52 protein-coding genes and 1 pseudogene (1 of these 53 running past the window's edge) are annotated in these 56,210 nt (G+C 74.3%); 22 read left to right on the top strand and 31 right to left on the bottom strand.

The features are described 5' to 3' along the window. Positions 1-685, bottom strand: partial view of a baeRF2 domain-containing protein gene (locus tag I8N68_RS26260; RefSeq protein ID WP_200215169.1) — the 5' portion only. The gene continues 440 nt to the left of window position 1, outside the view; only the first 685 of its 1,125 coding nucleotides appear in the window; it begins with the start codon at positions 683-685; its stop codon lies beyond the left edge, outside the window. 140 nt (positions 686-825) lie between these two features. Here I8N68_RS26260 and I8N68_RS26255 point away from each other — a divergent pair, with 140 nt between their 5' ends. The 4 genes from I8N68_RS26255 to I8N68_RS26240 all read left to right on the top strand — a co-directional run bounded on the left by I8N68_RS26255 (position 826) and on the right by I8N68_RS26240 (position 5,720). Further along, positions 826-1,374, top strand: coding sequence for a hypothetical protein (locus I8N68_RS26255; protein WP_200215195.1), 549 nt, complete (start codon positions 826-828; stop codon positions 1,372-1,374). A 37-nt stretch (positions 1,375-1,411) separates the two neighbouring features. Further along, complete coding sequence (locus I8N68_RS26250) at positions 1,412-2,302, top strand: alpha/beta fold hydrolase (protein ID WP_200215168.1); 891 nt, start codon at positions 1,412-1,414, stop codon at positions 2,300-2,302. A 197-nt stretch (positions 2,303-2,499) separates the two neighbouring features. Further along, complete coding sequence (locus I8N68_RS26245; RefSeq protein ID WP_200215167.1) at positions 2,500-3,978, top strand: glutamate-cysteine ligase family protein; 1,479 nt, start codon at positions 2,500-2,502, stop codon at positions 3,976-3,978. A 389-nt stretch (positions 3,979-4,367) separates the two neighbouring features. Beyond that, the gene (locus tag I8N68_RS26240) at positions 4,368-5,720 is read left to right on the top strand and encodes an RNA-guided endonuclease InsQ/TnpB family protein (protein WP_200215166.1); all 1,353 of its coding nucleotides are present in this window, start codon (positions 4,368-4,370) and stop codon (positions 5,718-5,720) included. A 339-nt stretch (positions 5,721-6,059) separates the two neighbouring features. On the opposite strand, the gene I8N68_RS26235 is transcribed toward I8N68_RS26240, so the two are convergent. The 5 genes from I8N68_RS26235 to glgX form a co-directional block, all read right to left on the bottom strand. Then, positions 6,060-7,232, bottom strand: coding sequence for a zinc-dependent alcohol dehydrogenase (locus tag I8N68_RS26235; protein WP_200215165.1), 1,173 nt, complete (start codon positions 7,230-7,232; stop codon positions 6,060-6,062). A gap of 46 nt (positions 7,233-7,278) precedes the next feature. Further along, positions 7,279-8,235 (bottom strand): SRPBCC family protein, encoded by a 957-nt coding sequence (locus tag I8N68_RS26230; protein ID WP_200215164.1) that lies wholly within the window; start codon positions 8,233-8,235, stop codon positions 7,279-7,281. 199 nt (positions 8,236-8,434) lie between these two features. Further along, positions 8,435-10,168 (bottom strand): malto-oligosyltrehalose trehalohydrolase, encoded by a 1,734-nt coding sequence (gene treZ, locus I8N68_RS26225; protein ID WP_200215163.1) that lies wholly within the window; start codon positions 10,166-10,168, stop codon positions 8,435-8,437. Then, a complete protein-coding gene (treY, locus tag I8N68_RS26220; RefSeq protein WP_200215162.1) occupies positions 10,165-12,501 on the bottom strand; it encodes a malto-oligosyltrehalose synthase in 2,337 nt (778 codons plus the stop codon). The genes treZ and treY overlap by 4 nt, the downstream gene beginning before the upstream one ends. A gap of 1 nt (position 12,502) precedes the next feature. Continuing rightward, a complete protein-coding gene (gene glgX, locus I8N68_RS26215) occupies positions 12,503-14,620 on the bottom strand; it encodes a glycogen debranching protein GlgX (protein WP_200215161.1) in 2,118 nt (705 codons plus the stop codon). 343 nt (positions 14,621-14,963) lie between these two features. On the opposite strand from glgX, the gene I8N68_RS26210 reads away from it, so the two are divergent. After that, complete coding sequence (locus tag I8N68_RS26210) at positions 14,964-16,370, top strand: glycosyltransferase family 4 protein (RefSeq protein WP_200215160.1); 1,407 nt, start codon at positions 14,964-14,966, stop codon at positions 16,368-16,370. A 169-nt stretch (positions 16,371-16,539) separates the two neighbouring features. On the opposite strand, the gene I8N68_RS26205 is transcribed toward I8N68_RS26210, so the two are convergent. The 4 genes from I8N68_RS26205 to I8N68_RS26190 form a co-directional block, all read right to left on the bottom strand. Beyond that, complete coding sequence (locus I8N68_RS26205; RefSeq protein WP_200215159.1) at positions 16,540-17,823, bottom strand: citrate synthase; 1,284 nt, start codon at positions 17,821-17,823, stop codon at positions 16,540-16,542. Between the two features lie 196 nt (positions 17,824-18,019). Then, on the bottom strand, positions 18,020-20,065 hold the full coding sequence (locus I8N68_RS26200) for a sulfatase-like hydrolase/transferase (protein WP_200215158.1): 2,046 nt from the start codon (positions 20,063-20,065) through the stop codon (positions 18,020-18,022). Further along, entirely contained in the window at positions 20,058-21,467 is a 1,410-nt protein-coding gene (locus I8N68_RS26195; protein ID WP_200215157.1) for a class I SAM-dependent methyltransferase, read from the bottom strand. The genes I8N68_RS26200 and I8N68_RS26195 overlap by 8 nt, the downstream gene beginning before the upstream one ends. A gap of 11 nt (positions 21,468-21,478) precedes the next feature. After that, positions 21,479-21,655: a hypothetical protein gene (locus tag I8N68_RS26190; RefSeq protein ID WP_200215197.1), complete on the bottom strand. Its 177-nt coding sequence runs from the start codon at positions 21,653-21,655 to the stop codon at positions 21,479-21,481. A gap of 157 nt (positions 21,656-21,812) precedes the next feature. On the opposite strand from I8N68_RS26190, the gene I8N68_RS26185 reads away from it, so the two are divergent. Then, positions 21,813-22,211, top strand: coding sequence for a VOC family protein (locus tag I8N68_RS26185; protein WP_200215156.1), 399 nt, complete (start codon positions 21,813-21,815; stop codon positions 22,209-22,211). Between the two features lie 10 nt (positions 22,212-22,221). Here I8N68_RS26185 and I8N68_RS26180 read toward each other — a convergent pair whose 3' ends face one another. The 3 genes from I8N68_RS26180 to I8N68_RS26170 form a co-directional block, all read right to left on the bottom strand. Next, complete coding sequence (locus tag I8N68_RS26180) at positions 22,222-22,968, bottom strand: helix-turn-helix domain-containing protein (RefSeq protein ID WP_200215155.1); 747 nt, start codon at positions 22,966-22,968, stop codon at positions 22,222-22,224. 83 nt (positions 22,969-23,051) lie between these two features. Next, a complete protein-coding gene (locus tag I8N68_RS26175; protein ID WP_200215154.1) occupies positions 23,052-24,557 on the bottom strand; it encodes a sensor histidine kinase in 1,506 nt (501 codons plus the stop codon). Beyond that, positions 24,535-25,275 carry a response regulator transcription factor gene (locus tag I8N68_RS26170; protein WP_200215194.1) on the bottom strand — a complete coding sequence of 247 codons (741 nt, stop codon included), beginning with the start codon at positions 25,273-25,275 and terminating at the stop codon, positions 24,535-24,537. The genes I8N68_RS26175 and I8N68_RS26170 overlap by 23 nt, the downstream gene beginning before the upstream one ends. A gap of 347 nt (positions 25,276-25,622) precedes the next feature. On the opposite strand from I8N68_RS26170, the pseudogene I8N68_RS26165 reads away from it, so the two are divergent. Next, a pseudogene (locus tag I8N68_RS26165) lies at positions 25,623-25,967 on the top strand (alpha/beta fold hydrolase); the annotation flags it as partial. Between the two features lie 12 nt (positions 25,968-25,979). On the opposite strand, the gene I8N68_RS26160 reads toward I8N68_RS26165, so the two are convergent. Further along, positions 25,980-26,213, bottom strand: coding sequence for a DUF8847 domain-containing protein (locus tag I8N68_RS26160; RefSeq protein ID WP_200215153.1), 234 nt, complete (start codon positions 26,211-26,213; stop codon positions 25,980-25,982). A 182-nt stretch (positions 26,214-26,395) separates the two neighbouring features. On the opposite strand from I8N68_RS26160, the gene I8N68_RS26155 reads away from it, so the two are divergent. Next, positions 26,396-27,343 carry a serine/threonine-protein kinase gene (locus I8N68_RS26155; RefSeq protein ID WP_200215152.1) on the top strand — a complete coding sequence of 316 codons (948 nt, stop codon included), beginning with the start codon at positions 26,396-26,398 and terminating at the stop codon, positions 27,341-27,343. 80 nt (positions 27,344-27,423) lie between these two features. Beyond that, entirely contained in the window at positions 27,424-27,849 is a 426-nt protein-coding gene (locus tag I8N68_RS26150) for an OsmC family protein (protein ID WP_200215151.1), read from the top strand. A 12-nt stretch (positions 27,850-27,861) separates the two neighbouring features. Here I8N68_RS26150 and I8N68_RS26145 read toward each other — a convergent pair whose 3' ends face one another. Further along, the gene (locus I8N68_RS26145) at positions 27,862-28,809 is read right to left on the bottom strand and encodes an endonuclease/exonuclease/phosphatase family protein (protein WP_307812980.1); all 948 of its coding nucleotides are present in this window, start codon (positions 28,807-28,809) and stop codon (positions 27,862-27,864) included. 342 nt (positions 28,810-29,151) lie between these two features. Between I8N68_RS26145 and I8N68_RS26140 the strand changes: the two genes are divergently transcribed. Next, positions 29,152-29,997: a hypothetical protein gene (locus I8N68_RS26140; RefSeq protein ID WP_200215150.1), complete on the top strand. Its 846-nt coding sequence runs from the start codon at positions 29,152-29,154 to the stop codon at positions 29,995-29,997. Between the two features lie 7 nt (positions 29,998-30,004). Here the strand turns inward: I8N68_RS26140 and I8N68_RS26135 are convergent, their stop codons facing one another. From I8N68_RS26135 to I8N68_RS26115, 5 genes are all read right to left on the bottom strand, one after another. After that, a complete protein-coding gene (locus I8N68_RS26135) occupies positions 30,005-30,556 on the bottom strand; it encodes an ATPase (protein WP_200215149.1) in 552 nt (183 codons plus the stop codon). A 181-nt stretch (positions 30,557-30,737) separates the two neighbouring features. After that, complete coding sequence (locus I8N68_RS26130) at positions 30,738-31,184, bottom strand: response regulator (protein ID WP_200215148.1); 447 nt, start codon at positions 31,182-31,184, stop codon at positions 30,738-30,740. Between the two features lie 71 nt (positions 31,185-31,255). After that, a complete protein-coding gene (locus I8N68_RS26125) occupies positions 31,256-31,603 on the bottom strand; it encodes an STAS domain-containing protein (RefSeq protein ID WP_200215147.1) in 348 nt (115 codons plus the stop codon). Between the two features lie 87 nt (positions 31,604-31,690). After that, positions 31,691-32,740: a cobalamin B12-binding domain-containing protein gene (locus I8N68_RS26120; protein WP_200215146.1), complete on the bottom strand. Its 1,050-nt coding sequence runs from the start codon at positions 32,738-32,740 to the stop codon at positions 31,691-31,693. Continuing rightward, a complete protein-coding gene (locus tag I8N68_RS26115; RefSeq protein ID WP_200215145.1) occupies positions 32,737-34,491 on the bottom strand; it encodes a PP2C family protein-serine/threonine phosphatase in 1,755 nt (584 codons plus the stop codon). Before I8N68_RS26115 ends, I8N68_RS26120 begins: the two co-directional genes overlap by 4 nt. A 186-nt stretch (positions 34,492-34,677) precedes the next feature. Here I8N68_RS26115 and I8N68_RS26110 point away from each other — a divergent pair, with 186 nt between their 5' ends. Further along, complete coding sequence (locus tag I8N68_RS26110) at positions 34,678-35,025, top strand: STAS domain-containing protein (RefSeq protein WP_234040617.1); 348 nt, start codon at positions 34,678-34,680, stop codon at positions 35,023-35,025. A 96-nt stretch (positions 35,026-35,121) separates the two neighbouring features. Here the strand turns inward: I8N68_RS26110 and I8N68_RS26105 are convergent, their stop codons facing one another. Then, positions 35,122-35,436: a hypothetical protein gene (locus I8N68_RS26105; protein ID WP_200215143.1), complete on the bottom strand. Its 315-nt coding sequence runs from the start codon at positions 35,434-35,436 to the stop codon at positions 35,122-35,124. A gap of 202 nt (positions 35,437-35,638) precedes the next feature. Between I8N68_RS26105 and I8N68_RS26100 the strand changes: the two genes are divergently transcribed. Both I8N68_RS26100 and I8N68_RS26095 read left to right on the top strand, forming a co-directional pair. After that, a complete protein-coding gene (locus tag I8N68_RS26100; RefSeq protein WP_200215142.1) occupies positions 35,639-36,616 on the top strand; it encodes a 4a-hydroxytetrahydrobiopterin dehydratase in 978 nt (325 codons plus the stop codon). 104 nt (positions 36,617-36,720) lie between these two features. After that, positions 36,721-37,512: a spermidine synthase gene (locus tag I8N68_RS26095; protein ID WP_200215141.1), complete on the top strand. Its 792-nt coding sequence runs from the start codon at positions 36,721-36,723 to the stop codon at positions 37,510-37,512. Between the two features lie 120 nt (positions 37,513-37,632). Here the strand turns inward: I8N68_RS26095 and I8N68_RS26090 are convergent, their stop codons facing one another. After that, positions 37,633-38,931 carry an NAD(P)/FAD-dependent oxidoreductase gene (locus tag I8N68_RS26090; protein WP_200215140.1) on the bottom strand — a complete coding sequence of 433 codons (1,299 nt, stop codon included), beginning with the start codon at positions 38,929-38,931 and terminating at the stop codon, positions 37,633-37,635. Positions 38,932-39,118: 187 nt separating this feature from the next. On the opposite strand from I8N68_RS26090, the gene I8N68_RS26085 reads away from it, so the two are divergent. The 3 genes from I8N68_RS26085 (at position 39,119) to I8N68_RS26075 (ending at position 41,424) form a co-directional block, all read left to right on the top strand. Then, positions 39,119-40,567: a M20/M25/M40 family metallo-hydrolase gene (locus I8N68_RS26085; RefSeq protein WP_200215139.1), complete on the top strand. Its 1,449-nt coding sequence runs from the start codon at positions 39,119-39,121 to the stop codon at positions 40,565-40,567. A gap of 84 nt (positions 40,568-40,651) precedes the next feature. Then, the gene (gene rpsD, locus I8N68_RS26080; protein WP_200215138.1) at positions 40,652-41,266 is read left to right on the top strand and encodes a 30S ribosomal protein S4; all 615 of its coding nucleotides are present in this window, start codon (positions 40,652-40,654) and stop codon (positions 41,264-41,266) included. Further along, complete coding sequence (locus I8N68_RS26075; protein WP_200215137.1) at positions 41,263-41,424, top strand: hypothetical protein; 162 nt, start codon at positions 41,263-41,265, stop codon at positions 41,422-41,424. The genes rpsD and I8N68_RS26075 overlap by 4 nt, the downstream gene beginning before the upstream one ends. A gap of 43 nt (positions 41,425-41,467) precedes the next feature. Here the strand turns inward: I8N68_RS26075 and I8N68_RS26070 are convergent, their stop codons facing one another. Further along, complete coding sequence (locus tag I8N68_RS26070) at positions 41,468-41,995, bottom strand: GNAT family N-acetyltransferase (RefSeq protein WP_307812979.1); 528 nt, start codon at positions 41,993-41,995, stop codon at positions 41,468-41,470. A gap of 418 nt (positions 41,996-42,413) precedes the next feature. On the opposite strand from I8N68_RS26070, the gene I8N68_RS26065 reads away from it, so the two are divergent. From I8N68_RS26065 to I8N68_RS26055, 3 genes are all read left to right on the top strand, one after another. Then, positions 42,414-43,643 carry an MFS transporter gene (locus I8N68_RS26065; RefSeq protein ID WP_200215135.1) on the top strand — a complete coding sequence of 410 codons (1,230 nt, stop codon included), beginning with the start codon at positions 42,414-42,416 and terminating at the stop codon, positions 43,641-43,643. A gap of 221 nt (positions 43,644-43,864) precedes the next feature. Next, a complete protein-coding gene (locus I8N68_RS26060) occupies positions 43,865-45,445 on the top strand; it encodes a glycosyltransferase family 4 protein (RefSeq protein ID WP_200215192.1) in 1,581 nt (526 codons plus the stop codon). Further along, complete coding sequence (locus I8N68_RS26055; RefSeq protein WP_200215134.1) at positions 45,442-47,118, top strand: glycosyltransferase; 1,677 nt, start codon at positions 45,442-45,444, stop codon at positions 47,116-47,118. The genes I8N68_RS26060 and I8N68_RS26055 overlap by 4 nt, the downstream gene beginning before the upstream one ends. Before the next feature lie 135 nt (positions 47,119-47,253). Here the strand turns inward: I8N68_RS26055 and I8N68_RS26050 are convergent, their stop codons facing one another. The 4 genes from I8N68_RS26050 to I8N68_RS26035 all read right to left on the bottom strand — a co-directional run bounded on the left by I8N68_RS26050 (position 47,254) and on the right by I8N68_RS26035 (position 50,038). Continuing rightward, positions 47,254-47,547, bottom strand: a complete 294-nt coding sequence (locus tag I8N68_RS26050; RefSeq protein WP_200215133.1) for a DUF6510 family protein — start codon at positions 47,545-47,547, stop codon at positions 47,254-47,256. 16 nt (positions 47,548-47,563) lie between these two features. Continuing rightward, positions 47,564-48,325 (bottom strand): ferredoxin reductase, encoded by a 762-nt coding sequence (locus tag I8N68_RS26045; RefSeq protein WP_200215132.1) that lies wholly within the window; start codon positions 48,323-48,325, stop codon positions 47,564-47,566. A gap of 1 nt (position 48,326) precedes the next feature. Further along, entirely contained in the window at positions 48,327-48,917 is a 591-nt protein-coding gene (locus I8N68_RS26040) for a sulfite oxidase-like oxidoreductase (protein WP_200215191.1), read from the bottom strand. A gap of 101 nt (positions 48,918-49,018) precedes the next feature. After that, on the bottom strand, positions 49,019-50,038 hold the full coding sequence (locus I8N68_RS26035; protein WP_200215131.1) for a TerC/Alx family metal homeostasis membrane protein: 1,020 nt from the start codon (positions 50,036-50,038) through the stop codon (positions 49,019-49,021). A gap of 275 nt (positions 50,039-50,313) precedes the next feature. Between I8N68_RS26035 and I8N68_RS26030 the strand changes: the two genes are divergently transcribed. After that, positions 50,314-51,480 carry a CaiB/BaiF CoA transferase family protein gene (locus tag I8N68_RS26030; RefSeq protein ID WP_200215130.1) on the top strand — a complete coding sequence of 389 codons (1,167 nt, stop codon included), beginning with the start codon at positions 50,314-50,316 and terminating at the stop codon, positions 51,478-51,480. Positions 51,481-51,513: 33 nt separating this feature from the next. Here the strand turns inward: I8N68_RS26030 and I8N68_RS26025 are convergent, their stop codons facing one another. Then, positions 51,514-51,924, bottom strand: coding sequence for a DUF2267 domain-containing protein (locus I8N68_RS26025; protein WP_200215129.1), 411 nt, complete (start codon positions 51,922-51,924; stop codon positions 51,514-51,516). Positions 51,925-52,074: 150 nt separating this feature from the next. On the opposite strand from I8N68_RS26025, the gene I8N68_RS26020 reads away from it, so the two are divergent. Beyond that, positions 52,075-52,347 (top strand): DUF2795 domain-containing protein, encoded by a 273-nt coding sequence (locus I8N68_RS26020; RefSeq protein ID WP_200215128.1) that lies wholly within the window; start codon positions 52,075-52,077, stop codon positions 52,345-52,347. A gap of 12 nt (positions 52,348-52,359) precedes the next feature. Then, on the top strand, positions 52,360-53,019 hold the full coding sequence (locus tag I8N68_RS26015) for a DUF1345 domain-containing protein (protein WP_200215127.1): 660 nt from the start codon (positions 52,360-52,362) through the stop codon (positions 53,017-53,019). Between the two features lie 229 nt (positions 53,020-53,248). Here I8N68_RS26015 and I8N68_RS26010 read toward each other — a convergent pair whose 3' ends face one another. From I8N68_RS26010 to I8N68_RS26000, 3 genes are read right to left on the bottom strand one after another with little or no spacing between them, the layout of a single operon-like run. Beyond that, the gene (locus I8N68_RS26010) at positions 53,249-53,914 is read right to left on the bottom strand and encodes a hypothetical protein (RefSeq protein ID WP_200215126.1); all 666 of its coding nucleotides are present in this window, start codon (positions 53,912-53,914) and stop codon (positions 53,249-53,251) included. A gap of 31 nt (positions 53,915-53,945) precedes the next feature. Further along, positions 53,946-54,917, bottom strand: coding sequence for a pirin family protein (locus I8N68_RS26005; protein ID WP_200215125.1), 972 nt, complete (start codon positions 54,915-54,917; stop codon positions 53,946-53,948). Positions 54,918-54,932: 15 nt separating this feature from the next. Then, positions 54,933-55,826, bottom strand: coding sequence for a hypothetical protein (locus I8N68_RS26000; RefSeq protein WP_234040616.1), 894 nt, complete (start codon positions 55,824-55,826; stop codon positions 54,933-54,935). Between the last annotated feature and the right edge of the window lie 384 nt (positions 55,827-56,210).

The following is a 56,210-nucleotide window of genomic DNA, read 5'->3' as shown; positions in this document are numbered from 1 at the left end:
GCTTGCCCGCGTCGGTGCGGACCAGGACGTCCTGCCAGCGGTCCGGCAGTTGCGCGGCGATCACGCCGGTGGCCCGGATGTCGCCGGCCACCACCACCACGTCGGCGCCGACCTTCTCGGCCAGCTGCACGGTGGCCGACGCGACGTCGCCGGCGTTGTGGTGCCACGCCTCCATCGCCGCCCGCTGGTAGCGGGACTGCGACCAACCGCCAGGCTGCACCCGGCGCAGCTGGTGGCTGTACTTGCCCTGCACGTGGGCACGGCGCGGCACCCCGCCGGCGCTGACCGCCACGGCGTCGGCGCCGGTGCGGTCAGCCAGCACCCGCACCCAGGCGACCTGCTCGCCGCGCTGGGCGACCAGCGGCATGGTGTGCGGCAGGGTGGACCAGCTCGCCAGGTCACGCAGTGGCGGCGCCGCGAGGTACTCGGTGAGCACCACTCGCCCGCCGGTGGCGAAGACGGCCAGGCCGTAGTCCCCCGGCATCGGATCGTGCCCGCGAACCACCCGTTCCACCGCGTGGATGGTCGCCGGGTCGGCGCCCTGCTCCAGCAGGCTCCCCTTGAGGGCCCGCCACCGCAGGTCGACCTGCGGGTGCCCGTCGTGGGTGTCCAGGGAGGCGTCCAGATACACCGAGCACCACGGCCCGGGACGGTCGTAGAGCGGGCGCAGGAAGGACAGCTGCATGCTCGACCCCTTTCCAGCTCGGCCGCACGCATACCCGCAGCACCCGGGTTGTCACCTGGCGGCCACCGCCGTGACCGTCGTTCATTCACGTCGTTCTACCCGACGAACCGATACCATCAGTGAACGGATCCGGACTCTCGGTGGTGATCATGGGTACTGACCTCCACATCCGGCGCGTCGTCCACCCGACGGAGCGGATCGTCACCGGGCGGGTGGTCCGGCTGCTGGAGGGCTATCCCCGCGAGGTGCGGGTGGGCCAGCCGGTGCTGGTCGCGGTGCTCACCGCGGCGGGCGTGGTGGGACTGCTGATGCTGCTGCTGCGCTCGCTGCTCAGCAGCGGCGGCGGGGGCGCCCGGCGCAGCTTCAAGGAGTTGAAGAAGGGGCCCGAGTTCCTGGTGACGCCGCTGCGGCTGCGCGACCGCGCGGACCGGCTACTCGAGGTGGAGCTGCATGGTCACCTGCCGCAGAGCGCGCTGCACCCGGCGGACCACGTGCAGCTCACCCTGCGCCCGCAGCGCGACCCGCAGCTGCCGCCGCGGATCGAGCGGATCGTCAACCTGACCACCGGTCAGCTGCTCACCCCGCGTACCGCGACGGTCTGGTCCCACCTCGGTCCGGCGCTGCTGCTCCAGGCGGCGCTCGGCGCGCTGCTGCTGACCGCGATCGCCGCCTGCTCGGCGCTCGGCTGAGGTTTCCGCCCGGGTGGGCGGGGGCACCGGTGCGGCCATGTTCGCCGGATTCACCCTCGAGGAAATCGACGTCGGCCCGGTACGCCTGCGGGTCCGGCACGGCGGGTCGGGGCCGCCGGTGGTGCTGCTGCACGGGCACCCGCGTACCCACGCCACCTGGCACCGGGTCGCCCCGCTACTGGCCGACCGACACACCGTGATCTGCCCGGACCTGCGGGGCTACGGCGGCTCGTCGAAGCCACCCAGCGATCCGGCGCACACCACGTACGCCAAGCGGGCGATGGCCGCCGACGTGGTGGGGCTGCTCGACGCGCTGGGCCACGACCGGGCAGCGGTGGTCGGCCACGACCGGGGCGCGTACGTGGCGATGCGGACCGCGCTGGACCACCCGAACCGGGTGAGCCGGCTCGGGGTGCTCGACGGGGTGCCGATCGGCGCGGCGCTGGCCCGCTGCGACGCCCGGTTCGCGGCCCGCTGGTGGCACTGGTTCTTCCTGGGCCAGCTCGACAAGCCGGCCGAGCGGGTGATCAACGCCGATCCGGACGCCTGGTACGGCGGCTCGCCGGAGGCGATGGGCGAGGAGGCGTACGCCGACTACCGGCGCGCCATCCACGACCCGGCAACCGTGCACGCGATGTGCGAGGACTACCGGGCCGGGCTGGGGCCGGACCGGGCGGCGGAAGACGCGGACCGGGCCGCCGGCCGCCGGATCGGTTGCCCGGTGCTCTTCGTCTGGTCGGCGCGGGATGACATGGTCGACCTCTACGGCGACCCGGCGGCGATCTGGCGGGACTGGGCCGACGACGTGCGCGCCGCGTCCGTGGACTCCGGGCACCACATGGCCGAGGAGGCGCCGGAGCGGCTCGCCGCGATGCTGGCCGACTTCCTGGCCAACTGCCGCCGGCCGGTGGGTGGGCCGGCGACCTGACCGCGCGAATCGCGCGGCGCCGAAGCGGGGCGGTCGGCAACCCCGCCGGCCGGGCCCGGCCGGGCGTGGCGTCCGGACGTCGGACGCGACAGGGATCACCGGGCCGGCGACGGGGTAGGTAGAAGGACCTTCGGGTCTTCCCCGCCCCCGCCGTGTCATGCGAGGTTAGGGGAACCAACGGTGACAGGGTGGTGACCATGGGCGAGGACGTCGGCGCGCGGACCTTCAGCCGGGAGGACCGGGCCCGCTACCGGGAAAAGGTGCGCCGCTGTCTCGACGTGTTCGCCGAGATGCTCCGCGAGTCGCGCTTCGACGTGGAACGGCCGATGACCGGCCTGGAGATCGAGCTGAACCTGGTCGACGACGACTCCGAGCCGACGATGCGCAACGCCGACGTGCTGGCCGCGGTCGCGGACCCGGCCTTCCAGACCGAGCTGGGCCAGTTCAACGTGGAGATCAACGTGGCGCCGCGCCGGCTGGCCGGCGCCGGCACCGCACAGTTCGAGGAGCACGTCCGGGCCAGCCTGAACGCCGCCGAGGAGAAGGCCCGCGGGGTCGGCGCGCACATGGTGATGATCGGGATCCTGCCCACCCTGCGCCCGGAGCACCTCACCGCCGAGACGCTCTCGGCCAACCCCCGGTACGCGCTGCTCAACGAGCAGATCTTCGCCGCCCGCGGTGAGGACCTGCGGATCTCGATCAGCGGGGTGGAGCGGCTGGCCACCACGGCGGACACCATCACCCCCGAGGCGGCCTGCACCAGCACCCAGTTCCATCTCCAGGTCAGCCCGGCCCAGTTCGCCGACTACTGGAACGCCGCCCAGGCGGTCGCCGGCATCCAGGTCGCCCTGGGCGCCAACTCGCCGCTGTTCTTCGGCCGGGAACTGTGGCGGGAGACCCGGGTGCCGCTGTTCCAGCAGGCCACCGACACCCGCTCCGAGGAGATCAAGGCCCAGGGGGTACGCCCCCGGGTGTGGTTCGGGGAACGCTGGATCACCAGCGTCTTCGACCTGTTCGAGGAGAACGTGCGCTACTTCCCGGCGCTGCTGCCGGTCTGCGACCCGGAGGACCCGGCGGAGACCCTCGCCGCCGGTGGCGTGCCGAAGCTCGCCGAGCTGCGGCTGCACAACGGCACCATCTACCGCTGGAACCGACCGGTGTACGACGTGCTGAAGGGACGGCCGCACCTGCGGGTGGAGAACCGGGTGCTGCCCGCCGGCCCGACCGTGGTGGACACCATCGCCAACGGCGCCTTCTACTTCGGACTGGTCCGGGCCTTGGCGGAGTCGGACCGGCCGCTGTGGTCGCAGATGTCGTTCAGCGCCGCGGAGGAGAACTTCACCAACTGCGCGCGGCACGGCATCGACGCCCAGGTGTTCTGGCCCGGGCTGGGCTACCTGCCGGTGACCGAGCTGGTGCTGCGGCGGCTGCTGCCGCTGGCGTACCACGGGTTGGACCGGTGGGGGCTCGACCCCAGCGAGCGGGACCGGCTGCTCGGCATCGTCGAGCAGCGCTGCCTGACCGGGCGCAACGGCGCGACGTGGCAGGTGGAGACGCTGCACCGGCTCGAGTCCGCCGACCACCTGGATCGACCGGCGGCGCTGCGCGAGGTGGTCCGGCACTATGTGGAGCTGATGCACCACAACCGGCCGGTGCACGAGTGGCCGATCCCCTGACCCGCGTTCACTCCGCCGGGCCGTGCCACGGCGACGCGTTCCACCAGCCAGCCGTCGACGGCGAAGCGCCGGGCCGGCGCCTCGGCCTCGCGGAAGCCCGCCCAGTCCAATCCGACGAGCCCTGGCTGGGTGCAGAACCGTCGGAACATGGCCAAATCGGCTTCGGTCACCGGCCGCAGTCGCACGGCGACGTCGTCTGCCACGTGCCCGGCACCGCCACGTCACCACACTCCATTGCCGACACGCTAGTGCCGTGTCCACAAACGTTGGCCGGGTTGGTCGGGGTTGGGGAAATGTCGTAGGGCTGGTGTTGGCTTCGGTTCATGCCTCGCCGTCGGGATCCCGCCGCGCCGCGGGTCGTGCATCGCACCGCGCGCGTCGCTGTGCGGGTGACGGCAGGGCAGCGGCGGCGGTGTTTCGGGCTGCTGCGCTCCGCCGGTGACGTGTGGGCGTGTGTGTTGGAGGTCAATGCGTGGCGGCGTCGCCGCCACGACCCGCCACTGGTCGGCTATCAACAGCTGTGTCGGGAGCTGTCCGCGTCCGGGCCGGGCACGTTCGCCGACCTGGACACCACGGGTGCCCGGTCGGTGTTGCGCCGGTTCTCCGATGCGTGGTTCGCGGCGGCGAAACGCCGCAAGGCGGGTGACGCGTCGGCGCGGTTCCCGCGTCGCCGGCGGGGGTTGGTGCCGGTGCGCTGGTATCACGGCACGTTCACCCTCGACGGCCGCCGGGTGCGGATCCCCACCGCCAAGGGCACTGCGCCGTTGTGGGTGCGCCTGGCGCGCGACGTGCCGTATCCGGCCGAACAAGTCCGGTCGATCACGCTGCTGTGTGAGGGCGGCCGTCTGTTCCTGGACGTGACCGCCGAGGTGCCGGTGGCGGTCTACCCGCACGGTGAGGGACCGGATCCGGGCCGGGTGGCCGGGGTGGATCTCGGGATCATCCACCCCTACGCCGTGGCCGGCCCGGACGGGGAGGGGTTGTTGGTGTCGGGGCGGGCGATCCGCGCCGAACATCGCATGCACCTCGCTGACACGAAAGCCCGCCGCCGTGCCGTGGCCCGGCGGGCGCCGAAGCCGGGTGAGAAGGGGTCCCGGCGGTGGCGGCAGTACCGGCGTCGGGCACGCCTGGTGGAAGGCCGGCACCGGCGGCGGGTCCGTCAGGCCCAGCACGAAGCCGCCCGCTCGGTCGTGTCGTGGGCGGTGCGGCAGCGGGTCGGTGTCCTGCACGTCGGTGACCCCCGGGGGGTGCTTGAGATTCCTGCTGGCCGGCGGCACAACCTGCGGTTGCGGCAGTGGCAGATCGGCCGGCTCCTGCAGGTCCTCACCGACAAGGCCACCCTCGCCGGCATCAGTGTTCGGCTGGTCGACGAACGCGGCACGTCGTCCACCTGCCCCGCCTGCCGAAGGCGGGTGCCGAAACCCCGCGGCCGGACCCTGTCCTGCCCGCACTGCGCGTTCTCCGGGCACCGTGACCTCGTCGCGGCCGCCAGCATCGCCACCCGTCTCCCGGGTGGCGGACCCACCACCCCGACAGCCGTTGTGCTGCCGGAGGTGGTCACGCACCGTCGAGCCGGCCGACACCTACCCGGTGCCGGCCAGTCCCGACGTGACCCCCGCCGCCCACCCCGGGCGGCACGAGGATCAGTTGGCCCGCGCAGGCCCGCCCCACCACCCGGAGGGGAGTCGCTCGCCCAACAGGCGAGGATCCACAACACCCACCGCAAACCCGGTGAACGTTAGTGGACATCGCACTAGCCGTCCCGGCGCGATCCAACAGCCCGGAGACCGCTGACGAACGGCCCGCGGGCGGGCGGCGCGCTCTCCCGTCGCCCCGTCCGCGGGTGGCCGGCCGGGTGCTGCTGCTCGGCGCCTTTGGAGCTGAATCGTCTACGACATCAGGCGCCCGACAAAACGGGCCCAACATCGGCGGCTGACCGATGGGCACCGCCTGCAGCGCGCCGGGCACCGCCTGCCGCGCGACAGGCACGGCCCGGACGCGCGAGCTGATTCGTCTACGACATCAGCTCCAAAGGGACCGCGTGGTACCTCCGCACCCTCGGCGACCTCGGGTCCACCCGGTCAGACCTTGAGGACCACCTTCGTGCAGTCGTCCTGCTTCTTCTGGAAGATCTTGTAGCCCTTCGGGGCGTCCTTCAGCGGCAGCCGGTGGCTGATCACGAAACTCGGATCGATCTCCCCGCGCCGGATCCGCTCCAGCAGCGGGCGGGTGTACCGCTGCACGTGGCACTGGCCGGTCCGCATGATCAGCGACCGGTTCATCAACGCGCCCATCGGAAACTTGTCGACGAAGCCGCCGTACGCGCCGACCACCGAGACCACTCCCCCGCTGCGGCAGGCCAGGATCGCCTGGCGCAGCGCGAAGGGCCGCTCGGTCTCCACCCGCACGGCCTGCTTGGTCCGGTCGTACGCGTACAGCGCGGGGTTGTCGTGGTGGCTCTCCAGCCCGACCGCGTCGATGCAGGCGTCCGGGCCCCGGCCGGCGGTGAGCTCGTTGAGCGCGTCGAGCACGTCGACCTGCTCGTAGTTGAGCACCTCGGCGCCGGCGTGCTGCTCGGCCAGCCGCAGCCGGTACGGGTACCGGTCGATGACGATGACCCGGTCGGCGCCGAGCAGCCGGGCGCTGGCCGCGGCGAGGAGCCCGACCGGGCCGGCGCCCCAGACCGCCACCACGTCACCGGGCTGGATGTCGCACATCTCGGCGCCCATGTAGCCGGTCGGGAAGACGTCGGCGAGCAGCACCGCCTGGTCGTCGGGAACGTCGTCGGGCACCTTGAGCGGGCCGACGTCGGCGAACGGCACCCGGGCGTACTCGGCCTGACCGCCGGCGTACCCGCCGGTGAGGTGGGAGTAGCCGAAGACGCCGGCGGGCGAGTGCCCCAGCAGCTTCTCGGCGAAGCCGGCGTTGGGGTTGGAGTTCTCACAGACCGAGAAGAGGCCCTGCCGGCAGGAGCGGCAGCGCCCGCAGGCGATGGGGAAGGGCACGACCACCCGGTCGCCGACCTTGAGGTTGCCCACCTCGGGCCCGACCTCGACCACCTCGCCCAGGAACTCGTGGCCGAGGATGTCGCCCTTGCGCATGGCCGGGAGGTACCCGTGGTAGAGGTGCAGGTCCGAGCCGCAGATGGCGGTGGTACTGATCTTCACGATCGCGTCCCGCGGGCTCATGATCTTCGGCTCCGGGACGTCGACCACCTTGACGGAGTCCCTGCCCATCCAGGCCGTGGCCTTCATCGTCTGTCCTTCCTAATGGGGGTGCCGCCCCGGCGGGCGGCCGGGTTCAGCGCCTCGGGCCGGTGGGCAGGGGCTGGGCGGGGCGTTGGTGGAGCTGCTGGCGTACGGAGATGCCGTCCGGGCTGCCGTCGGAGCGGACCACGTCGCCGGTCTCCAGGACCTGCTTGAAGCGGCGCAGGTCGTCGCGGACCTGCTGCTCGGGCTCCTCGCCGAAGAGCTTCGCCACCGCCCGGCCCAGCCCGCCGGCGGGTGGGGCGTAGCCGAGCTGCACCCGCACCTCGGTCCCGCGGTCGGCGGGCAGCGGCACGAAGCGGACCCGGCCGGCGTTGGGGACCCGGGTGCCGGGCAGCGACCGCCAGGCGATCGACCGGTTCGGCTGGTCGTCGACGATCTCCGCGTCCCACTCGATCCGGCGGCCGGCCGGGCCGCGCGCGATCCAGTGCGAGCGGCGCAGGTCCGTCGCGCGGACGGCCGCCAGGTGGGTCATGAACCGCGGCAGGTTCTCCACGTCCCGCCAGAACCGGTACGCCTCGCTGGCCGGGGTGTTCACGGTGACCGCGACCGTCATCCGGATCAGCCGCTCGCGGGCCTTCCGCGCCCGGGTGGCGCGCAGCGTGGCGATCACGTCGACGACGGTGATGCCGGCGATGACCGCGGTGGTCACCGCGACCCGACGGCGCCGCTCGCCGCACCGGTCCGCGAGGGCCCGGCCGAGCAGGGTCAGGTCCATGGCGTCGCCGGCTACCCGGCTCCCGGTCCACCACCCGGGGTGACGGGCCCGCAGCAGCCCGGCGGCCGGGGCCAGCTCGCGCAGGCCGATCGCGGGCAGCGCCGCGCGGGCCTGCGGGGAGTCGTCCAGGCCGGTCCACCGGGCGAGGACGTCCGGCGCCACCAGCGCGCCCACGCCGAGCGCCAGACTGAGCAGGCCGAGGCTGCGCGACAGCCCGGTGTTCGGTCGGGCGCCGTCCAGTTCGGGCAGCACCACTCCGTCGACTCTGTCCACGTCCGCACCTCGCTCCCGGGTGTTCGGGACCGCCCCCTGCCGGCGGCCGGGCGGCCGACCCGCCACGACGACGCTATGCCCCGCAACCGCCGGATGAACCCCGAATCCGCCCAACCCTCACCTTCGGGTGGTTGGCGCCGCGCGAATGCCCGCGCACGCGGGCGGTATCCGGCCGGAGCCGGCGCGGGCGCGGGTCGGCTCAGAGCGCGACGATCGCCGCCGTCTCGGCCGGCAGCTCGATCCCGTCGCGCATCACGGTGACCCCGGTGCCGGTGGCCAGTAGCACGCTGCGCACCACCCCGGGCAGGTTGATCCGCTGCGACTTGCCGGCGAGGTTCGCCACCACCAGGCACTCGCCCCGGCGCATCAGCAGGAACCGGTCGCCGTGTCGGACGTCGACCGCGTGCAGCCGCGGGTCGGACAGGTCGGACCGGCCCTTGCGCAGCGCGATCAACCGGCGGTAGAAGTCGTACATCTCCCGGTGCTCGGGCTTGTCCAGCTCGGCCCAGTCGAGCCGGGACCGGACGAAGGTCTGCCGGTCCTGCGGGTCCGGCACGTCGCCCTCCGGCCAGCCGTGCGCGGCGAACTCCCGCTTCCGGCCGGTCGCCACCGCGGTGGCCAGCTCCGGCTCGGGGTGGCTGGTGAAGAACTGCCACGGCGTGCTGGCAGCCCACTCCTCGCCCATGAAGAGCATCGGGGTGAACGGCGCGGTCATCAGCAGCGTGGCGCCGACCCGTAGCAGCGCCGGGGAGAGGGTGGCGGAGATCCGGTCACCGGTGGCCCGGTTGCCGATCTGGTCGTGGTTCTGCAGGTACGCCACGAACCGGTGCCCGGGCGTGCGCTGCCGGTCGACCGGTCGGCCGTGGCTGCGGTTGCGGAAGCTGGACCAGGTGCCGGCGTGGAAGAACGCCCCGGTCAGCACGTCGGTGAGGCATTCGAGGGAGCCGAAGTCGCCGTAGTAGCCCTGCCGTTCCCCGGTGAGCAGGGTGTGCAGGGCGTGGTGGGCGTCGTCGTTCCACTGGGCGTGCAGGCCGTACCCGCCGGCCTCCCGAGGGGTGATCAGCTTCGGGTCGTTGAGGTCCGACTCGGCGATCAACGACAGTGGCCGGCCGAGGTGGGTGGAGAGGGCCTCCACCTCGACGGCCACCTGCTCCAGGAGGTGGGTGGCGCGGGAGTCCGGCATCGCGTGCACGGCGTCCAGCCGCAGCCCGTCGACGTGGTAGTCCCGCAGCCACATCAGCACGCTGTCGATGATGTAGCGGCGTACCCCGTCCGAGTGCGGGCCGTCCAGGTTGACGGTGCGGCCCCAGGTGTTGCTCTGCTCGGTGAGGTACGGCGCGAACATCGGCGCGTAGGCCCCGGAGGGCCCGAAATGGTTGTAGACGACGTCGAGGATCACCCCCAGCCCCTTGGCGTGCGCGGCGTCGACCAGGCGCTTGAGCCCGTCCGGCCCGCCGTACGGCTGGTGCGGGGCGTACCAGCAGACGCCGTCGTAGCCCCAGTTGTGCTCGCCGTTGAAGGCGTTGACCGGGAGCAGCTCGATCAGGTCGACGCCCAGCTCGACCAGGTGGTCGAGGCGGCCGATCGCCGCGTCGAAGGTGCCCTCCGGGGTGAAGGTGCCGATGTGCAGCTCGTACAGGACGCTGCCGGGCAACTGCCGGCCGGTCCAGCCCTGGTCGGTCCAGTTGAAGGCGGCATGGTCGTAGCGCCGGCTCGGCCCGTGCACCCCGGCCGGCTGCCAGGCCGACCGCGGGTCGGGCAGCGCCCGGTCGTCGTCATCGAGCAGGAACGCGTAGTCGGTGCCCGGCCCGGCCCCCGCCACCTCGACCCGCCACCAGCCGTCCGGGCCGGCGCGCATCTCGTGGTCGGCCACGCCGGGCAGGCGCAGCCGGACCCGGGCGGCCTCGGGCGCCCACACGGTGAACTCGGTCATGCGGCAGCCTCCACGGAGTCGGTGGGAGCCAGCAGAGCGACGGGATAGGTGCCCAACAGATCATGCATGAGCAGCTCAGAGCCACTGTAGACCCGACCGGTGAACATGTCAGTCACCGGATGAACGGGAAGTGACAGAGTTGTGTCCCGCCACCCGCCGGCCCGGGCCAGGCGCAGCGGCAGCCGGGTGGCCACCGCGATCGCCCCGCCCCGGTCGAAGGCCACCGCGTGGCTCCCGGCGGGGCCGCGCGCCGGCACCGGGCGGTAGCCGGCGAACAGCTCGGGGCGGTCCCGGCGCAGCCGCAGCGTCCGGGAGACCACCAGCAGCTTCGCCGCACCGTCGGCGGCCACCGCCGGCCGCCAGCCGCCGTCGAGCCGGGCCAACAGGTCCCGCCGTACGGCGAAGTCGACCGGCCGGCGGTTGTCCGGGTCGACCAGCGAGTTCTCCCACAGCTCGGTGCCCTGGTAGGTGTCCGGCACCCCGGGCATGGCCAGCTGGACCAGCTTCTGCCCGAGCGAGTTGGACCAGCCGGCCGGGGTGATCTCGGCGGCGAACGAGCTGAGCTCGGCGTGCAGCTCCGGGTCGTCGTACATCCGGTCGACCAGCGCGTGCAGCTCGCGCTCGAAGGCCAGGTCGGGGTCGGCCCAGCTGGTCGACACCGACGCCTCCCGGGACGCCTTCTCCACGTACGCGTGCAGCCGCTCCCGGTCGATCGGCCAGGCCCCGACGGCGGTCTGCCGCAGCAGGTGGGCGAAGGCCGGATCGGCCAGCGGTGCCCGGGACATCCAGTCCGTGACGCGCTCGGCCCAGCGCCGCGGCAGCTCGGACAGGACGGCGAGCCGGGCCCGGACGTCCTCGCCGCGCTTGGTGTCGTGGGTGGAGAGGGTGGTCATGCTGGCCGGCCAGCGCACCTGCCGGACGGCGGCGAAACGGTGGAACTCCGCCGGCGGCACGCCGAAGTGGGCGGGGCTGCCGCCGACCTCGTTGAGCGCGACGAACCGGCTCCACCGGTAGTAGGCGGTGTCCTCGACCCCCTTGGCCATCACCGCCCCGGTGAGCTGAGGAAAGCGGGCGGCAAGCTCGTGCCCCGGGTCGCGCAGCCGGGCGGTCACCGCGTCCAGGGTGGCGGTCAGGTCGGGGCGGCGCCGGCCGGCCTCGGACCGGGCGGCGGCGAGGTGCCGGGCGCCCTCCGGCGGGTAGCCCCGGTAGACCGGGAAGCAGGCGGCCAGCTCGGCCAGGGCGGCCCGGGCCTGCTCGCGGGGCAGCTCGGGAACGAGCGCGGCGAGTCGGCTCAGCTCGGCGCCGAGCAGCCGGGTGGCGGCTTCCAGCTTGGTGTCGTGGGTGAGATTCTCCCACGAGGTGGCGTGGCCGGTGAGCCGGGTGTCCAGCGCGGTGAAGTCGCCCTCGGCGGCGGGGTCGACGAAGAGGCCGCCGGCGGCGGCGAGGGCGTCGTAGCCGGTGGTGCCGTCGACCGGCCAGTCCGGCAGCTCCTCGCCGTACTCCAGGATCTTCTCCACTACCAGCCACGCGGCCGGCGCGGCCACGCGGAGCCGGGCCAGGTAGCCGGCGGGGTCGCGCAGCCCGTCGGGGTGGTCGACCCGGATGCCGTCCGCCTCGCCGGCGGTGACCCAGCGCAGGATCTCCACGTGGGTCGCGTCGAACACCGCCGGGTCCTCCACCCGCAGGCCCGCCAGGTCCGAGACGGCGAAGAACCGGCGGTACGTCAGCTCGGCGTCGCCGCGCCGCCAGGAGATCAGTTCGTAGTGCTGCCGGTCGTGCACCTCCCGAGGGGTGCCGGTGCCGGTGCCGTCGGCGATCGGGAAGCGGTGTTCGTGATAGCGCAGCTCGCCCTCGACCACCTTGAGGTCGTCGAGGGCGTCGGGGGTGTCGGCGAGCACCGGCAGCAGCAGCCGGCCCCGGTCCCAGTCGATGTCGAACCAGTCGGCGTACGCCGAGTCCCGCCCCCGGCGCAGCACGTCCCACCAGGCCGGATTGGCCACCGGCTGGGCCACCCCGACGTGGTTGGGCACGATGTCCACGACCAGGCCGAGCCCGGCCGCGCGCAGCGCCCGGACCAGGCGCTGCCGTCCCGCCTCGCCGCCGAGCTCCGGGTTGACCGAGCGGTGGTCGACCACGTCGTAGCCGTGCGCGGAGCCGGGGGTGGCGGTGAGCAGGGGCGCGCTGTAGAGGTGGGTGACTCCGAGATCGGCGAGGTAGTCGGTCAGGCCGGCGGTGGCGTCGAGGTCGAAGCCGGGCCGCACCTGGACGCGGTAGGTCGACCCCACCCGCGTCGTCGGTGCCGTCGTCACGTCGGGTCGGGGGGTGTCGGGCATGTCAGGCCGTCCTCTCCAGGACCAGCAGGGAGCGGTCGGGCACGCAGACGGTGCCGCCGGCCTCCACCAGCGTGGTCTTCTCCGGATCCGGTTCCGCGGTGCTGATCACCAGCTCCCACCGCTGCCCGAACTCCTCCCCCGGCAGGGTGAAGTCCAGGGGCGCGTCGTGCGCGTTGAACAGCAGCAGGAACGAGTCGTCCCGGTGGCGCTGGCCGTACTGGCCGCGCTCGGGGATGCCGTCGCCGTTGACGAAGAGGGCCACCGAGCGGCCGAAGTCGTTGCCCCAGTCCTCGCCGGTCATCTCCCGTCCGTCCGGGGTGTACCAGGCCAGGTCGGGCAGGGCCGAGCCGGCGGCCCGGCCGCCGACGGGCAGCCCGGTGAAGAACCGGCGGCGGCGGAACACCTGGTGCGAGTTGCGGAACTCGGTGAGCCGGCGGACGAACGCGAGCAGCTCGGCGTCGGCGGTGTCCCAGTCGACCCAGGCCAGCTCGCTGTCCTGGCAGTACGCGTTGTTGTTGCCGTGCTGGGTGCGGCCCAGCTCGTCGCCGTGGCCGAGCATCGGCACGCCCTGGGAGAGGATCAGGGTGGCCAGGAAGTTGCGCCGCTGCCGGGCCCGCAGGGCGAGCACGCCCGGGTCGTCGGTCTCCCCCTCGACGCCGCAGTTCCAGGACCGGTTGTGGCTCTCGCCGTCCCGGTTCTCCTCGCCGTTGGCCTCGTTGTGCTTGTCGTTGTACGACACCAGGTCGTTGAGGGTGAACCCGTCGTGACAGGTGACGAAGTTGATGCTGTGGAAGGGGCGGCGGCCGTCGTCCTGGTAGAGGTCGGCGGAGCCGGAGATGCGCGAGGCGAACTCGGCCAGGATGGCGGGCTCGCCCCGCCAGAAGTCCCGGACGGTGTCCCGGTACTTGCCGTTCCACTCGGTCCACTGCGGCGGGAAGTTGCCGACCTGGTATCCGCCCGGGCCGACGTCCCACGGCTCGGCGATCAGCTTGACCTGGCTGACCACCGGGTCCTGCTGCACCACCTCGAAGAAGGTGGAGAGGCGGTCGACCTCGTAGAACTCGCGGGCCAGGGTGGCCGCGAGGTCGAAGCGGAAGCCGTCGACGTGCATCTCGGTCACCCAGTAACGCAGCGAGTCCATGATCAGCTGGAGTGAGTGCGGGCTGCGCACGTTGAGGCTGTTGCCGGTGCCGGTGTAGTCGACGAAGTACCGCCGATCCTCCTCAGAGAGCCGGTAGTAGCTGGCGGTGTCGACGCCCTTGAAGCTGAGCGTCGGGCCGAGGTGGTTGCCCTCCGCGGTGTGGTTGTAGACCACGTCGAGGATCACCTCGATGCCGGCGGCGTGCAGGGCCCGGACCATGCCGCGGAACTCCTGCACCTGCTGGCCGAGGCGGCCGAGCGCGGAGTAGCCGTGGTGCGGGGCGAAGAAGCCGATGGTGTTGTAACCCCAGTAGTTGCGCAGCCCCAGGTCGGCCAGGCGGTGGTCGTGCACGAACTCGTGCACCGGCATCAGCTCGACCGCCGTCACCCCGAGGCGCTTGAAGTAGTCGATCATCACGGGGGAGGCGATGGCCGCGTACGTGCCGCGCAGCTCCGCCGGGATGTCCGGGTGGCGCATGGTCAGCCCGCGCACGTGCGCCTCGTAGATCACCGAGTGGTGGTACGGGGTACGCGGCGGCCTGTCGTTGCCCCAGTCGAAGTAGGGGTTGACCACCACCGACTTCGGCATGAACGGCGCCGAGTCGATCTCGGACATCCGGTCCGGCTCGCCGAGCACGTAGTCGTAGACGGCCGGGCCCCAGGTGACCTCACCGTCGACCGCCTTGGCGTACGGGTCGAGCAGCAGTTTGTGCGGGTTGCAGCGCAACCCGTTGGCCGGGTCGTACGGGCCGTGGACGCGGTAGCCGTAGCGCTGACCGGGCTCGATGCCGGGGAGGTACGCGTGCCAGACGTAGGCGTCCACCTCGCGCAGCTCCACCCGGCGCTCCGCGCCGGTGTCCCACTCGTCGAACAGGCAGAGCTCGATCCGGTCCGCCACCTCGGAGAAGATCGCGAAGTTGGTGCCCATCCCGTCGTAGGTGGCACCCAGGGGATAGCGCTCGCCCGGCCAGACCTGCATGTCGCTCCTTCGGCCCGTGATCATGAGCGCACCGGACGGTCGGGGCCGCCGGTGCGCACGCCGTTGATGCCCCGTCACGGCAGTGGCCAATCCACCCGCGTCGCGGCAGCGGCCAGTCCACCCGATCGGCGGGCACCCGATATCCACCCACCTGAGGCCGGCTGGACCTTTGGGTGTCTTCCGTCACGATAGGCCTTTCGGAGGTGCGCGGGACCGTGTGATGCCCTTTGCTTGGTGCGGACGCGCCCGCGCGGGCAGGTCCGCTCGGCCTCTCGGCCTCCCCCACCCTCCTTTCGCCGCCACCGTTGCCGGCGCGACCCTTCGTGCATGGACGGAGATTGATGTGACCACCCTGCGGGTCGGCGAGCAGCCCGCCACCGCCCCGGACCGGACCCACCGGCCCACCCTGACCTCCCGGCCCCAGATCCCGCAGCGGACCCCCGGCACCGGCGTGCCGGCGTGCACCCGCCGCATCCTGATGCTCTCCTGGGAGTACCCGCCGGTGCTGGTCGGTGGACTGGGCCGGCACGTGCACGCGCTGTCGGTCGCCCTGGCCGCCGCCGGTCACGAGGTCACCGTGGTCACCCGGCACGCCGAGGGCGCGCCGCTGGAGGAGTACGCCGACGGCGTGCGGATCGTCCGCGCCGCCGAGGATCCGGTCGCCTTCCCGCTCGCCACCGGCTCGCTGCTGGCCTGGACGATGGCCTTCAACCACACGCTGACCCGGGCGGCGCTGCGGGCCACCCTGTCCGGCGCGTACGACGTCATCCACGCCCACGACTGGCTGGTCGCGCACACCGCCATGACGTTGCGCGAACACCTGGACGTACCGCTGGTCAGCACCATCCACGCCACCGAGGCCGGCCGGCACCAGGGCTGGCTGCCGGAGGAGATGAACCGCACCATCCACGGGGTCGAACACTGGCTGGCCGCCGAGTCCGGCCGGGTGATCGTCTGCTCCGGGTACATGCGCGACGAGGTCAGCGCGCTCTTCGGCGTCCCGGCCACCCGGGTCGACGCGGTGCCCAACGGCGTCGAGCCGCACCGCTGGAAGGTGCCCACCACGGCGATCGCCGCCGCTCGGGCCCGCTTCGCCGGGGACGGGCCGCTGGTCACCTTCGCTGGCCGGCTGGTCTACGAGAAGGGCGTGCAGCACCTGCTCGCCGGGCTGCCCCGGCTGCGCGAGCGGCACCCCGGACTGCGCGCGGTGATCGTCGGCGACGGCCCGTACCGGTCGGAGCTGGAGGCCGAGGTGCACCGGCTCGGCCTGGGCGACACGGTCAGCATGCCGGGCTTCCTCGGCGGGGCCGACCTGCCGGCCGTGATGGCCGCCTCGGACTGCTTCGCCGTGCCGAGCATCTACGAACCGTTCGGCATGGTCGCCCTGGAGGGCGCGGCGGCCGGCGCACCCCTGGCGGTGGCCCGTACCGGCGGCCTCGCCGAGATCGTCGAGCCGGGCGTCACCGGGATGACCTTCGCCCCGCAGGACCCGGACGCCCTGACCGAGGCGGTGCACGCCCTGCTGTCGGACCGGGAGCGCGCCCGCACGCTGGCCCGCCGCGCCCACGCCATGGTCCACGAGCAGTACGGCTGGTCCACGATCGCGGCCCGCACCGCCGGCACCTACGCCGCCGCGATCGCGAACGACGGCGTGTTCACCGCCGAGCGCACCGAGCAACGGATGACCCTCGGCCGCACCCTCCCCGCCCTCCCCCCGGGCAACCTCCTCGCCGCCGCCGGCCTCCGCTGACCCCACCCACCCCGCCCCGCCGATCCTGCACTGGGTCGCCGGTTCCCGGCTCATGCCGGTGACGCCGAGGCCGAAGGTGCGAGATCGCCGGGGCGAGAGGTGGGGGCCCGAGGTGGGAGATCGCGAAGGCCGCCGGCCCCGGGTGGGGTCGGCGGCCTTCGTGGGTGGCTCAGCGGTCCGAGGCCGGGGGGTAGTCGCGCTCGGCGTAGCCGGTGTAGATCTGCCGCGGGCGGCCGATCTTGGTCTCCGGGTCGTTGATCATCTCGCGCCACTGGGCGATCCAGCCGGGCAGCCGGCCGAGGGCGAACAGGACCGTGAACATCTTCGTCGGGAAGCCCATGGCCTTGTAGATCAGGCCGGTGTAGAAGTCCACGTTCGGGTAGAGCCGACGAGAGACGAAGAAGTCGTCGGCGAGGGCGATCTCCTCCAGCTCCATCGCGATGTCGAGCATCGGGTCCGGCTTGGCCATCCGGCCCAGCACGTCCTGCGCGGCCTTCTTCACGATGGCGGCACGCGGGTCGTAGTTCTTGTAGACCCGGTGGCCGAAGCCCATCAGCTTCACGCCGTCCTGCTTGTCCTTCACCTTCCGCACGAAGGAGCGGACGTCGCCGCCGTCGGCCTTGATCTTCTGGAGCATCTCCAGCACGGCCTGGTTGGCGCCACCGTGCAGCGGGCCGAAGAGCGCGTTCACGCCGGCCGAGACCGAGGCGAAGAGGTTGGCGTTGCTGGAGCCGACCAGCCGCACGGTGGAGGTGGAGCAGTTCTGCTCGTGGTCGGCGTGCAGGATGAACAGCATGTCCAGCACCCGGGCCATCACCGGGTCGACCTCGTACTCCTCGGCCGGCACGCCGAAGGTCATCCGCAGGAAGTTCTCCACGTAGCCCAGCGAGTTGTCCGGGTAGAGCAGCGGCTGCCCGATCGACTTCTTGTAGGCGTACGAGGCGATGGTGGGGACCTTCGCCATCAGCCGGACCGTGGACATCTCCACGTGCTCGGAGTCGAACGGGTCCAGGCTGTCCTGGTAGAAGGTGGAGATGGCGCTGACCGCCGACGACAGCACGGCCATCGGGTGGGCGTCGCGGGGGAAGCCGTCGAAGAAGCGGCGCATCTCCTCGTGCAGCAGCGAGTGCCGCCGGATCCGCTCGCTGAACTCGGTCAGCTGCTGCTGGGTCGGCAACTCGCCGTAGATCAGCAGGTAGGAAACCTCCAGGAAGGAGGACTTCTCGGCCAGCTGCTCGATCGGATACCCGCGGTAGCGCAGAATGCCCGCGTCACCGTCGATGTAGGTGATCGCGGACGAGCAGGACGCGGTGTTGACGAAACCGGGGTCGTAGGTGGTCATCCCGGTCTCACCGAGCAGCTTGCCGATCCGAACGCCGGCGGGGCCCTCGACCGCGGACTGCACCGGCATCGACAGCTGCCCACCGGGGTGGTCGAGCTTGACTTCCGTCATGTGTTCCTCGCTTCGCCGGCAAGATCTTCGTTGAATTGCCTTCGCTTTTACCGTAATCGCGGTCTCGGGGACACCGCTCGCCATGGTTCTGCGGTGAGGTATGCGTCACCCGATTCCCGACTTGCCGGCTCGGAAACCCTGCCCGGGGACACGCGGGACCCGCCGCCCGGCCGGCGGCCGGGCGGCTCGGGCCGGCTCAGGAGAGGGTGAGGCGGCGCAGGCCGCCGTCCGCGGCGACCCGATAGAGGTCGAGCCGGTTCGGCCCGGCGGCGAAGAGCCGGTCGTCGGGGAGGAGGGCCGCGAAACGGCGGCCGGCCCGGTCGGCGGGGACGACGGGGACCACCGCGCCGATCGTGCCGTTGACCGCCACGGCCAGCAGCGTCCCGCCCGGCACGGCCGCGGGCACGGCGCCCCAGACCAGGGCCGGCAGGTCGCCGTTGGCCGGGTCGACGGCGCGGAACGCGGCGAGGTTCGCCACGGTCGCCGTACCGCCGCCGGGGCGCTCCCCCACCCGGGTGCCGACCAGCGGGCTGACCGGCGGCGCGGGGGGCACCGACGGCACCCCGCCGGTGATCGTCACCGGCTGGCCCGGCCGGTCGTAGAAGCGCTTGTCGGCCCGCTCGCGCGGGGCCTGCCGGGCCGACCGCCCCTCCATCAACCAGGGGACCCGCAGGTGCGCGTAGTCGGCGATGGTGGGCAGCAGGTCGACATGCTCCCAGTTCCGGTCGTCCACCCGACCGGCGCGCTGGCCGGGCTCCTTGATGAACATCGGCACCCAGGCGACCTGGTCGGCGGCGTGGTCGATGGCGTCCATGCCGCGGCCCTGCCAGTCCCGGCGGAAGCTCACCCCGTGGTCGGCGGTGACCAGCACCAGGGCCTTGTCGTAGAGGCCGGTGGCGCGCAGCGTGCGCAGCGTCTCGCCGATCAGCCGGTCGGTGTAGCCGAGCTGCGCGAGGTGCCGCTGCCGGGCCAGGTCGACCCAGCCGGCGCCGTCGTTGGGCAGGTCCTCCGGCGCGGCGTAGTGCGCCCCGGACGGCAGGTACGCCCACGGCGAGTGCGGCATCAGCAGGTGCAGGAAGTGCAGGGTGGGGCGGGTGGACGGGCGCAGCCCGGCCAGGAAGCTGGTGAACCGGGCGGGCTGGTTGTCGTCCAGGTTGTCCCAGCGGAACTTCGGGTCGGCGGGCACCGGTTCGGCCGCGTCCAGGCCCGCCTCGGCGCGGGTCAGCTCGCGGTAGGAGTGCTCCGGGTCGACCGGGCTGTCCATCGGGGCGGTGACCTGCCGCAGCAGCTTGCCGCTCTCCCGGACCAGCACGCCGAGGCCCTGCTCGGGGCTGGCCGGCTGTTCACAGCGGCTGGGCGGGCAGAGCCGGGTGATGCTCTCCTCGGCCCGGATGTCGTACAGGCCGCCGAGCGCGGTGAAGAGGTTGTCCGGGTACTGCGAGTAGTGCGGGGCGAGCGGCTGGGCCGGGTAGCGACCGGTGAGCATGGCCGGCAGCGCGTACGGGGTCCAGCCGCTGACCCCGGTGGCGTCGCGATACCAGGTGGAACGCTGGGCCAGCTCGGCGAAGTGCGGATAGCGGGCGGCGTCGATCCGGCCGTCCGGGCCGAGCAGCGAGACCAGCGGGAGCTCGTCCAGGACGATCATGACCACCGGTGGGTGGGCGCCCGGGCCGGCCACCCCGGCCGCCCCGGTGTGCGCCCGGGGCAGCACCACCGCCGAGGCCGGCGAGGCGAACAGGAACAGGCCGACGAAGACCGCCGGCCCGAGCGCGGCCATCCGCAGCACCCGGCCGGGCGCTCGCCAGCGCCGGTGCGCGGCGGCCCCGGCCGCGCCGGCCCCGGCGGCGGCCAGCAGCAGCGGTACGCCGCGCAGCGGCGTGCCGTGCCGGCCGACCTGGACGGCGAGGGCGGCCAGCAGCAGCCCCACCAGCAGCGTGTGCAGCGCCGCCCGGGCGGTCCGGCCGGCGACCAGGGTGGCCGCGCCGAGCAGCGCGAACGGCACGGTCGGCGCGATCGCGATCAGGGCGACCAGCAGCAGGATGTCGCCCGGCCCGGCCCGGTGGAACAGGAAGAAGTCGGGGCTGCGGCCGAGCACGTCCAGCAGTGGCTGGGTGACCACCAGCCCCACCAGGGCGACGACCTCGAGCTGCCGGCCCAGCTCCGCGCGCCAGGGCCGTCCGGGCCGGGTTGGGGCCGGGGGCGCGCCCCGGTGCTCGGGTGGCGCGAGGGTGCCCTCAACCATTTACCACCGCCCGATAGAGCGTCCGGGTGCCCGAGGGCAGCTCCGCGCGCCGGGTGATCCGGCAGCGCGCGGCGAGCAGCCGCTCGAACTCCTCGCGCCGGTAGTCGGGGAAGAGTCCGTCCGGCTTGTTGGCCAGCAGCCGGCGGGCCATCGGATCCTCGGGGTGGACGAACTCCACCACCAGCGTGGCCCCGGGCGTGGCGAGCCCGGCGAGCTGGTCGACCACCTCGGCCAGCGGCACGTTCCGCCCGATCGCCAGGTGGTGCACCACGGCCAGGGCGAGGACCACGTCGGCCCGGGTGCGGGCGGCGAAGCCGGCCCGCTCGACGCCGCGCCAGCCGCCGCCCGGCGACGGGTCGGCCAGGTCCATCACCAGCGGCAGGATCCGCCGCTCCCCCTCCGCCCGCAGCGCCCGGTAGAGCGCGTCGACCACCGCCGGGTCCTGCTCGACCGCGACCACGTACCGGGCGTGCCGGGCGGCGATCCGGGCGTACCGGCCGTCGTTGGCGCCCAGGTCGAGGGCCATCGCCGGGGCGCCGGCGGCGGCGACTGCCTCCTCGACGAACCGCTCCTTGGCGTGGCGGTCCTGCGCCGAGTAGCCGCAGGTGCGCTGGTAGTCCGACCAGTGGCTCTCCCCCGGCCGGCGGTCCAGCCGGCGGACCAGCTTCTCGATGCCGCGGACCGTGGCCGCGGCCAGTTCCCGGGAGTAGCCGGCCTCGCGCAGCTGGGCCCGCACGTCGCTGGTGGTGGCGCGGGCGTTGCGCTGCTGCATCGCGCCGTGCAGGTGCACGTGGGTGGGCACGCCGGGCAGCAGCCGCCGGGCGCCGCCGAAGAAGCGCCGCATCTGGTCCGGCTCCAGGCCGTCGACCCGGGCGCGCAGCCAGGGCTGGAAGTCCACGCCGAGGTGGGCCTGGAGCAGCAGCGGGTAGAGCAGCGTCTGGCAGAACTGCCGGTACCCGGCCCACGGTTCGCCGTCGCGGTACGGCTGGAAGGAGCCGATGTCGATGAAGACCGGCGCGGTGCCCCGCCACTGGAGGTTGTACGCCGAGCCGTCCTTGGTGGTGAACCCGTCAACCAGGGCTGCCCGCAGGATCTCCAGGTGCAGCAGGGCGGCGTCGCGCAGCATCCCGAAGGACCACTCGTACGGGTGGGAGACGAAGGGGATCCGCTCGTGCCGGAGCGTCGCGGACCAGGGCGGCGTCGGGGCGACCTCCTCGGTGCCGCACAGCTTCCCCGCGGCCAGCAGAGTCCGGAAGAAGCCGCTGCCCGCGAGCGCCCGCCAGTCCCGGGCGGACCGCTCGTCCAGGCCGCGCAGCACCTCGCCGTCGCGGTGAAAGACCCGGTTGCCGGGGTCGCGGAACGATCCGGGGTCGACCCGGACGCCGGTGTCGGGGTGGGCCATCGCCGACCCGCTCAGTGCTGGTCGGTCGGCTGACGCCGGAACCGGGCGACCAGCCGGCGCCAGTACAGCTTCGCCGCCACCGCCGCTCCGGCCACCCCACCGACCACCGCCTGCACGATGAGGCTGCCGGATCCCGCGTCCAGGTAGGCCAGGTGCATCACCGGGCTGCTCCCTTCCCTCGCCGTCATGGAGGCCGGCCACCCTGAGGCTTTTCGCCCTAAAAGCCGGACTTGTCTCCTGCTCACCGTACGCCGCGCGGGCCGGTCGTGACGGCCACACCGGTCACCCCGTCCCCGTCCGTTCCGTTCAAGACGACCCGCCCCGCCCGCCCCTAGCGTGACGGTCATGACACCTCGCTTCGACCTCATCGGCATGGCCGTCACCGACATGGCCCGAACGCTCGACTTCTACCGCCGGCTGGGGGTGCCGATCCCGCCCGGCGCAGAGGGCGAGCCGCACGTGGAGGTCACCCTGGCCGGCGGCGTCCGGCTGGCCTGGGACACCGTCCACATGCTGCGCACCTTCGACCCGGGGTTCACCCCGCCGACCGGCAGCCCCCGGGTGAACCTGGCGTTCCGCTGCGCCGACCCCGCCGAGGTGGACCGGTGGTACGCGGAGCTGACCGGGGCCGGGTTCCACGGCCACCGGGCGCCGTGGGACGCCGACTGGGGCCAGCGGTACGCCGTCCTGCACGACCCGGACGGCACCGGAGTGGACCTGTTCGCGCCGCTGGCGGCGGACTGAGCGACGGCGGTCAGCCCGACAGGAGCCGGGTCGGGGGCACGCCGGCCAGGTCGCGGACCTCCCGGGTGAGGTGGGCCTGGTCGGCGTACCCGGCGCGGGCGGCCACCTCGGCCAGCGGCGTACCGGCCCGGGCCAGCGCGAGGGCGCGCCGCATCCGCAGGATGCGGGCGAGGGTCTTCGGGCCGTACCCGAAGAGGGGCTGGCAGCGACGGCGCAGCGCCCGCTCGCCCAGGCCGACCTCGGCGGCGGTCGCGGCGATCGGGCCGCCGGTCGCCAGCCGGGCGGCGATCCGCGCGCCGAGCGGGTCCGGCCCGCCGGCGGCGCGCAGGCGGGTGAGCGCGACCGCCGTCAGCGCGGCGCCGATCCGCTCGACGTCGGGGCCGATCGGATCGTCAGGAGGGCGGCGAGCTGGCCCCGCCGACGACCGGGCCGCGTCGATCCGGTCCATCAGCTCTGCCGTGCCCGCTCCCCAGACGTCGGCCAGCGCGACGCGCCGGTCGAGCAACGCGTCGGCGGGCACCCCGAGGACCGCCGGGCCGGTGCCCGGTGGCAGCCGCAGCCCGACCCACCGCTCGCCCGGGGAGCTGGCCGAAAGGTGGGCGGTCCGGTCCGGGCCGGCGACCAGCAGCCCGGCCCGGCTCGACCAGAGCAGGTCGAGGCAGCCGTCCGGCAGCACCCGGGTCGGTGACCCGCCCGTGGCGACGCTGTGCCACACCACCGCCTCACGGATCCCCGCCGCCGGCACCTGCCGATACACCTCCCCAGCGTCGCACGCCCGCCCCACCCGCTGTCCATGCCGGCAAGCCTCGGGCGGCCCGCTGGCCGGCTCCGATGAACGACCTATGCGTCGGCTGTGGAGTCCGGCAGCCGCACGGTGAACACGGTGCGACCGGGGCGGCTGGCCACGTCGACCCGGCCATGGTGGGCCTCCACGACGGCGGCCACGATGGCCAGGCCGAGGCCGGTGCTGCCGTGCGCCCGGGACCGCGAGCTGTCCCCGCGGGCGAACCGCTCGAAGACCTCTTCCTGCAGGTCGGGCGGGATGCCCGGCCCGTCGTCGGCCACGCTGAGCTCGACCCCGCCGGCCACGGGGGCGAGCCGGGTGGTCACCCGCGTACCGGGCGGGGTGTGCACCCGCGCGTTGGCGAGCAGGTTCGCCACCACCTGGTGCAGCCGGGCCGCGTCCCCGGTCACGGTCATCGGCTCGTCGGGCAGGTCGAGCTGCCAGCGGTGCTCGGGTCCGGCCACGTGGGCGTCGCTGACCGCGTCGACGACCAGCGCGGTCAGGTCGACCGGCTCGACCGCGAGGGGGCGGCCGGAGTCCAGCCGGGCCAGCAGCAGCAGGTCGTCGACGAGGCTGGTCATCCGGGTGCTCTCCGACTCCACCCGGCGCAGGGCGTGCGCCACGTCCGGCGGCACCCGGTCCCGCCCGCGCCGGGCCACCTCGGCGTAGCCACGGATGGCCGCGAGCGGGGTACGCAGCTCGTGGCTGGCGTCGGCGACGAACTGGCGTACCCGCGTCTCGCTGGCCTGCCGGGCGGCGAGCGCGGCGGCGACGTGGCCGAGCATCCGGTTGAGCGCGCCGCCCACCTGGCCGACCTCGGTGCGTGGGTCGGTGTCGGCCTCCGGCACCCGGACCGACAGCGCCACCTCCCCCCGGTCCAGCGGCAGCTCGGTGACCCGGGCGGCGGTGGCCGCCACCCGGTTCAACGGACGCAGCGTGGCCCGCACGATCAGCGCGCCCAGGCTGCCGGCGATGAGCAGCCCGGCGACGAACACGCCGGCCTGGGCGACGATCATCCACATGACCGTCTCCTCGACGCCGGAGAGGGGGATGGCGACGCCGAGTACGTCGCCGTCGGCCGTCCGATGGGCCACCGCGCGATAGTCACCGCGGTCGTCGAGGTCAACGGTACGTGGCTGCCCGTCGGTCGGCAGCGCGGCAAGTGAGGTGATGTCGGCGGCCGGAACCGCGTCGACTCCCCCGGATTCGGCTCGGGCCGTCGCCGTCGTGACCCCGTCGGCGACCCACATCGCGATCGAGCCGGGCGGGAAGCCGCGCGGCGGCTCCAGAGCGGCCGGCTGGGTGCCGGTGCCCGGCCGCCGATCGCCGGGCTGCCGGAACCAGGGTGGCAGGTTGTCGGCGCGCCGGTCGCCCATGGTGAGCTGGTTGTCCACCTGGGCGATCAGGAAGTGCCGCAGGGCAACCGTGGTGACACCGCCGATGCCGATGCTGACCAGGGCGAGCAGCGCCAACACGGAGAGCACCAGCCGTCGGCGCAGCGACCAGCCGGCCAGCCGACGCCGCAGTCGGCCGCCCCGTTCACTCCGCGGGCTTGAGGACATACCCCGCGCCGCGCAGCGTGTGGATCATCGGCTCCCGGCCGGCGTCGATCTTCTTCCGCAGGTACGAGATGTAGAGCTCGACCACGTTGGCCTGGCCGCCGAAGTCGTAGTTCCAGACCCGGTCGAGGATCTGCGCCTTGCTCAGCACCCGGCGCGGGTTGCGCATCAGGTAGCGGAGCAGCTCGAACTCGGTCGCGGTGAGGGTGATCAGGTCGTCGCCCCGGCGCACCTCGTGGCTGTCCTCGTCCAGACTGAGGTCGCCGACGGTGAGCACGGCGTCCTCCCGGGTGGCGACCGCGAAGCCGGAGCGGCGCAGCAGCGCGCGCAGCCGGGCGATCACCTCCTCCAGGCTGAACGGCTTGGTGACGTAGTCGTCGCCGCCGACGGTGAGCCCGGCGATCCGCTCCTCCACCGCGTCCCGCGCGGTGAGGAAGAGCACCGGCACGGTCGGGGTCTGCTCGCGCAGCCGGCGCAGCACCTGGAAGCCGTCCAGGTCGGGCAGCATCACGTCGAGGACCACCGCGTCCGGCTGGAACTGCCGGGCGGTGCTCAGCGCCGCCATCCCGCTGCCCGCGCTGCGCACCTGCCAGCCCTCGTAGCGCAGCGCCATCGAGAGCAGGTCGGTGAGCGTCGACTCGTCGTCGACCACCAGCACCCGCACCGGCTCGCCATCGGGTCGACGCAGCTCGATCCGGCCCTGCGCGGCCTGCCCTTCCATGACCATGCCCCCCATCGTGGGCGGCTCGACTGTGCCGGGCCTGTCCCGATCCTGTGTACCAGCTGTGCAGGCCCGGGGACGCCCTCGCAGAGGCCGGACGCGCCGCGGGCGGACGCACAGCGCCGCCACAGGTCCGGCCCACGTGCCCGCCAGCCACGGCCCGCAGGCTGCCGGCATGAGCCGCAACGGGACGTTCGAGGTCCGCTGGTGGTGGCGGGACCGGCCGGTGCGGGTGGCCGTGACCGAACGGGCGGCGCTGCCGGCGGCCCGGCACGCGGTGGCGAGGCGGCTGGCCGCGCTGCGCACCGCCGAGGCGGAGCTGGCCCGGGCGCAGCGCGCCGCCGGCCGCCCCGTGCCGGTCGGCCCGCTGCTGCGGGACCTGGTGGCGGTGGCGCTCGGCGCGGCCGAGGCCAGCGGCGGCGCCGTGGATCCGGCCGTCGGCGCGGCGCGGCTGCGCGGTGGCCCGGGCCGGCCGCGGCTACGCCTTCGCCGGCGCGCCCACCGTGCCGGTCACCGTCGCGTGGGGCACCCGGGACCGGATCCTGCCGTACCGGCAGGCCGCCGTGGCCCGCGCCCGGCTGCCCGGGGCCTGCCACCTCGACCTCACCGGCTGCGGCCACGTGCCGATGCACGACGACCCGGAGCTGGTCGCCTCGGTCATCCTGGACACCACCCGGGCCGCCCCGGCCTGACCCGGCGGCGACTCACTCGGTGGCGCCGAGCGGGTCGGTGCGGACGAAGCGCATCGTCCAGGTGCCGTACCCGTCCCGGCGCTCCCGCTCGTACAGGTGGTCCGGGCCGCCGGCGACCGGGACCGCGGGGTGGTCGGGATGGCGCATGATCCACCGCTGCGGCGGCGCCCCGTCGGGCCCGGCCGGCAACTCCCGGACCAGGTCATGGGCGGGCCCGCCGACGAACCGTACGCGCACCTGAGCCACCCGGACACCCTCCGTTTCCGGACCGCGACCGATGGTCACGACCCCCTAGAGGGGAAGCTACCCCGCCGCGGCGGCCGGCGGCGGCGAACCGCGTGGCGGTTTGCCCAGCTCGGACCCCGGGTACCGCTCCCGGAACGCCGGGTCGGGCCGGGCGGGCCCGGGACGAGGACGAGGAGTGGTCGATGAGGACGCTGGGCGGGCGGTACCAGCTCGAACAGCGCGTCGGCATCGGCGGGATGTCGGAGGTCTGGCGCGCCCACGACCTCGTGCTGGACCGGACGGTCGCGGTGAAGCTGATCTCGCCGCACCTGGACGACGAGGCGACCTCGGTGGAGCGGATCCGGGAAGAGGCCCGCTCCGCGGCCCGGCTGGTGCACCCGAACGTCGCCAGCGTGCACGACTTCGGCACCGCGAGGCTCGCGCCCGGTCGCGAGGCGCCCTACATCGTAATGGAGCTGGCCGAGGGCGAGACGCTCGCCGCGCACCTGCGCGCGGGCCCGCTGGACTGGCGGATCGCCGTCCGGGTCTGCGCCGAGGTGAGCGCCGCGCTGGCCGCCGCACACGCGCACGGCATCGTGCACCGCGACGTGAAACCGGCCAACGTCATCCTCACCCCGTCCGGCGTGAAGGTGCTCGACTTCGGCATCGCCACATCCGCCGGCGCGACCGACCACACCCCGGCCGGCATCGTGGTGGGCACTCCCGCGTACCTCGCCCCGGAGCAGCTGGACCAGCAGCCGGCCACTCCCGCCGCGGACATGTACGCCCTCGGCGTGCTGCTCTACTACTGCCTGACCGGCCGCCTGCCGTACGCCGCCAGCAGCACCACCGAGCTGCTGGGGGCGCGGAGGCGGCAGGCGCCCGAACCGCTGCCGGAAATCGACGGGCTGCCCGCGGAGGTGGCCGAGCTGTGCCGGCACTGCCTGGCCGACGACCCCGCCCGACGCCCGAGCAGCCTGATGGCCGCGCTGCTGCTCGCCGAGGTGGTGGACGCCCGGGTCTACGTGCCGATGCTGGCGGCGATGCCCCGGCAGCGGCCCACGCTGGTGTCCCCGTGGACCGACCGGGCGGCCGCCGAGGCCACCGAGGCGGTGGCCGTCGACCGCCAGCCCGCGGAGTGGGCCAGCTGACTCCTCCTCCCCGGGCCCCGGGCCCGGTTTCACCCGGCGGGGGCCGGGTAGCCGGGCGGGTGAGTGACGGGAGGAACGCGATGCCGGATCCGAGTTCCTGGCTGCACGAGGCCAGCGCGACCGCCGCGGGCGGTCACGTACGCACCGACGACGGTGGGCTCTCCACCGCCCTGGCGTCGCCACTGGCGGCGCACTGCACCGGACTGAGGCCCGAGCAGCTGCTCGCCGCCGCCTTCGCGTCCTGCCTGCATCACGCGGCGGTGGAGGCGGCCGGCAAGATCACCGACGAGGCGCACACGGTCCAGGTGACCGCGGAGGCGAAGCTGGGGCGCGACAACGACGGCCGCTACCGGGCCGACGTGCACGCCGAGATCTCCTCGGCCGGGCTGAGCCGGGAGCAGCTGGCCGACCTGGTCGCGTACGCGGATCGGCTCTGGCCGTTCTCCAGCGGCGACAACAGCCGGCACCGGCTGACCGTCACCCCGGCCGAGAACGGCCGGCACTGACCCGTCCGGTGCTCACCAGCGGAAGCCGGCGGTCACCGCCCGGTGGTCGCTGTCCGGGGTGTGCAGGACGCCCGCCGTGGTCGGGGTGAGCCCGCGGTAGAGCACGTGGTCGGGCCGGGTCACCGGCAGCTCCGCGGGCCAGGTGAAGCCGAAGCCCTGCCCGGCGTCGGCCTGCGCATCGCGCAGGAGGCGGGTGAGGGGGGCGAAGACCCGGTCGGTGGTGGCGGTGTTCAGGTCGCCGAGCACCACCAGCCGGGGGGCCGGGTCGGCGCGGACGGTCGAGGCCAGCGCGGCGAGGGTCTCGTCCCGGGTGGCGGTGTGCCCGGCCCGGGCCGAGCCGAGATGGACCACGTAGACCACCAGGTCGCCGCCCGGGGCCGCGACCACGGCGCGCAGTGCGCGGGTCCAGCCCAGGCCGGTGTCCACGTCGGCGGAGTCCCGGATCGGCCACCGGCTCCACAGGGCGACGGTCGATACCGCGGCCCGGTGCGGGTACCGCTGGCGCAGCGCGGCGTCGACCCGGTCGTCGTCGATCTCCTGGAGCCCGATCAGGTCCGCGCCAGCGGCGGCGACCGCGTCGACGGTGGCGACCGGGTCGGGGTTGCCGGAGCGCAGGTTCTGGCTGGCGACGCGGATCGCGGCCGATCCCGCCCCGGTGGCCGGTGGCAGCCAGGCGCCGCCGTAGAGCGCCGCCCAGACGACCGCCGGGAGCAGCACCACCGCGAGCGCGGGCCGGGACCGGCGCAGCAGCGCGGCGACCGCGAGCGGCGGTACGCCGAGGCCGAGCAGCGGGGTGACGCTGTCAACCAGACTGCCCAGTCCGTGCACGTTGGGGACCGCCCGGTGGCCGGCGAGCAGCCCGGCGAGCAGGACCGCGAACAGGCTGACGAGCCACCCCCGCCGGTCCCGGTGGCCGCCAGGTCCACCGGTCGTCCGCTCGTCGATCACAGGCTCGGTCACCGTCCGCATCGTATCGAGCGGCGGCGGCGTGGGCGGGTCGATGGCCACAGCGGGCGCCGACCGGCCGGGATGCGGTGGACCGGGCCCTCCGGCGGACCGGCCGCCACCAGGTCGGTGAGGTGGCGACTCCACCGAACGGAGGAGGGCCGCCCGGTCCACACCGGAGCTGATCTTGCGAGCGATTGACCCCTCCTTATCGCTTATAACCGACAAGGCTGGAAAGCCCGGAGCGCCGGCTTCATGGTTCACCGAGGGTAATGCCCGGGCGGATCATGGCAAATTGTGGCGCATGCCACCAACCGGCCCGGTGGCAAGCGGCGGGAAGCTGCCTAGCCTCGGCGGGTGCCTCCCGAAGACTCCCCCGAGCAGAAGCAGACCGAGACGCGGCCCGCCGGCCGTACCGCCGATGTCGCATCAGCCGAACGGACGATCGGGCGCCACCGGGCCCCGGAGGCGCCCCGCCGCCGACCCTTCGGCTCCACCCCGGCCCGGGTCGCCGTCGCCACCGGCGTGAGCTGCTGTCTGGGCCTGGTCGCCTTCGTCGGCGCCCGGGACACCGGCCAGCGCCACGAGCCCGTACGCGAGGTGATGGCCGACCGCGCGGCGGCCGCCGCGGAGGCCGAGCAGCGCGCCTCCCGGGAGTTCGAGCGGACGGCGCCGCCGGTCGCCGTGCCTGTGACCCCGGTACCGGCCGCCACCCCCAGGCCCACCGAGACGAAGAAGCCGGTGCGCAAGCCGGTCCGGCCGAAGCACCCCCGGCCCGTCGCCGGGCTCGACCAGCGCCAGATGGACAACGCCAAGGTGATCGTCGACGTCGGGCGGCAGATGGGCATGCCGCGCCGGGCCCTGGTCGTCGCGATCGCCACCGCGATGCAGGAGAGCAACCTCTACAACCTGGCCAGCGACGTGCTGCCCGAGTCCTACGACTACCCGCACCAGGGCAGCGGCGCCGACCACGACTCGGTCGGCCTGTTCCAGCAGCGGCCCAGCAGCGGCTGGGGCACGGTCGCCGAGCTGATGCGCCCGGCGTACGCGGCCCGGGCGTTCTACGCGGCGCTGGCCGAGGTGCCCGGCTGGGGGGACCTCAGCATCACCGAGGCCGCCCAGGCCGTGCAGATCTCCGCCTTCCCCGACGCGTACGCCAAGCACGAGGCCCGGGCCACCACCGTGGTCGCGGCGCTGGTCTGAGCCGCGCTCAGGCGGCGCTGCGCTCCGGCGGGGACTCGACCGGCGCCTCGGGGGCGGCGGCCGCCAGCCGGGTCGCCGGCACCCCGCTGCCCGGCGCGGCCGCCGCGGCGGTCGGCGTGTCCGCTGGAACCGGGTCCGCGGTCAGGCCGGTGAGGATCTGGTCGACCCGGGTCTCCCGCCGGCGGCGGGCCAGCAGCGCGGCCTCGACGTCGCGGCGGGCCTGCATCGCCTCGGCGTACGCCCGCTCCCGCACCAGTCGGGCCTCGGCGCGGGCGGCGTCGAGCTCGCCCCGAGCCCGGGCCAGCAGCGCGGCCGCCTCCCGCTCCACCGGCGTCGCACCGGCCCGCACGGCTGCCACGTCGTGCTGCACCGGCGCACCCCGCGAGTCGAGCAGGTCGCAGAGGCGGGTCGCCTCCTGCCGGATCTGGTCCCACTCCCGACCGGCTCCGGCGGCGCTCTCCGCTCGCGCCGCGAGTCGGGTCAACCGGATCCCCAACTCGTCCAGGCAGGAGTCCACCTGCCGCTGGTCGTAACCGGTCTCAACGACGGAGAACCTCATACTGTCGCCCCCCAGGCAGCTGATGTTTCTTCCCCACCTGCCGATCCTCGGGGCTGCCGGCGAGGGCCGAGGCGGTTCGAGAAAAATGTTCAGCATCCGAGGGCGGTCGACGATCGGCGACCGCGCGTGGACAATCCCGCGGCGCGGCCCGCCGGCCGGACGACGAGCCGGACGAACGGGGTCAGGAGTGCTTGGGCAGGACGACCACGCGACCGAAGAACTCGTCGATCCGCCGGACCACGTCGTTGAAGTCGTCCAGGTCGATCGGTTTGGTGACGTAGGCGTTGGCCTGGAGGGTGTAGCTGCCGACGATGTCGGTGTCCGCGTTCGACGTGGTCAACACGACGATCGGGATGGTGCGCAGGTCCTCGTCCTGCTTCACCTCGCCGAGCACCTGCCGGCCGTCCATCCGGGGCATGTTCAGGTCGAGCAGGATCATGTCCGGCCGGCGGGCATCGGTGTGCCGGCCCTCGCGCCGGAGGAACTCCATCGCCTCCTGACCGTCGTTGACCACGTCGATGACCTTGTCGACGTCGGAGTCCTCGAGGGCCTCCTCGATCATCAGGACGTCGCCCGGGTCGTCGTCCACCACCAGGATACGAACGGGGCTCGGGCTGCCTGGACCCATGGAAATACCTGCTTCGTGATCGGTGGCGGGGGGGACCTCTCGGTCACCTGCTGGCGGGGAAATCTAGCCCATCAGGGGCGCGACGGCGAGGCCGGGTGGGGCGTGTCCGCGCGGTATGCGAGAACGTCGGCGAGCCCGGTCACCTGCAGCACCCGCGCCACCCGCCCGCTGGCCCCGGTCACCCGGAGCCAACCGCCCTCGGCCGCGGCGCGGTTGTCGCCGCGGACGATCGCCGCAATGCCGGTCGAGTCGCAAAAGGTCAGTTCGGTGAGGTCGATCAGCAGGTGCCGCTCGCCGGCGCCGGCGAGCCGGTCGATCGCGGCGGTGAGCTCGGGGGCGGTGCTCATGTCCAGCTCACCGGCGAGTCGTAGGCACGCCTGACCGTCGTCCCGCTCGGCGTAGGTGACGCTGAACGTCAACGTGGCCCCTCTCGCTCCCACCGCAGGCGAATGCTTGCAGTGCAGCAAGTATATGCAGGGGTCCGCCCCGCCCGAGATCCGACCCGGTCAGGGCCGGGACCGGCCGGCCAGCCCGTTCACCCGCGCCCGACCAGCGTCGAGGAACCGCGCGGCCCGGGGAAAGTCCCGCAACACCTGCGCGTAGTGCCCCAGGGTCAGCCCCACGGCGGCCGCCGGCACCCCGCGGCTGGTCAGGATCGCCACCAGCCACTCGACGAAGTCGGTGAAGAGGGTCGCGTCGTCGACGTAGAGCGCGGCGGCCAGGAAGTCGAGGATGTAGCCCAGGTCGCTGACGGTCGAGTCGAGCTGCGCCGGGGTGTAGTCGTGCACGGCGGGGACCCGCTCCCGCAGGTCCGCCAGCGCGCTGTCGATCAGGTCGCCGCGCCGCTTGACCAGGCTGGCGTACTCGTCGTCGGCGAGGTGGTCCAGGTCGGTCGGCGGCACCCGGCGCAACGCCCGCTCGTCGGCGACCAGGTCACCGGCCGCCGGGGCGTCCGGCGCCCACACCGCCCCCAGCCGCCGCGCCCAGCGCCCGTCCTCGCCGAACCCACGCCCGCCGACGACCACCGGCACGTCCGACCGGCGGCACGCCTCGATCATGCGGTGCGCGTGCGGCAGCCGCATCGGCAGCGCGCAGGCCAGCAGGACCGCGTGCGCGTCGTAGCGGTGCAGGTAGGACACCAGGTGGGCGGCGGGGACGCTGGCGCCGAGGAAGGTGACCTGCCAACCGCGCAGCCGCAGCACCTCGGCCACCAGGCGCGGCGGCAGCGCGTGCCACTCGCCGTCCAGGCAGGCCACCACGATCCGGCCGCGGGTCGGCCGGGGATTCGCGTGCCCGGCGATCGCGGCCACCACCCGCTCGCTGATGTGAGTGGCCGCGTGCTCCTGGGCCACGCTCCACTCGTTGCGCGCCCAACGCTCCCCCACCTCCGCCTGGGCCGGGGCGACCAGGTCGAGCAGCAGCCGCTCCGCCGGCACGCCGGCCTCGAGCAGCCCCAGCGCCACCTCGACGGCGGCGTACTCGTCCGCCTCCTCGAGGGACCGGAGGTAGCCGGAGTAGGCGTGGGCCGGGTCGACCTCGGTGGTGGTGGCGGTCACGCGTGGATCTCCCTCGGGCGCTCGGGGCGGGCCGAGCTCGGCACCGCGTGCAGGTGGCGGGGCGTACGCACCGTCGGGCCGGTGGCCCGCAGGGCGAGCACCGCGATGTCGTCGTGGTCGCCGTGGGCCAGCCAGTCGCAGGTCACCTGCTCGATCCGCTCGGCCAGGGCCGGCGCCGGCATCCGGTGGCAGCCGGAGACCGCGGTGAACAGCCGCTCGGCGCCGAACTGCTCGTCGCCGCGCCGGCCACCACGGGCCTCGGTCACCCCGTCGCTGTAGAGCAGGCAGGTCTCCCCCGGCTCCAGCCGGACGGTGACCTCGCCGATCCGCGGGTCGGGCACCACGCCGATCAGCATGCCGCTGAGCGGCACCACCTCGATGTCCCCGGAGGCGCGCAGCACCAGCGGCGGGAGGTGCCCGCCGCCGGCCATGGTGAGGGTCAGGCCGCCGTCGCGCTGCGGGCGCGCCACGCCGAGCACGATGGTGGCGAACCGCCCCTGCCCGTGGGCCTGGGTGGTCTCCAGCAACGCGTCGTTGAGCAGCCGCAGCAGGCGGCCCGGCTGCGACTCCACCCGGTGCAACGCCTGCAGGCACTGGCGGAGCTGCCCGGTGAAGACGGCGGCCTCCACGCCCTTGCCCGAGACGTCACCGAGGAAGAAGACGGAGCCGCCGTCGGCGAGCCGGTGCGCGCCGTAGAAGTCGCCACCGATACGCAGGCCGGCCTGCGCCGGCCGGTACGCGGTGCCCCACTGCACCCCGGGCGCCGCCGCCGGCTCGACCGGCACCAGGCTGGCCTGCAGGGTGTCGGCCACCTCGGCCTGGTCGCGGTAGAGCACGGCGGTGGTCAGCGCCGCCCCGGCCCGGGCCGCGAAGGCGCGGACCAGGTCGACGTCGGCCTCGTCGTACCAGCGGGTGGCCCGGCGGGCGACCAGCAGCACGCCCGCCGGGGTGTCCCGGCCGGGCAGTGGGACCACCCGGGCCGTCGCCTCGGCGCCGATCACGCCGGGCAGCCAGCCGGCGTCGACCGCCTGCTCGACCAGCCAGTCCAGGGTGTGCGGCTCGATCCCCGCCAGCCCCTCCTCGATCGCTCCGGGCAGGTCGACGGCGTCGAGCTTGCCGCTGTCCACCGTCGGGGCCTCGTCGTCCGAGCGGCACGCCCGCCACCACCGGGCCCGCCCGGAGCGGGGCGCCAGCACCAGCACGGCGACGTCGGCGAGGGTCGGCACCGCGAGCCGCACCACGGCGGCGGCGGCCCGGTCCGGGTGCAGCGGGTTGCCCAGCTTCTCGCCCACCACGGCCAGGAACGCCGAGCGGGCCCGCTCGGCCAGCAGCGCGTCGGCGCGGCTGACGGTCTCCGTGACGTCCTCGACGTACCAGCAGCAACGGGCGGCGGACAGCGGCACCTGCCGAACCCGCAGCCGGTGGCCCCGGTGGGTGAATTCGCCGGCACTGGCGAGGGCGGCGATGCCGGCGGACGCGAGCAGCTCACCGGGCACCACCTCGGGCAGCAGCCGCTCGGCGACCGGGCTGAGGTGGCGGACCACGCCGTCGGCGTCGCAGACGATCAGACCCTCGCGGAAGTGCTCGACCACCTCCGACCAGTCGGGGGCGGGCAGGCCACGGTCCCGGGCCAGCGGCGGCAGGGTGGACGCGACCGGGACGTCGGCGGATCGCGCCGGAACCCGTGCGGTACTCGGCGTGGAGATCCGTCCGTCGCCCGGGTCGGAATCCCTGACGTCCGCAACAGTCACCAGCTAAGCCCCACTCCTTGTCGACATCCGCGGTCTCGACACCCGCGGTACCGGAAACGGCGTATGTGTTCCAATTTCTTCGCCCCACCCTACGCCGGTACGCCAGGACCGCCACCCCACGGCAGGTCCGCCTCCGCGTGAGGACCCCGGGGTTTCCCGGTCATGCGGGGCTGGGAGCATGGACCCATGCCCTCCCGGCTGTTGACCATCGAGATGACCCGGCTCGACCCCGGGCGCGCCCGGCTGCGGCTGACCGGCGAGCTGGACTTCGACACCGCCCCGGAACTCGTCGCCGCCGCCGCGGAGCTGCGCGTGGACGGCTACCGGGAACTGCTGATCGACCTCGCCGGCGTGGTCCTGTGCGACTCGTCCGGGCTGAGCGCCTTCGTGGTGATCCACCGCGCCGGCACCGGGCCGGTCCAGCTCACCGGGATGAACACGCAGGTGCGGCAGCTGCTCGACCGGACGGGGCTCGGCGAGCTGTTGGCCATGGCCCCGCTCGCCGCCACGGAATCCGGCCGCGCGGCGGGCTGACCCGGCCCGCACCGCCGGCTCAACCGCGCCAGCCCGTCGATGGACAGGGGTGGCCCCCGACCCTGGGACCAGGGGTCGGGGGCCGGGGAGGGTGGCTCAGGCGGAGGGCACCGGCTGCAACCGGGGCCCCGAGGACCGCAGCTCCGCCGTCATCGGCGGCTCCGCATCGTCCGGTTGACCGGAATCGGGCGTCTGGAAGAGATAGCGGACGAACTCCCCACCCGCCTCGTTGTCGTCCGCTCCGGGCCACTGTCCGACACAGTCCACGCCGACCACCTCACGGCCGGTCCCGTCGCCCTCCTCGAGCAGCGCCCACAGGGTCACCGCGTAGCAGCGGGTGGCTTTGGGGTCCACCCGCCAGCGGGCGTACCAGCCGGGTCGAGCGGGGACGATCTCGACGATCCTCTTCATGACGACCTTCCCTTCCGCGTGCCTCGGAAGTTTCCCGGTCCGTCCCGATCGTGGGTCGCCGCCGGGTGAACGCCCCTCACCCGCAGCGAATGAAGCTGTCGTCGGCCGGTGGTCGGATGCCGGACGCGGCCGTTTCCTTCCCCGCGGGGGCGGGAAGGCGACCCGCGGAACGGCCGAACGCGACGAGGAACGAGGTGCGACGATGCGCAAGCAGATGGAGGGTGACAACCAGCGCCGGCGGGCCCTGGCCCGGGAGGCCCGCGGGCGCGGTCAACAGCCCAGCCAGACCGGCGCCAGCCTGAGCGCGTCCAAGCAGATCACCTCCCTGGACCGGGGCAAGCGGGCCGGGCCGCCGCCGGCCGGGCGGCACAAGCCGGACACCACCCGGGGCGGTCCCGCGCCGCCGCCCGCCGGGGTGCCGGAGAGCCCGCGGCCGCGTACCGAGCGGAGGGCCGGCGTACCCGGGGTGACCACGATGGGCTACCGGGAGCTGGTCGGCGACGTCAGCCGCCGGACGGGAGTGGACTTCCGCACCGCCAAGGTGGGCGCCGAGGCGACCGTCCTGGCGCTGGCCTGGGCGCTGGAGGAGACCGAGCGGGAGCGGTTGCTCGAGGCCGTGCCGGTGTCCCTGCACGACGTGGTGCCGGTGGACGGCATCGAGCAGCACCGGGAGCTGTCCGGCTTCCTCGCCGAGGTGGCCCGGATCAGCGGCCGCAGCCCGGAACAGGCCCGCTACCAGGCGCAGGCGACCCTCGCCGCGCTGGCCGACGCGGACGGCGACCTGGTGGAGTCGCTGCGCGTACCGGACGGGTTGCGGGACCTGCTCGCGCCGCCGGAGGCCGGCGGTGGCCTGGTGGGCCCGGTGTCCGCCACCGCGCCGCTGGCCGAGGACGAGCTGCGCGAGGCGCTCGGCCTGCTGCCGTACTGGTCGAGTGACCGGCAGTCGCTGGTGCGCACGATCGAGCTGCCGCCGGACAACCTGGACCGGGTGCTCGACCGGATCGACCAGCTGCGGGTGGAGGTCGGGCGCGGACCGCAGATCGGCCGGCCGGACCCGGACAGCGCCGTGCTGACCGTGCGGACCCGGCAGGTCGACGGGGTGACCGCCGTGGACGTCGACCTGGCCGCTCGGATCGACGACGCCATCGAGGAGGTCGGCGCCGGCATTAACGCCGGCTGAGGCCGTGAGCCGGCGGCGCGCGCCCGCGCCGACCTGGCCGCGATCGTCGCCGGGCCCGGCCCGACCGGGTCCGGCGGGGGTCGCCTCGGTTACCGTTGCCCGCCATGGAGACCGCCGCCGAGGGCCTGGAGCTGGTCGTCGACCCGGCCCGACGGACCGGGCGTACGCTGCTCGCCGCCGGCGTGGCGCAGTCGTATGTGGACGTGGCGGACCCCCGATACCTGCACTTCGAGTACGTGCGCCGGATGGCGGCGGTGGTCGACCTGGCCGCCCCGCCCGGCCGGCCGGTGACCGCCCTGCACCTCGGCGGCGGCGCGCTCACCCTGCCGCGCTGGCTGGCGGCCACCCGACCCGGATCGGCGCAGCTCGTGGTCGAACGCGACGCGGCGGTGGTCGAGCTGGTCCGCCGGGAGCTGCCGCCGCCGGCACCCGGGGTCGCCGTGCGGGTGGCCGACGCGCGGGACACGGTGACCGCCGCCCCGCCCGACCGGTACGACGTGGTCCTCGCCGACATCTACCGGGCCGCCCGGATGCCCGGCCACGTGGCCAGCGTGGAGTTCGCCGCCGGGGTGGCCCGCACGCTGCACCCGGACGGGGTGTACCTGGTCAACGTGACGGACCTGCCCCCGCTGGTCTTCGCCCGGACCCAGGTGGCCACCCTCCGCGCGGTCTTCGCCGACGTGTGCCTGGTTGCCGACCGCCGGATGCTGCGCGGGCGTCGGTACGGCAACCTGGTGCTCGCCGCCGCGCGCCGCGCCGGCCGCCTGCCGGTACGCCGGCTGGCGACCCGGGTGGCCGCCGATCCCGTCCCGGGCGGGGTGCTGCACGGCCCGGCGCTGGACGCCTTCGTCTCCGGTGCGCGCCCGGCCACCGACGCCACCCTCGCCGACCAGTGACCGCGGCGCCACGGTGGGCAGCGGTTCCGCCCGGAGCGCGGGGAGCCGGCGGACGGACCCCGGCCGGCGGGCGGGCCCCTGGCACCGGGGACCCGCCGCCGGCCGGTGGCTGACCGTGGCTCAGGAGCGGCGCACCATCTCGGGCGACCGGCTCTCCAGCGGTACCGCGTTGGCCGGGACGAGGCCGAGCTGCACCGCCGGCCGGGACTGGGTCGCGTCCAGCACCCAGTCGGCCCCCACCCGGGCCCGGTTGCCCGGCATCGCCAGCAGGTGGTAGCCCCGCGTGACGGCCTTCGCCGGCAGGCCCGACAGCGACACCTTCAGCGGGTTCGCCGCGGCGTCCTTGCCGCCCAGGTCGACCACCCAGCCCAGGTCGTAGTGCCGGTACGGCTTGCGCTTGCCCTGCCCGTACGACGCGGCGATGTTCTGCGCCGCCAGTTTCCCCTGCCGCTGGGCGTGCTGCGCGGTCATCGCGCAGATCTGGCCGGGGCGGGTCAGGTCGGGCACGGCGGCCGCGTCGCCGCAGGCGTACACCTCGGGGTACCCGGGGACGTTGAGATACTCGTCGGTCACCAGGCGGCCCTTCTCGGTGCGCAGCCCCAGCTCGGCCACGAACGGGTCCGGGCGTACCCCGACGCACCAGACCAGGCTGCACGTCGGCACGTACTCGCCGTCGGTCAGCATCACCCCGTCCGGGGTGGCCTCCGACACCGACGTGCCCATCCGCACGTCCACGCCGCGCCGCCGCAGCACCCGGTCGGCGGTGCGCGACATCCGCTCGTCCAGCTCGGGCAGCACCCGGGATGCGATGTCCAGCAGCATCCAGCGTGGCCGAACGGTCAGGTGCGGGCGCTGGGCGACCAGCCGGTCGGTGAAGAGCTGCCCGTGCGCGGCGACCTCGGTGCCGGTGTAGCCGGCGCCCACCACCACGAAGGTGGTCCGGGCCCGCTGCTCGGCCGGGTCCTCGGCCAGCTCGGCCAGCTCGATCTGCCGGACCACGTGGTCGTGCAGGTAGAGCGCCTCCGGCAGGCCGCGGAAGCCGTGCGCGTACTCGGTCGCGCCGGGGATCGGCAGCAGCTTGTTGACGCTGCCGACGGCGAGGACCAGGCGGTCGTACGCCAGTTGGCCCCGGTCGCCCTCCTGCTGCCGGTAGCCGACCCAGCGGTTCTGCAGGTCCACCCGGTCCGCCTCGCCGATCACCACCCGGACCCCGTTGAGCGTGCCGGACAGCGGCACCGAGATCCGGGTCGGCTCGACCACCCCGGCGGCGACCTCGGGCAGCAGCGGCAGGTAGAGGAAGTAGTCGGTCGAGTTCAGCAGGACGATCTCGGCCCGCTCGCCGGCGAGCCGGCTCAACGTCTTCGCCGCGTGGTATCCGGCGAACCCGGCCCCCACGATCACCACACGAGGTTTCGTCATGCCCGCTGCCGTTCCCGTCGACACGCCCGACAAACGTGGCGAAGCCCGCCCGATGGGCGACCCCGGCATGCCGTCACCGAAAGGCGACGGTCACCCGGAGTCGTCACCCGCCGGGTGACCCCGCAGGCGGTCTCATCCACCTCGGACTATATAGACAAATCTCATGCGCTGGGGTGAGGATGCGCTGATGGGAACCCACGAGACCGCCGGAGACCGGCCCACAAGGTCCACCCGGCGCACCTTCCTGACCGCCTCCGCCGCGGCCACCGCCGCCACCATCGCCGTACCGTTCGCGGCCGCGCCGGCCGCCGCCGAGGAAGCCCTGGCGCCACCCGGTCCCGGCCAGCCGGTCCGGCCGCAACCGCCCGACCCGGAGCTGTACGCGCTGCTGGGCGAGGTGGACCGCGACCGGATCGAGGCGACCGTCCGCCGGCTGGCCGCCTTCGGCACCCGGCACACCCTCTCCAGCCAGGACGACCCGGTCCGCGGCATCGGCGCCGCCCGGGACTGGATCTTCGCGCAGCTCTCCGGGTACGCCGCCGCCTCCGGCGGCCGGATGACCGTGGAACTCCAGTCGTACGTCCAGCAGCCCGCCTCCCGCATCCCCACCGCCACCCGGATCACCAACGTGGTGGCCACCCTGCGGGGCGACTCGGCCTCGCAGCGGGCGTACGTGATCACCGGCCACTACGACTCGCGCGCCACAGATGTCATGGACGCGGTCGGCGACGCCCCGGGCGCCGACGACGACGCCTCCGGCGTGGCGGTGCTGATGGAGCTGGCCCGGGTGATGGCCACCCGGCGCACCGAGGCGACCATCCTCTTCGCCGCCGTGGCCGGCGAGGAGCAAGGCCTGTACGGCTCGGCGTACCTGGCCAAGCAGCTCAAGGCGGCCGGCGTCGACGTGCAGGGCATGTTCAGCAACGACATCATCGGTAGCAGCACCGCCGACGACGGCACCCGCGACCCGCGGGCGGTCCGACTCTTCGCCGAGGGGGTGCCCACGGCCGAGACGCCGGCCGAGGCGAGCACCCGGCAGTCGGTGGGCGGCGAGAACGATTCCCCGTCCCGGCAGCTCGCCCGGTTCGTCAGCGACGTCGCCGAGAACGGGGCGACCGGGATGCAGGTACGGGTGATCTACCGGCGGGACCGCTACCTGCGCGGCAGCGACCACATCTCGTTCCTCCGGGAGGGCTGGCCGGCCGGCCGGTTCACCGAGCCGAACGAGGACTTCGCCCACCAGCACCAGGACGTCCGGGTGATCGACGGCGTGCAGTACGGCGACCTGCCGGAGTTCTGCGACTTCGGGTACATCACCCGGGTCGCCCTGGTGAACGGGGCGGCGCTGTGGTCCCTGGCCCAGGCACCGGGCACCCCGAAGGGCGCCACCATCGTCACCACCAACCTCACCAACGACACCACTCTGCGCTGGCAGCGCGGCGACGAGGCGGACCTGGCCGGCTACGAGGTGGTGTGGCGGGAGACCACGGCCGCCGAGTGGCAGAAGGTGATTCCGGTCGGGGACGTCACCGAGGTGACGGTCGACCTGTCCAAGGACAACGTCTTCTTCGGCGTCCGGGCGGTGGACCAGGACGGGCACCGCAGCCCGGTGGCCTTCCCGAAGCCGGGCAGCTGACCGGGCTCACCCGTACCGGGTGGGGTCGCCTCACCCGGGGGCGGCGGAGGGTGGTGGGACCGCGAGTGAGAGGGAGGAAACGACATGGCGGTCCGGACCACGACGGTACGTCCCGCGCCGGAGGACGTCGTCCCGCTGCACCCGGCGCACGGCTACCGGCTGCGGCGGCAGCGGCATCCGGTGGGAGTGCGCGGCGGGCCACGGCGCGCCCCCCGGGGATACCGGTTGGGCGACGCCGAGCGGCACCGCGTCCGCGTCGGCTACGAACTGCGGGAGCGGCAGCTGGTTCGGGCCCTGACGGCGGCCGGCCAGCAGCCTGGTGACGCGGCGGAGAACCTGGTCGGGCAGCTCGAGCAGCGGATGGACGCGCTGGTGCACCGGGCCGGCTTCGCCCGCTCCATCGACGAGGCCCGGGACCTGGTCGCGCACAACACGTTCACCGTCGACGGCGGCAAGGTGAACCGGTCCTCCTACCTGGTCCGCCCGGGACAGACCATCCGGGTACGGCCGGAGCGGCGGTGCCGGCCCCCGGTCGCGGTCGCGGTCGCCGGGTACGCCGAGGGTGACGCCCCGCCGTACCTGGAGGTACGGCCGGAGCGGTTCACCGCGCGGCTGACCCGGGAGCCGCAGCGGCAGGAGGTACCGGTGTTGCGGGACCTCCCCCTCGCCGTCCACCCCGAACGGAGGAGCGGGTCATGAGCATGCCGATTCCGAACGAGCGACGGGTGCCGACGTACCTGCGGCAGAGTGGCCGCCCGGACCTGACGCCCCGGCAGCGGCGGCGCGTCGAGCAGAAACAGGCGCGGCTGGAGCGCCTGACCGGGCAGCGTTCGCAGGCGCGCGGGCCCGGCCGCTGAACCGACAGGTGGCGGCCGCCGCACGGCGGCCGCCACCACGCGGTCAGCCGGGTTCCGGCGCGGTGATCGCCCAGCGCTCGTGGTCCCGCCACGCCCCGTCGATGAACAGGTAGTCCGGGGAGAAACCCTCCAACCGGAAGCCCAGCCGGCGGGCCAGGCGCCTGGACGGCTCGTTGCCCGGCTGGATGTTCGCCTCCAGCCGGTGCAGCCCAAGCCCGGTGAAGGCGTGGTCGAGCACCAGGCCGACGCCCGCGGCGGCGTGCCCCGTCCCGGCGTACGGCAGGAAGGCGGCGTAGCCGAGGTGGCCGCCGCGCAGCGCGCCCAGCATGATGCCGCTGATGGTCGCGTACCCGGCGATCTCCGCGGTGGCCAGGTCGCAGAACAGGTAACCCGAGTTGTCCCGTCCCCGCACCTTGCGCAGGTACGCGGCGTACTTCTCCGGGTCGTCCGGGGCGGCGAGCCACGGGTGGTGCAGGTCCCGGCTGCGCCGGGCGGCGGCGGTGAACTCGCCCTCGTCGGCGGCGCGCGGGCGGCGGATCCCCACCCGCCCGTCGGTGCGCAGGTATCTCACGTGGCCACACTCCCGCCCACCGGCCGACCCGATGTCCAACCGGGGTCGCAGACCGGGCCGCCAGTCTCTAACGTGGGCCCGGACGACAGGAGGTCGATCATGGGTATGGCTCTTCTCGGCACGGTGCTGGCTCCCGCTTCGCCGCTGGGGACCACGGTGTCCTGACCCTAGCCAGGCGGCGTCCGTCGCCGCCCGGCCGACCGGTCCCGCCAACCGCCGGCCCCGCCGAAAGCGGGATCGTCCGCTCGACACCGCCCCTCACCGCGAAGCGATCAGGTGACCCGCCCCCGCGCGGGTCCTTCGTCATGGCGTGATCACGCCAACCCACATCGCTTCCGAGGGAGTTCCTCGTGTTTCCGGACAACCCGTCCGGGCGCCCCGTCGCGCCCGGACGTCACACCCCTGCCCGGTGGTCGGCATGACCGCCACCGTCCCCACCGGCGGGCTCGGCCCGGACTTCCGCCGGCTCTGGACCGCCACCGCGGTCACCAACCTCGGTGACGGCGTCACCATGGTCGCCGGGCCGCTGCTGGTCGCCTCGCTCACCCGGGACCCGGCCGCCGTCGCTGCGGCGGTGCTCGCCCAGCAGTTGCCGTGGCTGCTCTTCGCCCTGGTCAGCGGGGCTCTCGTCGACCGGCTCGACCGACGCCGGCTGATCGTCGGGGTCAACGTCGGCCGGGGCCTGGTGCTGGCCGCGCTCGCCGTCGCGGTGCTCGCCGGGTGGGCCACCGTGCCGTTGATCTGCCTGGCGTTCTTCCTCACCGGGGTCGGGGAGACGCTGGCCGACACGGCCGCCGGGGCGCTGCTGCCCTCGGTGGTCCCGCCGGAGCGGCTGGAGCAGGCCAACAGCCGGCTCTTCGCCACCTTCGTGGTCGGCAACCAGTTCGCGGCCAAACCGCTCGGGGCGTACCTCTTCGTGCTCGCCGCGGCGGCGCCGTTCGCCTTCGACGCGGCCACCTTCGGGCTGGCCGCGCTGCTGCTGGCGCTGCTGCGCTGGCGTCCGGTGCCGCCGCCGGCGCCGGAGCCGGCGGCCGGCGACCGGCGCCGGTCGCTGCGGGCCGACATCGCCGCCGGGGTACGCGCGCTCTGGGGCGTGCCGGTGCTCCGGGCCCTCGCGGGCTGCATCGCGGTGATGAACGTGGCGTTCTGCGCGGCGTTCGCGGCGTTCGTGCTCTACGCCCGGCAGCGGCTCGGCCTCACCGAGATCGGGTACGGGGTACTGCTGACCGCCGCCGCGCTCGGCGGGCTGGCCGGCACCGCCCTGGCGCCCCGGCTACGGGCCCGGTTCGGCACCCCGGCGCTGCTGCGGGTCGGGCTGCTCGTCGAGGTCGGGCTCCAGGTCGTGCTCGCCACCACCCGGCGACCCTGGGTGGCCGGAGCGGCGCTGGCCGTCTGGGGCGTGCACACCATGGTCTGGGGCGTGCTGGTCGTGTCGCTGCGGCAGCGGCTCGTGCCGGACCGGCTGCGTGGCCGGGTGAACGGCGCGTACGCCCTGGCCGACCTCGGCGGGGCGGCCGTCGGCACGGCTACCGGCGGCCTGATCGCCCAGGCGACGGGGAGCGTCGTCGCGCCGTTCTGGCTGGCGGGCGCGGCGATGGCGCTGCTCACCGCGCTGGTCTGGCGACGGCTCGCCGCCGCCGCCGGCTGACCGGCGCCGTCGGCGGGGAGGCGCGGCCGGCCTCCCCGCCGATGGCCACTGGGTCACATCACAACTGCCGCCTGACGGTCGCCTGGACGTCATGTCCAGGTCGCCGCTGCGACGACTGGCTCCACCAGCGTGGGTCGCGCCGGAGACGCCGGCCGACCAGCGGAGGACCAGCAGTGGGACAGGACGAGACGACGGCCGGGCCGCGCCACGGCCGGATCGTCATGCTCGTCGACAACAAGGTCGAGGGCGACTCCCGGGTGCAGAAGATCGCCCGCTCGGCCGCCGAGGCGGGCTGGGACGTCACGCTGCTCGGCCGGTCGCCGGACGAGGTGGAACGCCGCTGGCAGCTCGGCGCCGCCGAGGTGCGGCTGCTGCCGATGCCGAACCTGCTGGGCCGGCGCCGGCACGAATTCCGCCGCTCCTGGCTGCGCTGGCCGCTGGCGTACCGGCCGGGCGGCATCGCGGAGCACCGGGCGCAGTGGGTACGGGCCTGGCAGGCCGACCTGACCGTCCGCGCCGCGCTGCTGGAGCAGCGGGCCCGCGCCGGCGAGCTGGACCCCGGCCGGCTGCGCCGGGCCCGCCGAGGACTGCGGCTGCGGGCCACGGCGGCCCGGCTGCTCGGCCGCTGGGTGTGGCTGCGCACCAAGATGATGAACCGGGCCCGCAGCGGGCGGAGGTTCCGCAACCCCTGGGACCGGGCGTACACCCTGTTCTGGCAGGTCGTGCAGGGCGATCGTGCCTGGCGGCGGCTGGAGCCCGGGCTGTGGGACTACGAGCTGGCCTACGGTCCGGAGGTCGACCGGCTCCGCCCCGACCTCATCCACGCGCACGACTTCCGGATGCTCGGCGTCGGCGCCCGGGCGAAGATCCGCGCCGCCGGGCAGGGGCGCCGGGTGGCGCTGGTCTGGGACGCGCACGAGTTCCTGCCCGGCGTCAAGCCGTGGCGCGACCACGCCCGCTGGCTGCCCGCACACCGGGCCCACGAGCGGGAGTACGCCCGGCACGCCGACGCGGTACTCACCGTCTCCGACGATCTCGCCGAGCTGCTGCGCCGGGAGCACCGGCTGCCCGCGCCGCCGGCCGTACTGCTCAACGCCCCCGCCGCGGAGCACCGCCCGGCCGACGACGCGCACCCGCCGGACATCCGCGTCGAGTGCGGCCTCGGCCCGGACGTGCCACTGCTGGTCTACAGCGGCGCCGCCGCGCCGCAGCGGGGCCTGGACATGCTCGTCGACGCGCTGCCCCGGCTGCCCGGCGTGCACGTCGCGCTGGTGGTCAACCCGGCGCTGCGGTACGTCGAGCGGCTCGCCGCCCGGGCCGCCCGGGCCGGGGTGGCCGACCGGCTGCATGTGCTGCCGTACGTGCCGCACTGGCAGGTGGTGCCCTTCCTGTCCGGCGCCGACGTCGGGGTGATCCCGATCCACCACTGGCCCAACCACGAGATCGCGCTGATCACCAAGTTCTTCGAGTACTCGCACGCGCGGCTGCCGCTGGTGGTCAGCGACGTGCGGACCATGGCCGCCACCGTCCGGAAGACCGGCCAGGGCGCGGTGTTCCGGGCCGCCGACGTCGACGACTTCGTCCGCGCGGTCGGCGCCGTGCTCGCCGACCCGGCCCGGCACCGCGCCGCGTACGACCGGCCGGGCCTGCTGGCGAGCTGGACCTGGCGGGCGCAGGCCGACGTGCTGGACGCGGTCTACCGCCGGCTGCTGGCCGATGTCGCACCCCCGCCGGCCGGCGCCCCCGCGACACCCGGCGCCGCCCTGCCCGACCCGCCGACCGCCCAAGGAGCGCTCCGATGACCGCGCCCGACGTCAGCGTCGTCGTCCCCGTCTACAACACCATGCCGTACCTGCGGACCTGCCTGCACTCGCTGCTCACCCAGACCATCGGGCACGGGCGGATGGAGATCGTCGCGGTGGACGACGGCTCCACCGACGGTGGCGGCCGGCTGCTGGACCGGCTGGCGGCCCGGCATCCCGGCACGGTGAAGGTGCTGCACCAGGCCAACTCCGGCGGCCCGGCCGTCCCCTGCAACCGGGGCCTGGAGCTGGCCAGCGGCCGGTACGTCTTCTTCCTCGGCTCCGACGACCACCTCGGCCCGGAGGCGCTGGAACGCCTCGTCGCCGCGGCCGACCGGCACGGCTCGGACGTCGTGCTGGGCAAGGTGGTCGGGGTCAACGGCCGGCACGTCTTCTCCGACGTCTTCGCCGCCGGCAACCAGGTCGAGGTGGACCTGTTCGACTCGGCGCTGCCCTGGTCGCTGGCGAACACGAAGCTGTTCCGGCGGGAGCTGGTCGACCGGCACGGGCTGCGCTTCCCGGAGGACATGCCGGTTCTCAGCGACCAACCGTTCACCCTGTCGGCCTGCTACCGCGCCCGGCGGATCTCGGTGCTCGCCGACTACGACTACTACCACGCGGTACGCCGGCTGAACGCGCGCAACATCACCTATCACAGCCGGGTCGAGGCGCGGCTGGTCAGCGTCGAGCGGCTGTTCGCGTTCGTCGCCGCGCTGCTCCCGGCCGGCCCCGAGCGCGACGCGGTGCTGCGCCGGCACGTCGGGCTGGAGCTGGCCAGCCTGGTCGGCGACGACTTCCGCCGGCTGGACCGGGCCGACCAGGAACGGGTGCACGCCGTGGTGCGCCGGCTGGTCGACCGGCACGTCACCGACGGGCTGCGGGACCGGCTCGACATCGAGGCGCGGCTGCGGCTCGGCGCGGTGACCGCCGGCGGCGTGGCCGACCTGCTCGCGGTGATCGACCAGGACGCCGAGCGCGGCGTGCCGCCGACCGTGGTCGAGGACGGCCGGTGGCACGCGGGCTACCCGGGCGCCCGCGCCGGCGGCTGGGCCGACGTCACCGGCGTCCGGGCCGACTGGCTGGCCAAGCTCGACGCCGTCGAGGTGACCTGGGAGGGCGGGCACACCCTGGCGGTGACCACCCGCAGCCCGTACCGGCGCTTCGCCGCCGAGGCCGGTCCGGTCCGGCTGGTCGCCGGGCAGCTCGCCGGCACCACCCTGCTGGACGCCACCGACTCCACCGGCCGGACCGTCCGCACGGACTTTCCGGTGGACCGGCTCCTGGCCACCAGCGCGGCCACCGGCCAGCGGCACCCGGTCCGCGCGGAGCTGGCCGGCCCCCACGGCCGGGGCAGCGCCGCGGTCCGCGCGCCCAGACTCGCCGCCGGCCGGCCGCGCCTGCTCCGCCACGGCCTGCGCCTGTACGGGGTCGGCGCCACCGTCGACCCGCGCAGCGGGCAGTTGGTCCTCTCCGTGGTCCCGCTGACCGTCGGGCAGCTGGTCAGCCGACTGGGCCGGCGCCTGCGCCGGGCCCGCCCGGTCGCCGCGCCGCCGGTCCGTCCCACCGCGCCGGCGATCCCGCCGCCCGGTACCCCGACGGTCGCCGTGGCCGGGGCGGGCAACCACGCCGAGCCCTCGCTGGCCGACGCCGTGCAGCTCACCGCAACGCCCTGACCCGCAGCTCACCGTCACGCCCTGACCAGAGCCTGGAGCAGAGCCGCACCGGATCGCCCACCCGGCGGCCGCCCCGCCCGTTCGGCGCCCACGTCGCCGGCCCGGAGTCGTTCGGCCGGCCCGCGACGCGGGCGGTCAGAGCGGACGCGGGTAGGGCTGGTCCATCGGCAGCGGCACCTGGAGGTAGGTGCTGCCGCGCAGGTCGAGCCAGGCCCGGTCGGGCGCCCGGACCAGGCGCAGCATGACCTCGCTGCACGCCGGGCAGCGGCCGATCAGACCCGGAGCGTGCGAGAAGACGTGCAGCCCGGCCATCGGGCCGACCGTCCCGCACGACTCGCACCGGCCGGTGGCCCCGCTCAGGTCCACGGCGAACAGCTCGCGCAGCGGCCCGTCGAGCATGTTGCCGTCCAGGTAGGACATGTCGGTCATCAGGTCTCCTCGCCGTTCAGCCGGTCGGGCCGAAGCGTTCGGTCTTCACCCGCCGCGTCTGGTGGCCCAGCCCGACTAGCAGGTCCGCCACCGTCTCCACGAAGCCGGTCGGCCCGCAGACGTAGCAGAGCGGCTCCAGGTCGGGCGGCCAGCCGTGGGTGTTCACATCGGCCAGGCCGATCCGGTGCGGCTCGCCCCGCCAGCCCTCGGGCGCCTCCCGGGTGTAGACCAGCGCCACGTCCAGGCCCAGGTCGTCGCGGGCCCGGCGGCGCAGCTCGTCGGCGTAGATGACGTCGTTCGGGGTGCGCACCGAGTAGATCAGCCGGAACGGCACCCGGCTGCCCGCCGCGCGGCGGGCCCGGATCATGGCCATCAGCGGCACCACCCCGGAGCCGCCGCCCACCAGCAGCACCGGCGCGGTCTCCTCGGTACGCCAGATGAACCAACCGCCGACCGGGCCGCGCACCTCCACCGGGTCGCCCTCGGCGTACACGTCGATCAGGTACGGGGAGACCTCTCCATCGGCCACCCGCTGCACGGTCAGCGCGATCTGGTCACCCTCGGCGGGCCTGGCCAGCGAGTACGAGCGGGCCGCCTGGTAGCCGTCCGGGGCGGTGAGCCGGACGTCGACGTGCTGCCCGGCGAGGTGGCCCGGCCAGCCGGGCACCTCCAGGACGAGGGTCTGCGCGGTGGGCGTCTCGACGCGGCGCTCCACCAGCCGGCCCACCCGCCAGGTCAGCGGCGCGGCCACCCGGTTGCCGGTCGTCGTTGCGGCCACCTCAGTCGCCCTGGTATCGCTGCTCGCGCCACGGGTCGCCGTAGTCGTGGTAGCCGGCGGTCTCCCAGAAGCCCGGCTTGTCGTCGACCAGCAGCCGGATGCCGCGCACCCACTTGGCCGACTTCCAGAGGTAGAGGTGCGGGACCAGCAGCCGCGCCGGGCCGCCGTGCTCGGCCGGCAGCGGTCCGCCGTCGTAGCCGTGCGCCACCCAGGCCCGGCCGCCCCGTAGGTCGTCCAGCGGCAGGTTGGTCGTGTAGCCGCCGTACGAGTGGACCAGCGCGTACCGGGCGGCGGTGTCGATCCCCTCCAGCAGGGTGTCCAGCGACACGCCCTGCCAGTTGGTGCCGAGCTTGGACCACCGGGTGACGCAGTGCAGGTCCACAGTGGGCGCCTCCTGCGGCAGGCCCATCAGCTCGTTCCACGACCAGCGGTACTCGGCGCCACCTTCGGCGCTGACGACGAACTCCCAGGTGTCCAGCGGCACCCGCGGCGTCGGGCCGGCGGAGAGCACCGGAAAATCCTCGGTCAGATACTGGCCCGGCGGCAGGGCCGGTTCGGCCGAGCGCGGCCGACCCTGAAAGCCCGGCGACACAATTCCCACCCGACAGTCGTACCACCTCGGGGTGGGGTCGGACACCACGATCGGCCAGACCCGCCGCGGTGGGTGACCCACCGCGGCGGCCGGGACCCGAGTCAGTGCCGATCCGCGACGACGGCGGTGGCGTCGGACTCGCGGTCGCGGGTGGCGCGCAGGCTGGTCAGGGTCACCACCACCAGGACGCCGATGATCACGCCGAGCGAGGCGAGGGTCGGGATCTCCGGTACACCCGTCCAGATGCCGTGCGCCCAGTGCAGGCCCAGCTTCACGCCGATGAAGGCGAGGATGATGGCCAGGCCGTAGCTGAGGTGCACCAGCCGGCTGAGCGCGGCGTGCAGCACGAAGTACAGCGCCCGCAGGCCGAGCAGGGCGAACGCGTTGGTGGCGAAGACCAGGTACGGGTCCTCGGTGATGCCGTAGACGGCGGGCACCGAGTCGACGGCGAAGACGATGTCGGTGGCGAGCACCGCCACCACGACCAGGGCGAGCGGGGTGAGCGCGCGCCTGCCCTGCTGCCGAATTGTCATCCTGGTGCCGTGGTACTCGTCGACCACCGGCATGAACCGGCGCAGCAGCCGCACCGACCGCATCTTGTTGATGTCGACCTCCTGCTCGTGCCCGGACAGGGCGTCGCGCAGCAGCTTGACCGCGGTGGCGATCAGGATGAGGCCGAACAGCAGGAAGGCGAAGTCGAGGGTCTGCAGGGCGGCGGCGCCGAGCGCGATGAAGATCGCGCGGAGCACCAGCGCGCCGGCGATGCCGTAGAGCAGCACCCGCTGGGCGAGCACGGCCGGGACCGCGAAGGCGGCCAGCAGCAGCATGAACACGAAGAGGTTGTCGACCGAGAGCGACTTCTCGACCAGGTAACCGGTCAGGTACTGGACGCCCAGCTCGGAGCCCCAGCGGGACCAGATCCAGCCGCCGAACGCCAGCGGCAGGGCGAGGTAGAACGCCGACCAGCCGAGCGCCTCCCGCAGCGACACCTCGTGCGGGCGGCGGGTGACCAGGAAGTCCAGGACCAGCAGGGCGAGCACCCCGCCGATGGTGATTCCCCACAGCGTGGGGGTGCCGACCGACGACAGCTCGACCGCGGACAGGTATGACACGTCGGTCATGGGGCCTCCTCGAACACCGTGACATGTTCGAGGTCTCCTTCACCCACGCTTTCCGTGGGCAACCACCCGAGGCGCGCCCGGGGCGCGCCGTACTGACCGGAATGATTCGTGGGAAGTACTCCCCTCGTGGCGTCAAGGTTAGGGCAGGCTCAACCGTCCGCCAAGCCGGCCGCGCCACCCCAGGTCAGCTGGTTGCCCTGGTCAACCGCTGTGCGGTGACCCGGCGACGGCCCCGGGGGGCGACGGGGTGGGCTGCCGACGCCTATCGTGGCCCGATGACCGACGACGCCCCGCACGCCCCGGTCGGACCCCTCGCCGGCGTCCGGGTGATCGAGCTGGCCGGCATCGGGCCTGGCCCGTTCGCCGCGATGATGCTGGCCGACCTCGGCGCCGACGTGATCCGGGTGGACCGGACCGCGCCCGCCGGGTTCGGCAGCCTGCCCGGGGACCTGCTCAACCGCAACCGCCGTTCGCTGGCCGTGGACCTCAAGTCCCCCGCCGGCCGGGAGGTGGTGCTGGCCCTGGTCGAGCGGGCGGACGCGCTGCTGGAGGGCTTCCGCCCGGGGGTCGCCGAACGGCTCGGGCTCGGCCCCGACGACTGCCTGGCGGTCAACCCGCGGCTGGTCTACGGCCGGATGACCGGTTGGGGGCAGCAGGGCCCGCTCGCCCCGACCGCCGGGCACGACATCGACTACCTGGCGCTGACCGGCGCGCTGCACGGCATCGGCCGGGCCGGCGAGCGGCCGGTGCCGCCGATGAACCTGCTCGGCGACTTCGGCGGCGGCGGGATGATGCTGGCCCTCGGCGTGCTGGCCGCCCTGCACGCCGTCGGGGGCGGCACACCCGGTCAGGTCGTGGACGCGGCCATCGTGGACGGCGTGTCGGTGCTCGCCACCCAGGTCCACGCGTTGCGCCAGATCGGCATGTGGCAGGACCCGCGCGGGGTGAACCTGCTCGACGGCGGCGCACCCTTCTACGACACGTACGAGTGCGCCGACGGGCGGTATCTCGCCGTCGGCGCGCTGGAGCCGCAGTTCTACGCCGAGCTGGTCCGGCTCACCGGCTTCCCGCTTCCCGGCGACGAGGACCTGGACCGCACCGACCCGGCGAACTGGCCCGCGCTGCGCGCGGCGTGGGGCCGGCTGTTCCGCACCCGGAGCCGGGACGAGTGGGCGCAGCTGCTGGCCGGCTCGGACGCCTGCGCCGCGCCGGTGCTGGACTGGCGCGAGGCGCCGGAGCATCCCCACCTGGCCGCCCGGGGGGTGTTCGTCACCCACGACGGGGTCACCCAGCCGGCGCCGGCGCCGCGCTTCTCCGGCACCCCGACGTCGGTGCGCCGGCCGCCGCCGCAGCCCGGCGAACACACCGACGAATTGCTGGCGGAGGCCGGCTTCGACGCCGAGCGGGTCGCCGCCCTGCGGGCCGAAGGCGCGATCGGCTGACCAGCCGCAGCGGCCCGGCGACGGCGCGGGCGCTCAGCCGCGGCGCAGGGTCGCGCCGGGGGCCAGGACCGGCTCCACCATGTCCCGGTAGTCGCGCGGCAACTGCACGATGACGTCGTCGAACTCGCCACCGCTGATCGCCTCGCGCAGCGTGGTGAAGACCGCCCGGACGGTGTCCCGGGCGGCGTTGGCGTCCACACCGGCCCGCTGGCCGACCCGGGCAATGAACTCGGCCGCGCCGAACCGGTCGGCCGCCTCGAGGCCCGGGGTCGGCTTCAGCACCAGTTGCAGCGGCTTCGGCAGCTGGGCCGCCAGGTCGAGCAACTCACCCCCGGTCAGGCGCTCGGCCAGCGTCTCCAACGTGGCCCGGGTCAGCTCGACGGCCCGCTCCGAGGACGTCCGGGTCCGCTGCGCGACCTGGTCGACGAAGGTGTCGTAGTTCATCGGTGGTACCCCTTCCGGCTCTTCCGCCGCGTACCCGGCGAGCCGGGACGGAAACGGGCGGCGATTTCCGGGTACGGCGCGCGTGACCTGCCGTCGGGCGGGTATCCGCCGCCGGTCGTGACCGCAACCCACGCGCGAGGAGCCCGACCCATGGCGAGTTACACCGACGTCCTCGATTACCTGTCCGCGCTGGACTACCCGGCCGGCAAGGACGACGTCGTCCGGGAGGCCGAACGGGAGGGCGCGCCGCCGGAGGTGCTGAAGGCCCTGCGGGCCCTGCCGCCGGTCGACTACGCCAACGGCAACGAGGTCGCCCGTTCCGCCGGCATCGACGCCGCGCCAGAGGTCAGCCGCGCGCAGCGGGCGGCGCAGGCCCGCGACACGCGCCACCAGCGGGTCTCGCAGCACCTGCGCGGCATCTGACCGCCGCCGCCGGTGCGGCGCGCAGGCAGCCAGCCGCACGGGCACACCCCGGCGGCCCTCCAGCTCCTCGTGATGGGGCTGGTCGGGGCGGTCTTCGGTGGACTGTTCGCGACCCTGGTCTCGCCGACGGTCGGCCCGCTGGTGGGCTGGGACGCCGCCGCGCTGACCTGGCTGATCCTGCTCTGGCGTCGGCTGTGGCCGCTGGACGCCGACGCCACCGCGCGGCTCGCGGTGCACGAGGACCCGAACCGGGCGATGCGGGACGCGCTGCTGCTGGCCGCGTGCGTCGCCAGCCTCTTCGCGGTCGGGGTGGTGCTGGCCACCGCGCACGCGACCAGACCGGGGCTGTCGCTTGACGCCTACGGCGGGCTGGGCGTGCTCAGCGTGGTGCTCTCCTGGTTCGTGGTGCACACCCTCTTCACCGCCCGGTACGCCCGGCTCTACTACGGCGGCGAGCCGGGCGGCATCGACTTCCACCAGGACGAGCAGCCCTGCTACGCGGACTTCGCCTACCTGGCGTTCACGGTGGGGGCCACATTCCAGGTCTCCGACACCGACTTGTCCAGCGCCGAGATGCGCCGCGCCGTGCTGCGGCACATGCTGTTGTCCTACCTGTTCGGCGCGGTCATCATCGCCGCAACGGTGAACCTGGGGGTCACCCTGGCCAGATAGCAGCTCCCGTGACAGGTCCCGGTGACAGGCGGGCGCCCCGGGTCACGAACCGCGACCTGGGGCGCCACGCAGCACCTGCTTTCGGCGGTTCACGCCCGAACCGGGTCGCGACCACCAGGTGGTGGATGTTCGCCCGAACCGGGCGGGCATCGCTGCCACGATCATCATACGATGCGACATCAGCCTTTCGGGTGACTATCACGGAACTGTGGCCCGCGGCACGTCCCGGTCAGCCGGTCAGCTCCGCGTACCGCTTCTCCAGGTCCACCCGGGCCAGCGCCCCGACCAGCCAGGCCAGCCGCTCCGACTCGCCGCTGCCGGCCAGGTTGGCCAAGTCGTCGGCGGAACGGCCCAGGCCCAGACGGCGCGCGGCCACGAGGGCCCGGCGGTCGGCCACCGGCGCCACCTCCCGCCACACGGCCTGCGCCTCCCGCAGGAACAGGTCGGCCACCTCGTCGTCCACTCCAGGCAGGGCGGTGAGCAGCCGCCGTTCCCGGGCCGGATCCTGGTGCGCCTCCGTCCGCAACCGTCGCAGGTCGCCCCGGTAGCGGTCCACCAGGGTACGGGCGAGGTCGCCCAGCACGTCGGCGAGCTGGTCCACGTCGCCGCGCTGGCCGTGGGCGCGCAGCACCCGCACCCGGTCGGCGTGCAGCGACCGGGCCAGCCGGGCGGCGCTGTCCCAACCGGAGTCGCGGAGCGCCACGGCCGACTCCACCGCCCGGCGGAAATCCCCCCGCCGGGACAGCAGGACGGACAGACCGAGCACCTGGAACAGGCTGGACGGATTGTTGATGACCCGGAAGCCATACTGTTCGGCGAAGCCACGACCGTCCCCGGCGAGCCGGCGAACGAGCCGCTTCTTGTCCTCGATGCTGGAGATCGCACTGGTCGGCATGCCCGCGTCTACCCGCGCCGGAGCCGCCCAATCAGCCGAGCGTGGTGCCCCGACGGTCGCGCGCCTTCAACCGGGTGGTGGGCAGCGCCGGGGCCGGCAGCGGCGGCGCCGGGTCGTCGGCCACCGCGCCGAACCGCCGGCCGGCCATCCAGTCCTCCCGGGCGGCGGCGACCTCCTCGTGCGAGCGGCCCACGAAGTTCCACCACATCACCAGGGGCTCCTCGAACGGCGCGCCGCCGAGCAGCAGCAGCCGGCTGCCCGGCGCCGCCCGCACGGTCAGCGCGTCCCGGCCGGCGCCCACGTACAGCAGCGCGCCCGGCGCGAACGCCACCCCGTCCGCCTCGGCGGAGCCGGACATGGCCAGCAGCCCGTACTCGAAGTCGCGGCGCAGCGGCAGCGTCGCCGGCGCCGGACCGCCGACCTCGAGCTGCGCGCCGAGCAGCGGGGTGTGCACCACCGCCGGGGATTCCTCGCCGCCGAACTCGCCCACGAGCAGGGTGACGTCCAGGTCGCCGTCGCGCCAGCGGGGCAGGTCCGCGTGATGCGCGAAGTCGGCCGCGCCGGCTCGCGCCGGGTCGGGCAGCGCCACCCACAGCTGCACGCCGTGCATGACCGGCGGATGCTGCGCCGGTGAGCGCTCGGAGTGAGCGATGCCGTGGCCGGAGGTCATCACGTTCAACTGGCCGGGCCGGATCGGCTGCACGTTGCCCAGGCTGTCCCGGTGCAGGATCTCGCCGTCCACCAGCCAGGTCACCGTCTGCAGGCCGGTGTGCGGGTGCGGCGGCACCTCCATGCCGGGCCGCTCCGCCACGTCCTCCGGTCCGAAATGGTCGACGAAGCACCAGGCCCCGACGAGCCGGCGCTGCCGCTGCGGCAGCAGCCGCCGCACGGTCGTGTAGCGCCCCAGCGGCACGTCGTGGCCCGGCAGCAGCACGCTGCCGGGATCCGCGGGGGCTACGCCAGGTGGCAGGGTCTGCGCCGGCAAGGATTCGGTACGGTCCACCGCCCGACTGTACGCTCAGCCCTCCGCGACGGTCACCGTGTTCGCCCCGGCCACCAGGTCGACGTAGAGCCGGCCGGCGGCCCGGTCCCAGGTGGGTGAGCTGACCAACTCGCCGGCCGCCACCCCGTCCCGGCGCTGCAGGTAGACCGCGACGGAACCGGCGCCGGCGCCCGCGCGGACCCGGACCGGCACCGCGTCGGGTACCCGGATGCTGAGCTGGCTGACCCCGCCGGTCATCCGCACCGTCAACGCTCCGGCGAGGCGGGGCAGCAGCAGCTCGGTGCGGGACGAGCCGCCGGTCAGCTCGACCCCGGCCAACCGGCCCGCGCCGAGGTCGAGCAGTTGGTCGCTGACCGCACCCACCAGGCGCAGCCGCCACTCGACGCGGGAGTTGAGCTGCACCTGCACGGCCGCCGGACCGCGTCGCCCGTTCTCCTCGGCCCGCAACCGCACCCGATCGCCGCGCACCTCCGCGCGGGGCGTCACGCCCCCGTCGGCCGGCACCTCGATCCGGTACAGCTCGTCGCCCAGGTCGGCCGCGCGCAGGCCGAACATGGCCAGCGCGTCCACCAGCTCGAAGGTCGCGCGGCGCCGACCGGCCAGCGGCGCGGTCGCGGTCTGCGCGGCGGCCGCCTCCGCCGCGCCGACCCCACCCGGGTCGGTGGCCGGCCAGCGGGCTGGCGGCTCCGCTCCGGAGAAGGCGAAGCCCAGCCGGGCCGGATGGGACAGCGTCGCCATCACCGCGACGACGCCGAGGGCCACCACCAGCACGGCGGCGACGCTCAGCAGCCGGACCGGACCAGGCCAGGACCAGCGCCGGGGCGGGACGGCATCGGGATCGCCGGACACCTCGGTCGTCGGCTCCAGCGGTCGGTCCCCGGCCGTCGTTCCGTCCCCGGCTGCGGCCATGCTGATCCCCTCTCCCGGTCCCCTCCGGCAGTACGTGCCCAGGGGGCGGTGCGGTTCACCGCTGGTTTTTGCGGGTTGCTGTTGGGGGCTCGGTGGTTGCTGTTGGGGGCTGGGGGCGACCGTCCCCGGCTTCGGGCGGTCAGGCTTGATCCCTGCGCCGGGGACGGTCGCCCCCAGCCCCGACCTTGGTCACGGTCCGCCCGGACGTCACCGTCTCTTCGTGGGTACGTGGAAACGCCGCTGGCCGGCACCCCTGTCTCGGGGTGCCGGCCAGCGGCGTGTTGCTTATTAGGTCAGTTGTTCCAGTGCTGGGCGACGAGGTCGGCGGCCTGCTGCTCCCACTGGGCGTAGGCGTCCGGGTAGGCCGAGACCTGCACGGTCTGG

The organism is Micromonospora coerulea (assembly GCF_016598485.1).
Classification (GTDB): Bacteria; Actinomycetota; Actinomycetes; order Mycobacteriales; family Micromonosporaceae; genus Micromonospora; species Micromonospora coerulea.
This window is presented reverse-complemented; position numbering and strand designations above follow the sequence as displayed.

Coding starts and splice junctions, on each gene's coding strand:
- I8N68_RS26250 (WP_200215168.1), top strand. CDS start 1,412: ATGTTCGCCGGATTCACCCTCGAGGAAATCGACGTCGGCCCGGTACGC.
- I8N68_RS26245 (WP_200215167.1), top strand. CDS start 2,500: ATGGGCGAGGACGTCGGCGCGCGGACCTTCAGCCGGGAGGACCGGGCC.
- I8N68_RS26235 (WP_200215165.1), bottom strand. CDS start 7,232: ATGAAGGCCACGGCCTGGATGGGCAGGGACTCCGTCAAGGTGGTCGAC.
- treZ (WP_200215163.1), bottom strand. CDS start 10,168: ATGACCGAGTTCACCGTGTGGGCGCCCGAGGCCGCCCGGGTCCGGCTG.
- treY (WP_200215162.1), bottom strand. CDS start 12,501: ATGCCCGACACCCCCCGACCCGACGTGACGACGGCACCGACGACGCGG.
- glgX (WP_200215161.1), bottom strand. CDS start 14,620: ATGCAGGTCTGGCCGGGCGAGCGCTATCCCCTGGGTGCCACCTACGAC.
- I8N68_RS26205 (WP_200215159.1), bottom strand. CDS start 17,823: ATGACGGAAGTCAAGCTCGACCACCCCGGTGGGCAGCTGTCGATGCCG.
- I8N68_RS26200 (WP_200215158.1), bottom strand. CDS start 20,065: ATGGTTGAGGGCACCCTCGCGCCACCCGAGCACCGGGGCGCGCCCCCG.
- I8N68_RS26195 (WP_200215157.1), bottom strand. CDS start 21,467: ATGGCCCACCCCGACACCGGCGTCCGGGTCGACCCCGGATCGTTCCGC.
- I8N68_RS26190 (WP_200215197.1), bottom strand. CDS start 21,655: ATGACGGCGAGGGAAGGGAGCAGCCCGGTGATGCACCTGGCCTACCTG.
- I8N68_RS26185 (WP_200215156.1), top strand. CDS start 21,813: ATGACACCTCGCTTCGACCTCATCGGCATGGCCGTCACCGACATGGCC.
- I8N68_RS26175 (WP_200215154.1), bottom strand. CDS start 24,557: ATGTCCTCAAGCCCGCGGAGTGAACGGGGCGGCCGACTGCGGCGTCGG.
- I8N68_RS26170 (WP_200215194.1), bottom strand. CDS start 25,275: ATGGAAGGGCAGGCCGCGCAGGGCCGGATCGAGCTGCGTCGACCCGAT.
- I8N68_RS26155 (WP_200215152.1), top strand. CDS start 26,396: ATGAGGACGCTGGGCGGGCGGTACCAGCTCGAACAGCGCGTCGGCATC.
- I8N68_RS26150 (WP_200215151.1), top strand. CDS start 27,424: ATGCCGGATCCGAGTTCCTGGCTGCACGAGGCCAGCGCGACCGCCGCG.
- I8N68_RS26135 (WP_200215149.1), bottom strand. CDS start 30,556: ATGAGGTTCTCCGTCGTTGAGACCGGTTACGACCAGCGGCAGGTGGAC.
- I8N68_RS26130 (WP_200215148.1), bottom strand. CDS start 31,184: ATGGGTCCAGGCAGCCCGAGCCCCGTTCGTATCCTGGTGGTGGACGAC.
- I8N68_RS26110 (WP_234040617.1), top strand. CDS start 34,678: ATGCCCTCCCGGCTGTTGACCATCGAGATGACCCGGCTCGACCCCGGG.
- I8N68_RS26105 (WP_200215143.1), bottom strand. CDS start 35,436: ATGAAGAGGATCGTCGAGATCGTCCCCGCTCGACCCGGCTGGTACGCC.
- I8N68_RS26100 (WP_200215142.1), top strand. CDS start 35,639: ATGCGCAAGCAGATGGAGGGTGACAACCAGCGCCGGCGGGCCCTGGCC.
- I8N68_RS26095 (WP_200215141.1), top strand. CDS start 36,721: ATGGAGACCGCCGCCGAGGGCCTGGAGCTGGTCGTCGACCCGGCCCGA.
- I8N68_RS26090 (WP_200215140.1), bottom strand. CDS start 38,931: ATGACGAAACCTCGTGTGGTGATCGTGGGGGCCGGGTTCGCCGGATAC.
- I8N68_RS26085 (WP_200215139.1), top strand. CDS start 39,119: ATGGGAACCCACGAGACCGCCGGAGACCGGCCCACAAGGTCCACCCGG.
- rpsD (WP_200215138.1), top strand. CDS start 40,652: ATGGCGGTCCGGACCACGACGGTACGTCCCGCGCCGGAGGACGTCGTC.
- I8N68_RS26075 (WP_200215137.1), top strand. CDS start 41,263: ATGAGCATGCCGATTCCGAACGAGCGACGGGTGCCGACGTACCTGCGG.
- I8N68_RS26065 (WP_200215135.1), top strand. CDS start 42,414: ATGACCGCCACCGTCCCCACCGGCGGGCTCGGCCCGGACTTCCGCCGG.
- I8N68_RS26060 (WP_200215192.1), top strand. CDS start 43,865: ATGCTCGTCGACAACAAGGTCGAGGGCGACTCCCGGGTGCAGAAGATC.
- I8N68_RS26055 (WP_200215134.1), top strand. CDS start 45,442: ATGACCGCGCCCGACGTCAGCGTCGTCGTCCCCGTCTACAACACCATG.
- I8N68_RS26050 (WP_200215133.1), bottom strand. CDS start 47,547: ATGACCGACATGTCCTACCTGGACGGCAACATGCTCGACGGGCCGCTG.
- I8N68_RS26035 (WP_200215131.1), bottom strand. CDS start 50,038: ATGACCGACGTGTCATACCTGTCCGCGGTCGAGCTGTCGTCGGTCGGC.
- I8N68_RS26030 (WP_200215130.1), top strand. CDS start 50,314: ATGACCGACGACGCCCCGCACGCCCCGGTCGGACCCCTCGCCGGCGTC.
- I8N68_RS26025 (WP_200215129.1), bottom strand. CDS start 51,924: ATGAACTACGACACCTTCGTCGACCAGGTCGCGCAGCGGACCCGGACG.
- I8N68_RS26020 (WP_200215128.1), top strand. CDS start 52,075: ATGGCGAGTTACACCGACGTCCTCGATTACCTGTCCGCGCTGGACTAC.
- I8N68_RS26010 (WP_200215126.1), bottom strand. CDS start 53,914: ATGCCGACCAGTGCGATCTCCAGCATCGAGGACAAGAAGCGGCTCGTT.
- I8N68_RS26000 (WP_234040616.1), bottom strand. CDS start 55,826: ATGGCCGCAGCCGGGGACGGAACGACGGCCGGGGACCGACCGCTGGAG.